Source organism: Allobosea sp. (genome assembly GCF_051860145.1).
Lineage (GTDB): Bacteria > Pseudomonadota > Alphaproteobacteria > Rhizobiales > Beijerinckiaceae > Allobosea.
The window spans coordinates 245,390-300,517 of sequence record NZ_JBHYEM010000006.1; the positions used below are offsets into that span (position 1 = coordinate 245,390).

Sequence of the window (55,128 nt, forward strand, 5' to 3'; positions counted from 1 at the left end):
TGTCGCCGCGTGACGTCGGCACCACGATATCCGAGACCGCGTCGTCGCCGGACTGTCGGGCGATCTCAAAGGCGATCGCCCTCAGGCCGTCGACCCCGAAAGGATTGCTGCCGACCGGAGGCGTCAGATAATTCGTGGCCGGATACCAGTCTCCGGCACGCACCTTCTCCGCGACCAGATCCCAGCGCTCTTCGGCCGTGGCAGTCACGACGATCTCGGCGCCGTGCGCCCCGGCGGCGGAGCGCCATGTCTCGTTCATCTCGGCCGTCGTGACGATCACGCAACGCAAGCCCGCACGCGCCGAAAAGGCGGCTAACGACACGCCGGCATTGCCGCTGGAGGCTGCGACAACAGTCTCGGCGCCAGCGGCGATCGCACGCTGAACGACGAGCGCACTCATGCGATCCTTGTGCGAGCCGGTCGGGTTTGCGCCTTCGAACTTTGCCCAGAGGCCGGCTATGCCGATCTCCCGCGCGAGCGTTTCAAGCCTCACGAGAGGCGTGTGCCCTTCCCCCAGCAACGGGCCGCCCTCGAAGGCGAGCCATCCGTCCAATTCATCGGCTGCAATGGACGAGGGGAATGACCCATACTCCACCGCGACGCTCGCCGTGTGTCCGGCTTCACGACATTTGGGGCAGCCCTCGAAGAAATCTCCGGCTGGATAAAGCGCCTCGCAGCGGATGCACCGCATTCCGGCGATGGCGGAGTTGGGTCTCAACGTGGGGGCGTTCATGGAGCGGAAGCCCGGGTTGGCGACTGAACGTCCCGCATGAGCCCATAAAGGCAGTCGCCGCGGCGTGTTAATGTCGGGAATCTGCGGCAGGCCACGAGTCCGGAGGCCGAAAAGTAAAGCTGTTCCGGTTCGCGCGTCGGGTGATCGAGCGAATGCAGGAGCCCTGCCGCCTGTCCTTCGCGCACATCCTCGCCAATTGCGGCCAATGGCTCGAAAAGACCCTCGGAATCGGCATAGAGGAAATAAGTGTGGTCCGGCACTTCCATGAGCCGGCTTTGCGGCGCCGTTTCCGTCGGCTGGCCGGACAGGACGCCGACATATTGCAGCAGGCGCCGGACCCCATCGGTCGCGAGCGACTTGCCGGCGTCCGATAAGGTCGCCCCTCCGCCGAGTTCGGCCGTGATGACGGGCACGCCTCTCGGCTCCGCGCTGGCCGGCAATGTCGTATTGCCGCCGCCGCCCGAACCGTTCGTGATGTAGCTGATCGGCGCGCCGAACGCGGCCATCATGCCCAGCATCCTCGTCATGGCGTCTTCGTCGGAAACCGGCCGGACGAGCGCGCATGGAACGTAGTCGAGGGACCGGCCGCCGGAATGCAGGTCCACGACGAGGTCTGCGATCGGCAAGAGCGTTTCGGTGATGTAGTGGGCGATCATCTCGGTTGCGGAGCCGTGCGCCTTCCCGGGATAGACGCGGTTCAGATTGCCCTCGTCGATCGGGGAGACGCGACGTCCGGCCTGGACGGCGGGGAAATTGAGCGAGGGCAGGATGATGACCCGCCCCTCGATATCCCGAGGCTGCAGAAGGCGGGCCAGGCCGGCGAGGGCGATCTGGCCCTCATACTCGTCCCCGTGGCTGCCCGCGATCAGCAGGACCGTCGGCCCTTCCCCGTTTCTGATGCAGACGACTGGGATCGGAATCCAGCCATAGGCGGACAGATCGGTCGATATCGGCAACCTGAGGCAGTCGGCCTGTTTCCCGTCCTTGTCGTAGTCGATCGGCGACCAGATTCGTGTCGTTTCACTCATGGCATGTGTCCGGCGTTCAAAATCTCGGTCACTGCAGGACGACGGGGATTTCCGCAGGCGACAGGGCGCTGATGAACTCGATGCCGTCATCGGTGACGTGGAAGACTTCCTCGAATTGGAAGATCGCACCGTCGCGCTCGAGCTTGGGCTCGATATGCAGGATCATTCCCGGTCGAATGATCGTGTCATCGTTCGCGGCGATAGAGGGGGGCTCGGTCACGTCCAGGCCGCCGCCATGACCGATCCTGGAGACGTGCCGATACATCTCGCCGACACCGAGCCTGGCCCAGAATGTCCTGAACCGGCCATAGAGCTCGGAGCATGTCATGCCGGGCCGAACGCCATTGGCGAGCTCGAGCGTCATATCCCGCATTTTCGTGTAGGCTTCGCGCTCCCAGGGCAGCGGCTGCCCGGCGCGAGCGGTGCGGTTCTTGTCGGCGGGATACCCGCCGTAAGTCGCCCTGAAATCCGTCCAGATGTAGTGTCCTTCCGCCAATCTACGCGTCGATGGCGGGCGCCCATAGGCAAAATCGCCGGAGCTGAACAGCATCGCGATGGGATCTGCGCTCTCGGCTCCGTTGAGGAATATCTGAGCCTGCATCCGCTGGCAGAGCTCGTATTCGGGGACGCCGAGCCGCGCTTCGGCGATGGTTCGGTCAAAGGCGTCATTGACGATCTCGAAGGCGATACGCTTGAGCGCAACCTCGGTCGGCGTCTTGATCATCCTGATCTGCCACAGGAGTTCGACGGCGCTCTTGAGGCGACCCGCAGCGGCCAGGGGACCGATTCTCTCGATGATCTCGAGCGAGCCGCGGCCGAGCATCTCCTGGCCGTAATCGACGGCGATGCGGGGAGCGTGGAGGCTGCGGGCCGACTGGATCCGGGCGGCGATCGCGTCCACGGCCTCAGGCAGATAGCCGTCGTAATAGCAGGCCGTAAAATGCCTGGGTTTCAGGGCGACGTTCACGGATTCGCCAAGGCTTCCGAACAGCCAAAGCTCGGTCGGCGACACCACGGCAAAGATGGGGCGCGCCTTGTAGGCCCAGGACAAGGAGGCATAGTCGGTGACGTAGTCGACATTCTTCCTGTCGGACAAGATGATGAAATCAATGCCGGTATCCGCCATCGCCTGACGAATCCTCGCCAGGCGATCCTGCAATTCCGACGCAGCTATCCCGGGGGCCGGGGGCCTCGGCGTCGAAGCCAGCATCAGGCTATGTGTGGAAGGGGTCATTCTGCTTCTCCAACGGCCGGTGCCTTGGCAGGCATCGTCACCGAGACGGCCAGCCGATCGAACGGCGATTCGACGAGACCGAAAATCGAGATGTCGGGCCGGCTCGTCTTCACGCGGTACAGGCGGCGGATCATCGGATAGCCGCTCTGGACCGAGAAAATTCGCTGGGCCTCGCTGGACGCAGGCGCGGCGTCGATCACGAGATGCGTATCGCCGATCTCGATGCCGTCCTGGCGCAAGGCGTCCATGACGAAACGCTCGCCGAACTGGTCGACGACGGCCTCGGGCAGATCCGCCGTGACATATGTCAAGTCGAACATGATCGGAATCGCGTCGGCGTAGATGACTTTGCGCACGCACAGCATCTTCGATCGCGACGGGTCGAAGATGCCCATCGCCGGTTCGCTGATCGTCTCCTTCGTGATTGAGATCAGGCTCATCGAAGGCTCGAAGCCGAGGCTCCTGGCGTTGTCCATCGACGACATCCAGATGTCGAGATCACGCAGGAAACGACGGCGCTCCTTGACGAAGGTGCCCTTGCCTGGGACCGAGGTGAGAAGCCCCTCGGATTGGAGATCGCGAAACGCGCGCTTCACGGTGATCGGGCTGACGCCGAACTCCTCGCTCAGCTGAGCCGTCGACGGGATGGCGCTTCCGGCGGCATATGTGCCGCAACCGATACGCCGCCGGAGCTCTTCGCGAACATTTTCGTTCAGCGACGTCGGCGCCTGTACGAGCGGCTTCGAGATCATCGGCATGGGCCGGTTTCCCTGAGACGGATGACGGCTGACGGCCGGTGGATTGGAGATGACGACAACCTGGGGCTTCCTGCGTTGACAGACCTGGTATACCTAGTATGTATAAATGATAAGTCAACAGGGGAGTGTGAACCAATGCGCGTGACGAGATCAATTCGAGGAGCCGTCCTGGCAGCGGTCTCCGCCGCCCTCGCCATGGTTGTCGGTGCGACCGATCTGCGCGCTCAGGGCGCGCTGCAGGAGATCCTGAAGACCAAGAAGATCGTCGTCGGCATCCACAACGGGAAGCCCTGGGGCTACAAGGGCGAGGACGGCAAGGTCTCGGGCTTCAGTCCCGATCTGGTCCGGGCAGCGTTTGCGCCGATGGGCGTCGATCAGATCGACTTCATCGTTTCCGATTTTGGCGCGCTGATCCCCGGTCTGGTGGCGCGCAGGGTCGATATCGTAGCGTCCGGCCTGTACGTCACGCCGGCCCGTTGCAGCATGGTTGCCTTCAGCGATCCGGATCTGAGCCTGAAGGACGCGATCCTGGTCAAGAAGGGAAACCCCTCGAAGATCCACAGCTACGAAGACATTGCGAAGAACACCCAACTCAAGCTGGGCATTCCGCGCGGCAGCGCCAATGCCGTGAACGCGGTCGATGCCGGCGTGCCGTCCGGCCAGACCTTGCTGCTGCAGGATGGCGACACCACGCTGGGGGCGCTGCTCGCCGGGCGCGTGGATGCAGCATCGTTCTCCGCCCCGTCCGCGATCGCCATCCTTGCCGATCGCAACGTAACGGCCATCGAGCGCGCCACGCCCTTCAAGGGATTCGTGGGGAAGAACGGCCTCGAGCGGGCGGGCTACTCGGCGATCGGCTTTCGTCCCGCCGATGGCGAGCTCCGCGACGCCTATAACAAGCGGCTGGCCGAAATGAAGGCCGACGGCACGGTCGCTGCGATCATGGCCAAATACGGCTTCACGGAGGCCGAGACTGCCCCCGCCCTGAGCCAGGACGCAATCTGCAAGGGCAATGGCTGATCCCTTCACCCAACACAAAGGTGTGCAATGTCGGTCCTGTCGTCCTGCATACGAAGCGTTGCCTGGGCTGTTGCGGCCTCGTCGTTCCTCCTCGCTCCTGGTCATGCGCAATCGATCAAGGAGCGGGTCCTGGCCGAGCGCAAGCTGACGATCGGCATCCACAATCAAATGCCCTGGGGGGTCAGAACGGCCGATGGCGGCGTGTCCGGGTTTCACCCGGACCTGATCAAAGCGGTGCTGGGGCCGGTCGGGATCGAGACGATCGACTTCGTCGTCATGGATTTCGGGGCGCTGATACCAAGCCTTCTCGCCCGGCGCATCGATGTGGTCGCCTCCGGTCTGGCAATCACCCCGCCCCGCTGCGAGCAGGTCATCTTCAGCGATCCCGACCTTGCGATTGGAGATGGGGTCATCGTCAAGGCCGGCAATCCGCTGGGCATTCACAGCTACGCCGATATCGTCAAGAATCCGGCTCTGCGCCTCGGCGGCGGCCGCGCAAGTTCCAACACCGAGAACGCTTTGAAAGCCGGGGTGCCTTCCAGCCAGCTTCAGCAATTCCAGAGCGTCGAGGCGACCGTCTCGGCGTTGCTCGCTGGCCGTCTGGACGCTGTGACCTTGTCGTCGGCAACGGTGATAGCCGCCCTGAACGATCCGAACATCAAGGGCATCGAACGGGCACTGCCGTTCAAGGGCCGTATCCTCGAAAACGGGCGCGAAGCCGCAAACTACGCCGCGATTGCATTCCGCACCGACGACGTCGAGCTCCGGAATATCTACAACCAGAGCCTCCGCGAGCAGAAATCCAACGGAAAGCTCGCGGAGATCATGAAAAAATACCGGTTCACCGACGCGGAGGCGGCGCCTCCCGGCCTGGTCGCAAAAGACCTGTGCCCTGACAATTACCGTTAGATTGGCGTCAGTCGATGAGCTACGCGACCGTCATATCTGAAATATTCAAGGGCTTTTCCATTACAGCGACCGTGGCTGTTATTGGCCTGCTATATGCGATCCCCTTCGCTGTCATATTCGGCACCCTTCAATATTTCGCCAAAGGCTGGCGTCAGACGCTGGTTACGGCGACGATCGAATTTTGGCGAAGCTCGCCGGTCATCGTTCTGCTTTACGCGTTCTACTACTCGTTTCCGGCCTTCGGCGTCTATCTGTCCGCAATCGCGGTCGGCTCGATGGTCCTGGGCCTGAACATCGGTGGATATGGAAGCCAGTCTGTCAGGGCTGCCCTTCAGGCGCTGGACAGAGGGCAGTCCGAGGCGGGGCTGGCCCTCGGGTTGAACCGATTTCTGGTGCTGCGGCTGATCGAGCTGCCTCAGGCGATACGGATGATGATTCCGACATTCATCAATCAGGCCATCCAGTTGGTCAAAGGAACGGCGCTCGTCTCTCTGATAACGCTTACGGACATGACGTTCCGGGCAAAAGAAATAGCCCAGACGCAATATGACCCCTCGACGATCTACACGGCGCTTCTGATTTCCTACTTCATTGTTTGCTACCCGATAACGATCCTCGGTCGCTATGTGGAGCAGACCCTTGGCCGCGGGCAGGGTGGGCTTCGTGAACTTTGACCTTGCATTCGCTGTCGAGATCGTGCCGCGCGTTCTTGACGGGCTCGGCAACACGATAATGGTGGCGATCCTCAGCTCGTTTGGCGCCGCCTTGCTGGGTTTCGCCTGGGAAATGCTGAGGCGGGCGGGGCATGGCGTCGGCTATGTCATCCGCTTCGTCATCGACTTCATCCGCTCGACGCCCATTCTCGTGCAGCTCTACTTCCTGTTCTTCGTGCTGCCGAGCTACGGCATCGTGTTGCCCTCGATGGTGGTCGGGGTTCTGGGGCTCAGCATCTATTATTCCGGTTATCTGGCCGAAGTATTCAAGGCGGGTATCGACGCTGTTCCGCGTGGTCAGTTCGAGGCGGGTATCTCGCTAGGCCTGAGCCGGTTTCTCACGATCATTCTCGTCATAGCTCCGCAGATGCTGCGGAACATCGCAGCCCCAATGGGCGCATACTTTGTTTCCATCCTGAAAGCGACGCCGTATCTTGCGGTCATCGCCGTGCCCGAGATGCTCGGAAGCGCCTTCGACGTCGCCTCCGAGACTTATCGATACGCGGAGCCGATGCTGGTCGTCGGGGTGCTGTTCCTGATGCTTGCCGGTGGCGTGGCCTTTCTCGTTCACCGGCTTGAAAAGCGCGTGACGGCTTTTTCCGCCATGGGGCGACGGTGATGCTCTGAGTTTCGGAGGCTATGGGATGAATGGGGCGAATAGGTAAGTTAAATCAATTGCTGTGCGATCCAGGCGCATGCTGGATCACCGAGTCTGGCGCAGCGAGGGTTCATCGCGGCGGAACATGACAGGGTTTCCGACCGGCGTCGGCCCGACGTCATGCTCCGGCCAGAAGCGCCCCTTTGTCCAGGGAAAGAGACCCTTTGCATAATAGCCGATGCCCGGTGTCCGGAGCATGAGCGGCGTAGCCAGGCCGGCGAAATTGAGCATGAAATGGTAGCCGGATTTGACGACGATGCAGTCGTGATCGTCGATCAAGATTCCGTTGCTTTCGAACGCGGCTGGATCATGGGTGAAACCAGGTTTGCTCGTCACCAGCACCGAAATGCGCTCGTCGATCCGTAGAACGGCCACGTCCCCCAGGGCGGTCAATTCGCCCCCCCGATACGGGCCGCGCATTCTGAACATCCCATCGCCAAGGCTCTGGACGCGCGCTTCCACGTCGAGTGGAGCAAAGCCAGGCGTCATTCTGCCCCCGAGCCGAAATCGGGCGGTTTGGCCTAACCCGACCTGTCGTGCTTTCTCGACGCTGGTGGCATCGGTGACAGGCAATGCGGCTCGCGGCCTTCCTGGATGCGACAAGAGTGCGGCGAGGATCGCCGTGGAATCACCCGGCGCAGCCGCGAGCACCCTGTCGCCCATATCGGCAAGCACATACCGCTCGGAGCCGGCACGGCACGACACGAGGTCCAGCGCGTCGTCGATCGATAGGAGATTATCGACGAATTGATGCCGGCGGAGCCAGAACTCGTCGCCAAGCCGCGAGGCTGCCGCTTGCGCGCTCGCTTCGTGGCCGGCGTCGCTCGTGACGACGACGGCCTGTCCCATGCCTTCATCGTCGAGAAAGCGGAAGACATTGTAGAGTGAAATGTCCCATATGCTTGGGGTTTGAGCTGTGAGTGTCCTCGCCATCTCATGAAGATGATTCAGGGGGCCTGCCGCTGTTTCATTGGCGCCCGGCAGAAGCATCGGAACCTTCACCAGGGTTCGAACCGGCGACAATGTGCCACCCAGGACGCACAGAATGCCGCGAGCGACTTTCTCGCCGCATGCGACGACATCGGAATGGGGGTTCTCCTTGCAGGCGATGCAGATGTCTGTCGCCAACAACATCGCCTCGGTCAGATGCGCGTGAAGGTCGAGGCCGACCCCGATCACGACCGTGGGTCCTGCCGCGGCGCGCACGGCCTGAAGCAGATCGCCTTCCGCATCAGCGACGAGAGTGGTTCCCATCGCGCCATGCAGCTCTAAAGCGATGGCGTCAGGGCTATGTTCGCGGACCGCGGCAACGAGCGTCTGCTTCAGGCCCAGATAAAAATCGTGGTCAACCAGTCCGCTGGGTGGAGCGCTTGCCGAAAACACCGGGATCAACTGCGCACCCGCCGCCTCGAGGATGGGAATCATACCTCCAAGCGTCGTTCCCGAGCCTCGCGCCTCGGTCAAAACCATGCCGCCTTCCACGATCACGAACCCTCCTTCCGGAGTGAGGCTCGGATTGAAGCCATGAGATTCATGGAAGATCCGTGCAACGATCACACGGACAGGCGGCCGAGCGGGAGCGTTCATGCTGAAAATCCGTTCTGGCTGTGGCTATGCGGGAGGGAGACTGGCGTTCAACCCGCGCCGAAGGAGGCTGTGCATTCACCGGGGCGAGATTCCATCGCCGCCAGGCGCTATCGGGAGATTCGGCCGCCGCGTGCCCGCAGCCATTCGACGCCGCCCATCAGGACGAGCGACAGCACCACCATCACGGTCGAAGCCGCAGCGATGACGGGCGTCAGATTGTAGTCGATATCCTCGAACAGCTTGCGCGTGATGGTCTTGCCCTCGACGCCCGAAATGAAGAAGGCGACGGTTGCTTCGTCGAAGGATGCGAGGAAGGCGAAGACCGCGCCCGCTGCAACACCTGGCGCGATGTTCGGCAGCACGACATGCAGGAATGCCTGTGGCCGCGAGGCGCCGCAGTTGAGCGCCGCGAGTTCGAGAGACGGATCGATACGCTGCAGCGCCGCGGTCACCGTCAGCATCACGTAAGGCACCGACAGCATTGTGTGGGCGAGCGCGAAGCCTGCGAAGTTTCCGGTTAGTCCCAGCGGGGCGAAGACCAGATAGAGGGCCACCGCCAGAACGATATGCGGAACGATCAGTGGCGCAAGCGTCAGCGCCTGGATAGCGCGCGCGCCGGGCAGGTTGCCGCGCACGACCGCGAAGGATGCGAGCGTTCCAATAATCGTCGCGGCTGCTGTCGTTGCGAGGGCGATCCGCAGGCTGAACCATGTCGCGCTCATCCAGTCGGTGTCGCTGAAATAGGCCTGGTACCATTTGAGCGTCAGCCCCTTGGGCGGGAACTGGATGTAGGACGCTTCGCCGAGCGACATCGGTATGACGAGAAGCGTCGGCAGAAGCAGGAAGGCCAGGACGAGGGCGACGAACCCGTTGAGGAGCCAGCGGCCGATCGAAGGCGACCAGGATCGCTCGTTTCTGCGGCGCATGGCGGGAGCGTCTGGAAAGCTTGGTATCGTGGAAGCCGACATGTCAGGCGCCCTTTCCAAAGCGCAGGAACCGCTTGAAGATCCCGACGAGCCCGAGGGTTATCGCCAGCAGGACGCCGGCGAGCGCTCCGGCGAAAGGCCAGTTCAACAGCTCCGTCGTCTGCTGTCCGATCAGCGTCGCTATGGTCAGGTTTTGGGGACCGCCGACCAGGGCCGGCGTGACGTAGAAGCCGAGCGACAGGATGAACACCATGATCGAGCCAGCATAAATTCCAGGCAGGCTCAGCGGCAGCGTCACAGCGGTGAAGCTCGCCCATGATCCCGCGCCGAGATTGCGAGCGGCGCGGTCGAGCTCTGGAGGTATGGATTTCAGCGAGGAGAAGATCGGCAGGATCATGTACGGCATCAGGACGTGGGTCATGGCGAGGATGACGGCTCCCTCGGTGTAGAGCAGCCGCAGGGGCTGATCGATCACCCCCCAGTCCTTCAGCGTGCTGTTGACGATGCCGGTGCGCTGCAACAGCACGATCCAGGCATATGAGCGGATGAGCACGCTGGTCCAGAGCGGGATCAGGACGCAGGCCGCGACCAGCATGGCGGCGCGACCCTGCAGCCGCGACATGACGATCGCGACGGGATAGCCGAGCAGGAATGCGAGGAGGGTGACGATCGTCGCGGTCTGGATCGTGCGCAGCAGGATGCGCAGGAAGACCGGCTCCTGCACGATCCGGACATAGTGCTCCGCCGTTGCGGTCGGTGCGAACACGCTGCCCATGAGCAGCTTTCCAATCGGAACGAGGAAAGCGAAGCCGAGCAGCAGGAGCAGGGGCAGGGCCAGGCCGAGGGACAGCCGGCGCGACAGCTCGCCGGCAGTCGAGGTCTCGGATTGCGCGGTCGGTGAGGTTGCCATGGCTCAGCCCTCACGCGGGAACAGGCATACGGCCGACGCATCCAGCGCCAGAAAGGCGCGGCCGCGCTCGGGTTCCGCTACATCACGATGGGAGGACGGCACTTGGACTTGAAGCTGTGTGCCATCGTCCATGCGCACGATCAGGGTCCGGTGCGATCCCAGGAACACCGAGGTCTCGATCTGGCCCGAAATCGCACCCGTCGCGATCGCGGTTACGCCCATGCTCTCCGGGCGCGCTGCGATACGGACGCGCTGGCCCGCCTTGAGCGTGGCGCCTGCCACGATCCGCGACGTCGGAAACGCGATGGTTTCACCGGAGATGACGATGTCGGCGTGGCCGTCGTCGATGCTGTGCACGACGCCTTCGACGAAGTTCATCTTGCCGATGAAGTCAGCGACGAAACTACTGTTGGGCTCATGATAGAGTTCGGTCGGGCTGCCGAGTTGCCGGATGCGGCCCTTGTCCATGACCGCGATGCGGTCGGACATGGTCAGCGCCTCCTCCTGATCGTGGGTCACATAGATGATCGTGACGCCGAGGCTTTCGTGGAGCTTCTTGATTTCGATCTGCAACTCTTCGCGCAGCTTCTTGTCGAGTGCTCCGAGCGGCTCGTCCATCAACAGCACCGGCGGCTCGAAAACCAGCGCGCGCGCAACCGCGACGCGCTGCTGCTGGCCGCCGGAGAGCTGGGCCGGCATCCGGCCGCCATAATCCTGCAGGCGGACGAGCGAGAGTGCCCGCTCGACCCGGGCGGGGATCTCGGCCCTTGGAACCCCGCGCATCTTGAGCGGGAAGGCGACGTTCTGGGCCACGCTCATATGCGGGAACAAGGCATAACGCTGGAACACCATGCCGATTCCACGCTTGTTAGGCGGGACATAAGTCAGGTCGCGATCGCCCAAGGCGATTGAACCGGAGGTGGGCGTTTCGAAACCGGCGAGCATCATCAGCAGCGTCGTCTTGCCGGAGCCGGATGGGCCGAGCAGCGAGAGGAATTCGCCAGCGCGGACACCGAGATCGACGCCATCCACCCCGACGACCGGGCCGAACCGTTTGGATACGGCCCTCAGCGTGATGGACTCGCCCTTGATCGAGGTGGCGCTCGCTGGAGGCCGAAAGGCGTCATTGTTTGGCATCTGATTCATGATCTCGGCTCTGAAACGGTTTTGGGGTGCGCCTTTGTCGTCATCGGCACCAGGCGAGCGCTGTATCAGCTGGTCTAATTTTGACGTTTGATGTATCATTTATAGGGCAGGGCTTGTCAAGCACGTGGCAGAATCGAACTGGCGTTATGGGGAGGATTCGCCTATTTGATGCATCAAACTGCACGAGGATCGCATGTCTGAACACTTGCTCGCGGGGGTCGTTTCGCCCATCGTCCGGCAGTCGAATCTGGGTGAACTGACCTATGAGCGTCTGAAGCAGATCATCGTCGCGGGCTCCTTCCCGCCGAACGAGAAGCTGACGGTTCGATCCGTTGCGGCAGCGCTCGGCGTGAGCACGACTCCGGCTCGGGATGCGATCAACCGCCTTCTGGCCGAAGGCGCACTGGTGAACGAGGGACCCAAGACAGTCGTCCTGCCATCTCTGACGATGGAGACCCTCGACGAGATCGCCGCGACCCGGCTGGCTTTGGAAGGCTTGGCTGCCGAGCGCTCCGTGTTGGCCATCCTTCGAACGGACATCGCCGAGCTCGAGCAAATGCAGAAAGAAATCAATGCCGGGCTCGATCGTGAGGATTATCGCGAAGTCCTGAAGGTCAATCGCGAGTTCCACTTCCTGATCTACAGACGTTCCGGCTGGCCCCGACTCGTCGGTATGATCGAAACGCTCTGGCTGCGCGTGGGACCGTCCCTCAACGGTCTTTATCCCGATTTCGCCCATAACCGGCGCGGCGTCTCCAATCATATGGCGGCGCTGGAGGGGCTGCGCCTGAAGAACGGCGCGAAGGTCAGAGCTGCGATGGAGCAGGATATTCGGGACGGCTATGTGCGCCTGAAGGCCCGGGTCGAAGCCGCGGCTGAGAGCGGGCGGCTCTGAGTCAGGCACTCTTCGATCCCGCGACATGGCGAAGATGCCCGTTGGAAAATTTGCGCCAAATATTTTTGTTGCACCAAACATCAATATAGCATTAGCTCGGTCCAGCCGACGCGGTTCGGCGGTTCTGGATCAGAGACATGACGGCAAGCGACACCGAGGGACACAACTCCGTTGGGCGGCTTTCGAGAGAAGCCTTCGACCGCGCCAGGCGTGTCTTCATTGACGGGACGACCAGGGTCACGATCGAGCGCGACCCGATCCCGCGCTATATGGAGCGCGGGGAGGGCGCCTATCTCGTCGACGTCGACGGACGGCGCTTCCTGGATCTCAACGGCAACTTCACCACGCTGATCCATGGGCATCGTTTCGAGCCGGTCGTCGAGGCTGTCACCCGCCAGCTGCAGTCAGGGACCTGCTTCGCAAATCCGACCTTGGCTGAAATCGACCTCGCGGAATTGGTCTGCGACCGCGTGCCTGGCGTCGAGACCATCCGTTTCGTCAATACCGGTTCCGAAGCCGTCATGTTCGCCATCAAGGCGGCGAGGGCGTTTACCGGCCGTTCGGCGATCGCGAAGATCGAGGGCGCCTACCATGGCGCCTATGATTGGGTGGAAGTCAGTCAGGCCAGCACCCCGGACAATTGGGGTCCCGGCCACGAGCCGGCGGCGGTTCCCTATTATCGGGGCATGCCGGCCTCCGTGCTGGGTGAGGTGGTCACGCTGCGCTTCAACGATGCCGAGCTCGCCGAGGCGTTGATCGGGACGCACGCCGACCGCCTCGCCGCCATCGTCCTCGATCCCATGCCGAGCCGCGCAGGGCTGATCGCTCCAACCCCCGACTTCATCGCGGCGATCCAAAGCGCAGCCCGGCGTCATGGCGTGCTGATCATCGCTGACGAGGTGCTCAGCTTCCGGCAGGGTTATGAGGGGGCCTCTGCGCGACACGGCCTGAAGCCCGACCTCTTCACCTTCGGCAAAATCATCGGCGGCGGTATGCCGATCGGGGCCATCGCAGGCCGCCGCGAGGTCATGAGCGTCTTCGACGCAAATGGAAAGAAGCCGGCCCTGCCGCAGGGCGGTACTTTTTCGGCCAACCCGCTCTCGATGGTTGCGGGCTTTGCCTCGATGCTTGCGCTCGACCATGGGGCGTTCAAGCATCTGGAGATGCTGGGGGATCGATTGCGCGGGCAACTCTTGGCGGCAATCGCCAGGCATGGTGCGCCCTTTACCGTATCGGGGGTGGCGTCGCTGTTCCGAATCCATCCCAAGCCGGCGCTGCCACGCGATTTTCGTGAAGCAACGATGAGTGCAGCCGAAACTGCGGTGATGAACGAGCTGTCCCGAGCCTACGCGACGGCCGGCGTGATCCTGCCCAGCGGCGCGGCGGCCTGCCTCTCGACCCCCATGACGACCGCGGACATCGACCTCGTCGCGTCCGTGTTCGACGAGTTCCTGGCGACCCGCGCCGACCTGATCGAAAGCCTTGCAGCATGACCAAGCCTGCCCCCACCGTCGCGGAAGCGATCGCCACTGCCCTTCAGCGCCACGGCGTCGAGGTCATCTTCGGCCAGAGCCTGCCCTCGGCGGTGATCCTGGCCGCCGAAGCTCTCGGCATCCGGCAGGTCGCATACCGGCAGGAGAACATGGGCGGCGCAATGGCCGATGGCTATGCCCGGATCTCGGGGCGCGTCGCCGTCGTAGCAGCCCAGAACGGCCCTGCCGCGACGCTTCTCGTTCCGCCGCTAGCCGAAGCGTTGAAGGCCAGCATTCCGATCGTCGCACTCGTTCAGGAGGTGGAGCGGCACCAGGTCGACAAGAATGCGTTCCAGGAACTCGATCACATCGCCTTGTTCGCATCGTGCTCGAAATGGACGAAACGCCTCGGCAGCGCCGATCGCGTCGAGGACTATATCGATGGCGCCTTTGTCGCCGCGGCCAGTGGCCGGCCGGGTCCCGTCGTACTGCTTCTCCCAGCGGATGTGCTGCGCGAAACGGCCATACCCTCGAAGCATCGACGCATGGGCAATTACGGACGCTACCCGCTCGATCGCTCGCGGCCGGCCGACGCTGCGATCCGCCGCGCGGCGGAAGCGATCGCAACAGCGCGCCATCCCGTGGTGATGGCCGGAGGCGGCGCTCTTTCGGATTGCGCTCCGAAGGCGCTCGCGAAACTGCAGGATCTCGCGGCGCTGCCGGTTTTCACGACCAATATGGGCAAGGGCGCTGTCGACGAACTCCATCCCCTGTCATGCGGAGTCCTCGGCGCTTTGGTCGGGCCGACATCGCTCGGACGCCACAGTCGTAAGCTGCTCGCAGACGCCGACCTCATCCTGCAGATAGGCACGCGCAACAACCAGAACGGCACGGACAGCTGGCGTCTCGTTCCGCCCGGCGCCGGTCTGATCCAGATCGACGTCGATCCGCAGGAGATCGGTCGCAACTACGAGGCGAGCCGTCTTGTCGGCGACGCGGCCGAGACGATCGAGGCGCTCGTCGAAGCGTTGAAGCGGATGGACCTGACGGCTCGCCTTTCGCATCGGCCCGCGCTGGAAGCCAGAATCGCTGAGGCCTGGCGGCGCTTCGAGACCGCGCGTGCTCCGCTCTCCATGCACAATACCAGCCCGATCCGCCCAGAGCGGGTGATGGCCGAGCTGCAAACCCTGCTGACGCCTGAAACCATCGTCGTCGCCGATGCGAGCTATTCCTCGATGTGGATCGTGGGCCAATTGCGCGCGCTCGCGCCGGGCATGCGATTCCTGACGCCGAGGGGGCTCGCCGGTCTCGGCTGGGGCGTGCCGCTCGCCATGGGCGCCAAGGTCGCGCGGCCGTCATCGCCGGTGGTGGCGCTCGTCGGCGATGGCGGTTTCGCCCACTCCTGGGCCGAGCTCGAGACGATGGTGCGGATGGGCATTCCGCTGACGGCGATCGTGCTCAACAACGGCATCCTGGGCTACCAGAAGGATGCCGAGACCGTGAAGTTCGGCACCTATACCAGCGCGTGCCATTTCGCCCCCGTCGACCATGCCGCGATCGCACGCGCCTGCGGCTGCGAGGGAATCCGGATCCACGACCCCTCCGACATCTTACCCGCGCTGCGAAAGGCGCTGGCCAGGCCATTGCCGGTGCTGATCGAGGTCATGACAGATCCCGGAGCCCATCCCGCGATCTCGCTTTATGACGGCACGCTCGATCACGAGACTGTCGCCGAGCGCGAGCTCGCCTGATGACCGCGCTCCGTCCCGTCGCCGTCGTCTCCGGAGGAAGCTCAGGCATCGGCCTCGCCGTTGCCGAGCATTTACTGGCCTTGGGCTGGAGCGTGGCGATCTTCAGCCAGCAGGCGGCACACGTCGATCGGGCGGGCGCCGAACTGAGCCGTCGCTTCGGCCCCGACTGCGTGTTGGCCGAGACGGTCGATCTCCGCGACGCAGCCGCCGTCGCATCCTTCATCGGATCGGCTACCAAACGCTTTGGCCAGGTGGATGCCCTCATCTGCAATGCCGGCTTCTCACCTAAGAAGCCGACAGGGCGGACGCCGCTCGCCGAGATTCCTCTCGGGGAGTGGAACGACGTCCTGTCGGTCAATCTGACTGGCGCGCTGGTGTGCTGCCAAGCAGTCCTGCCGGGCATGGTTGCGCGCCGCCATGGCCGCATTGTGCTGATCGGGTCAATCGCTGGCCGCACGATACCGCGCATCGCGAGTGCGAGTTATGTCGCGTCAAAAGCCGCGCTGGCAGGGCTCGCCCGCTCGATCGTCTCAGAATATTCGGCGCACGGCATCACGGCCAATACCGTCTGTCCGGGGCGGGTCATGACTGAGATGACCGGCGATCCATCTTCGCCGACCAACCAGGCAGCGCTCTCACGGGTTCCAATCGGCCGTCTCGGGCAGCCCGACGACATCGCGCGAACGGTGGCTTTTCTCTGCGCCCCTGATGCCGACTTCATCAATGGCGCGATCATCGACGTGAACGGCGGCGAGTTCTCACCGTCCTAGCCACTGTGAAACAAGAGGGGGTTGAGCATGCTTACGCGGATGAAGGTGTTTGGACTGTGTCTGGTTGCCGCGGCTGTTCTGTCCAGCGCTGCGTCTGCCCAGCAGCGCAAGGAACTCGTGATTGCAACGACGGGCGGCTTCCAGGAGGAGCAGTTGCGCCGCCATTTCTACGATCCCTTCGAGAAAGCCACCGGTATCAAGGTCGTCGCGGTCTCGGGATCGGATTCGCAGAATGTCGCGCGCGTCAAAGCGATGGCGAGCGCGAAACAGGTAGCCTGGGATCTGTATCAGGCTGGAGAAATCCAATCATCATCAGCGGAGCACCGAGCTCTGAACGAGGACATGAGCGAGTTCTGCACGCGCTTCGCCCAGCGCGACGACCTTTTGCCTGGCGCCTGCAAGGCAAGCGGCGTGCTCGCTGCCTATGGCACGACCTTGCTCGTTTATAACCGTGATCAGTTTCCCAAGGCACAGCCGAGGACCTGGGCAGATTTCTGGAACGTCAAGGATTTTCCCGGTCAGAGGGCGCTACCGAGCTTCAATGATCCGTGGCGGGTTCTCGCGGCGGCGCTGCTTGCCGACGGCGTTCCGGTCGACAAGCTGTTCCCGCTCGATCTCGATCGCGCCTTCAAGAAGATGGACGAGATCAAGCCGCATGTCGGTTTGTGGTGGAAAACCGGGGACCAGAGCACCCAGGGCTTCCGCAGCGGCGAATATGCCATGGGGATGATATGGCAAACGCGGGCCTCGGCGTTGAGAGCCGAGAATCTGCCGCTCGAATGGAGCCTGAACCAGGCTGTGCTTGTCGGCGACCGCTGGGCGCTGATCAAGGGCGCGCCCAATCGCGAGAATGCGCTGCGGTTCCTTGAGTTCTCGCTGAACCATATCGAGGGCCAGGCGAAGCGCTGCGAGACTTCCACATGCACACCGGTGAGCCGCTCCGCGCTGCCGTTGATGAGCCCGCAGGCCCAGGCAGCGCTGCCGCTTGCGCCGGAGGTCTTCAAGGGCCTGATCGTACCCGATGCGGACTGGATCAACGCGAACAAGGCCCGGCTGCTCGACCGCTGGAACCTCTGGCTCCAGCAGTAGCAGCAGATCCAAGCAGGGCGGGTGTTTCGCCGGAATCGAAACGGACAAGTGGATGCCGACAGTCCCGGCAGAGCCGAGGCTGCGGTCAGGGCGGCCTCGCCTGGCGCCCTTTGCACGTCCGTATGGACGCGACTCTCCGACGCATTCTTCGAGGGCTTTGTCATATGCGTGTTTTCGTTTCGAGCCTCTTCCACGAAGGGAACAGCTTCAGTCGACTGACGACCGGCGTCGAGAACTTCTCGATCGTTCGAGGCGATGAGCTGCTCAAGAAGGCTCAGGGTTCAAGCTCTTCGCTTGGCGGCGCTTGTCGTATCCTGGCGCAATCGGGTGCAGAGATCTTGCCGGGACTGTCGGCTGTTTCGGCTCCCGGCGGCCCGGTCGAAGATTCTCTCTTCCGGCGCCTCCGTGACGAGATTGTCGAGGCGGTTCGCCGGTTGCAGCCGGATGGCGTTTATCTCGATCTCCACGGAGCGATGATCACGCAGACCCTCGACGATCCCGAGGGCGATCTCATCATTGCGATCCGCAATGCGGCAGGACCGGGCACGGTCATCGCCGTCAGCCTCGATCTCCATGCCCATGTCACTCCCGCTATGCTTGACGGTGCAGACGTCGTCATCGCTTGCAAGGAGAACCCGCATACCGACTACGACCGGGCAGGCGAGCGGGCCGCGGAACTGATGGTCGAAAGCCTGAACCGCCGCATTGCGCCGGTCACCGCGGCGACCTGGCTACCCTTGATCTTCGGAGCGCAGATGGAGACGGGCCGGGGACCTCTGGCGGTGCTGCATCGACGCCGGCGTGAACTGCTTGCCGCCGATCCCAAGCTCCTCGACATCTCGATTTACAACTGCACGACGCTCGTCGACGTCGAGCGGGGCTGGCAGTGCGTGACGGCCATCGCCGACGGAGATCCCGAAGCGGCAAGAGCCGCTGTCGATACGCTGGCTCGTGACTTCTGGCTTCGGCGCTCCGAATTCGTTCCCGACTTTGCCCCGCTCGCCGAGGTGCTCGCTGACGTTGCCGCCGGCCGATCAGAGAAGCCGGTCATCCTTGGCGACCAGGGCGACAGGGTGCTGGCGGGCGCGGCTGGAGACGGCACGACGATCATAGCGGAGCTGGCGAACAGGTGGCCGATGCTCCGGGCCGTCGTGCCCGTCACCGATCCGGCCATGGTGAAGGCAGCTCAACAGGCGGGCTTGGGAGAAGACGTGATCAGGCCGCTCGGCGGCGGGCTGTCGAAAGGGATCACGCCCTTCCTTGGCACTTGGCGCGTCTCTCGTCTGGGCGACGGGCACTTCATCCATGCCGGCCCTTACCTGCGAGGCGAGCCAGCCGAGCTCGGAGACACGGCCGTGCTTCGATCCCACAACCTGACGGTGCTCGTCACCAGTCTGCCGGGCTTCACGCAGGATCCTGCGGCGTTTCGCAGCCAAGGGGTCGACCTCGCCGAACAGGACGTGATCGTCGCCAAATCCGGCTACCACTTCAAGATTTCCTTCGCCGACATTGGCCGCTGCATCGTCGTCGATACGCCCGGGATTTCGAATTATCGCCCGGGGCTGCTGCCCTTCGCCAAGCGACGGCCGGTCTACCCGGAAGACGATGTCCAAGAGCCGGACTTCGCCGCGACAGTATTCGATCGCCGGATTGCCTGAACTGCCGGCCGACACCTGTCGACCGGGCCAATTTCATTCCAGAACAAAGCAAGGATTCCTGACATGCGTCGAGCACAGCCCTCCACACGGTTCCCGGTCGCATTCCCTACTCGCTCGATCCAAGGGCTGGCCTGTCAGATCGGCCTGAGCCTGATGATGAGCGTAGCGGTCTCTGCACAATCGGGAGAGGTCGTCGTCGCCACGACAGGCGGCGTCTATGACCGCACGCTGAAGGAGATCTGGTTCGAGCCCTTCACCAAAGCAACCGGTATCAAGGTCAGCACCGTAACGGCGACGGATGCCGAGCAGCGTACGCGCGCGCAGGCTATGGTCGGCACCGGGACGGTATCCTGGGACATCATCAACAATGTGGACGTCATCGCCGAGTCGAGCCAGAATCGCGCCTTCACCCGCGATCTGACGCAGTTCTGCGAGCAGTTCGCAGCGCGCAAGGATCTGGTCGAAAAGGCCTGCAATCCCGCCGGTGTTCGGATCTCCCTCAATGCCACGCTGCTTGCCTTCAACACGGCAACATTCAAGGACAGCCAGCCCCGCAACTGGGCTGATTTCTGGGACGTATCACGCTTCCCCGGACCACGCGCGCTGCCGAACCTGAACGACCCTTGGCGCGTCCTGGCCGCCGCACTGCTGGCCGACGGCGTCTCGCCCGACGGGCTCTTCCCGCTCGATATCGACCGGGCGCTGAAGAAGCTCGACCAGATCAAGCCGCAGATTCAGCTCTGGTGGCGTACCGGAGACCAAAGTCAGCAGGGCTTCCGCAATGGCGAATACGTCATTGGCATGATCTGGGGTACACGCGCCAATGCGCTTAAGGCCGAGGGGCAGCCTGCGAAGATTTCTTATGACGGTGCCTTCATGCTCGCCGACACGATGCAGCTTTTGCGTAACGGTCCCAACAGCGAAGGCGCGACAGCCTTGCTCAAATATTTTCTGGACAACCCAGCGATCCAGGCCCGCATTGCGGAGCGCCTGAACGTCACACCGCCCAGCCTGGATGCGATCGCCCAGATGAGCGATGCGGCGCGTGCCAACATTCCAACCTCGCCCGAGGTATTCAGGACCATCGTCAAGCACGATCCCGAATGGATCAACGCCAACCAAGCCAAAATGCTCGACGCCTGGAACGCCTGGCTTCAGCGATAGGGTTTGGCTGGCTCCAATCGTGTCTATTCACTGCGGCGCGCATTTGGGCTCACGCCATGTCACGCGCTGGCGTTCCGCCCAATCGCGGCGCCGTTCAAAGCCGGGCTCTTTTAGTGCGGTGCTCTCAAAGCTGACGAGGCTGGCCGAATAGCCACGTTCCGCGCTCGCGCCGATCTCCGAGCCGTCTGCTCCTGCACCCTACCGAAACAGGATGGCGATGGACGGCTCACCGGCGCGATTATCCCGCATTTCAGATGCGTGATAATCCTTGACATTTGGGTCCGGGTTAAGAATTATCGCGCATCTGAAATGCGGGATAATTCCGTGCTCCATCTTGTCGGCGAGACGATTGACGCAAAGCGCGCCCATGCGCGGACCCAGGCGGGTGAGCTGGTTCAGCTCGTCCGCGGCGTCTATGTCGATGCGACGGATGATATCGAGGCCACGGTCCTCGGCCATGCGGTGCGGATCGCCCGCTATCTCTACCCGGCCGCCTATCTGTCGTCGGCCAGCGCGAGCCTCCTCGGGCCGACGCCGGATGGGCGACTGTTCATCAGTGGGCGCCGCAACCAGCGCACGCGTCTGCGAACGCTCGAGATCGTCCAGAACGAGGCGTCCGAGCACCCCTCGATCGTTAGCGTCGTCGTGGGCGATGACATGGGTGAGCTGAGAACCGAAGCGTCGTCTCCGCGTCAGCGCTTTCTGGAGGCTTTCCGACTGCGCAGCGAGCACGCAACCGCGATCACCGAGCCGATGCGCGCGCAGATGGCGGCGCGCCTCGTCGAAGAATATGGGACACCCCAGGCCGCTGCGGATGCGGTCTGGGCGCTTGCGCGCGAGAACAGCTGGTACCGGGAAGGCGAGGGGGCCGAGCGCTATCTGCTGGCCAGGCCGAGCGCCGACAAGGTCGCCGGCAACAAGGCGGCTCTGGAATTTCTCGTTGCCTGGCATGGAGTGCCGCTCGGACATCTGGCCCATGACGGCTTCGAATGGCGATGGAAGGCTTCGGGGCGAGGCGGCGGCCCGCCGCTCATTCGCGAGACGATTCCAGGCAGGCTGCCGCCCTTCATCGAGTCCCTTCTGCCGGAGGGGTGGCTCGCCCAGGTCCTGCACCAGCGCGACGAGCGGGACGTGCTGCGCTCGGGCAAACGCTACATGTCGAACATCGCGATCACCCGGAACCGCGAGGAACTTGCGAAGCTTCCTGCGGACGTTCTGCAGGGCGAACTCGCCGTCTTCTCGAGGAGCGGCCGTTTCACCGGGTACTATCGGGGGCCGGGACGTGGAGAGATCGAGCAGACCTTTGAGCAGAATCTGGCGCGGCTCTATGCCCAAGCTCAGACCCCACGCCTGTCCGGTGTCCAGATCAAGGCGCCGATGTGCCTGACCGCCGACGGCGACCTTGTTCCGGCGATCGAGCAGCCATTTACTCATATCTTCAAACCGGCCGGCACCGCTGGCTTTGAGACGCTGCCGCTTGTCGAGTGGCTTTGCCTGGAGCTTGGCCGGGCTGCCGGCTTCGAGGTTCCCGCCGCGGCATTGATCGACATGCCCGACGACATGCCGCCGGCGCTCCTTGTCGAACGTTTCGATATCCGGCGGAACGCCGATGATCATCGCATGCTGGCGATGGAGGATTTCTGCTCGATCCTGGAGCTCCCGACTTCGGCGAAATATGACGGCACGATCGAGCGCATGGCGCGGGGACTGCGCCCGCTGTCGACCGATCCGGTCGCCGATCTCGAGACCCTGTTCCGGCGCGCCCTGTTCGCCTGGCTTATCGCCGACGGCGACATGCATTTGAAGAATCTGGCGCTCCTGAAGAGCGCCGAGCCTGGATCACGTCAATTCGCGGCCGTTCGTTTTGCGCCGCTGTACGATGCGGTCACGACCCGCATATTCCCGGGTCTTGCAAGCGACCGGATGGCACTGAAGCTCAATGGCAAGGATGATCGTCTGACACGCCAGGATTTCTTGACACTCGCTCGAACCATTGATCTGCCGGCTGCCCGTGCCGAGGCGGCGATATCGGAGCTCGCTATGCGCCTGAGTGAGACGGCGCCTCACATGGCGTTTCCCGAGCAATTGGGGGGAGGGGCCGCAAAGACTGCGCAGGACGCCATCTGCCGCCTCATTGCCGAGCGCGTCGGGACCTTTCGATGACCAAAGCCCACTTGCGACAGCTGCGGACCGGCCCAAGCCGGTTCTGCCATCGACCATGGCGACCCCCTTACTGCCGATCGGCATCGGGTAGACGCCATGCCAATGAGGCGCTCGCGGTCGGGAGACACCATATGGCACTTGCCAAGTTGCTGCTTCAGCATCTCGGGGGTTGCGGCCTTGGAGCGCGAAGGAGCCTTGCCGACCTCGCACATGTCGTCGATATGAAGGTCGATGAGGTTTCGAATGCTTTCAGGCGCGCGATGCGTGACTGGTTCCGAGCCTCGCGACGATCGACCTGATGCCCCGGCCTCCGTGGCTGCGACACAATGGCTGATGCTGCAAAAAGCGATGAAAGACCAAGCGTTTAGATTCTCCGTGGCGCCTATGATGGACTGGACTGACCGGCATTGCCGGGTCGTCCATCGCCTGATGTCGCGGCGCGCGCGGCTCTATACCGAGATGGTGACGGCGCAGGCGGTCATTCGCGGCGACCGGCAGCGCCTGATCGGCTTCGACACGCATGAGCACCCCGTCGCCCTGCAGCTCGGCGGCAATGATTCGGCGCTTTTGGCAGAGGCTGCGAAGATCGGCGCCGATTTCGGCTATGCCGAGATCAACCTCAATTGCGGCTGCCCGTCCGATCGCGTCCAGGGCGGCGCCTTCGGCGCCTGCCTGATGCGCGAGCCGGCGCTGGTCGGCGATTGCGTCGCGGCGATGAAGGCTGCGGTCGCGATCCCGGTCACGGTCAAATGCCGGATCGGCGTCGACGACCAGGATCCGGAGGCAGCGCTCGATACGCTGACCGCCGCCGTGCGTGCCGCCGGCGTCGACGCGCTCGTCGTCCATGCCCGCAAGGCCTGGCTCCAGGGCCTGTCGCCCAAGGAGAACCGCGAGGTCCCGCCGCTCGACTACGAGCGCGCCTATCGGCTGAAGGCGGCCAATCCCGACTTCGTCGTCGCGATCAATGGCGGCATTCGCGCGCCAGGCGAATGGCAGAGCCACCTCGCCCATCTCGACGGCGTCATGATCGGCCGCGAGGCCTATCAGAATCCCGAGATCCTGCTTCAGGTCGATCCGCTGCTGTTCGACGAGGACGCGCCGGTCGCGGACGCCTTCGCCATGCTCGAGGCGCTGGAACCGCATATCGCCGCGCATCTGGAGCAGGGCGGCCGGCTCCATGCTTTCACCCGCCATCTCGTCGGCCTGTTCCCGGGGCGCCCCGGAGCGCGGCTGTTCCGCCGTCATCTCGCCGAGCATTGCGTCGGCGCGGGAGCGGGGCTTGCGGATTTGCGTGCTGCGGTTGCCCATGTCTCGCGCTACGAAGGGGCAGCCGCCGCTGCCTAGGAGCTCGCGATGAACGCCGCCGCCTCGCTTTCGGAATCGGAGGTGGCCGCGCGCATCGAGGCGAGCTTCGCCAAGCAGGCCTTCATGACGACGCTCGGCGCGCGGCTCGTCCGCATCGCTCCGGGCGAGGTCGAGATCGAATTACCGGTCTCGGCCCATCTCACCCAGCAGCACGGCTTCGTCCATGCCGGCGCTGTCGCGACCATCGCCGATTCTGCCTGCGGCTATGCGGCGCTCACGACCATGCCGGCCGGCGCCGGCATCCTCACCGCCGAGTTCAAGATCAACCTGCTCGCGCCGGCCGCCGGCGAGCGGCTGCTGGCGAAGGGCAGGGTGGTGAAGGCGGGGCGCACCCTGACGCTGGCCACGGCGGAGGTCTTCGCGATCAGCGGCGGCACGTCGAAGCTCTGCGCGATGATGACCGCGACCTGCATGACGATCGCCGGCCGCGAGGGCGTCGCCGACTAGACCCTGCTGTGATCCGGCCGAATCGGGCCGCCGTCATCCCGCGCTGCGCCGCTGCGCGGCTTGTCCGGAATGACGCGCGTTTTGATCTGAAAGCATCATGAGCGCCCGGACGTGCTGACCCTTGCCTTCGCGATGCCGAGCTTCTAAACTTAACCCGATGGTTAAGTATCAGGAGCCTTCGCTCGACACCACCTTCGCCGCCCTGTCCGATCCGACGCGGCGGGCGCTGCTGGCCCGGCTCGAGCAGGAGGAGGCCGTTTCGGTCAGCGAGCTGGCGCGGCCTTTCCCGGTCTCGCTGCCGGCGATCATGAAGCATCTCGACGTGCTCTCTGATGCCGGGTTGATCACCCGCGAGAAGGCAGGCCGCACGGTCTCGTGCCGCCTGAACGCCGCACCGATGGAGGAAGCGATGGGTTGGCTGCGCCGCTATGAGCGCTTCTGGCGCGAGAAGCTCGATGCTCTGGAAGCGTATTTCAATCGCCCGCGCAAGGAGCGCGAGCCTGACAAGCACGCCGACAAGGATGCCGCAAAGGACAGCGACAAGTCCTGATCCTTGCCACGACCGGAGAGAGCGCATGGACAAGAAGGTGGAAACCACCCCCAGCCTGATGATGAAGCGCCGGCTCAACGCCACGCCGGCCGAGGTCTATCAGGCCTGGACGCAGCCGGAACTGCTCGCCCGCTGGTTCGGCCCTGAGAACGTCCAGGCTGAGAAGGCCGAGATCGATGCCCGCCCCGGCGGCCGTTACCGCATCGTGATGCGCGGCAGCGACGGCGAGCTGCACCAGGTCTCGGGCGAGTATCACGAGGTCGTCGAGAACGAGCGCCTCGTCTTCAGCTGGGCCTGGATCTCGACGCCGGAGCGCGTCTCGCGCGTCACCGTGACCTTCAAGCCGGATGGCGACGTCACGATCCTGACGCTGCTGCACGAACAGTTCTTCGACGAGGCCGCCGTTGGTCGCCACGAACATGGCTGGTCGGGCTCGATGGCCAAGCTGGAGCAGCTCTTCTCCTGACAGGGAGCGGGCCGCGCTGGCCCAAGATCACGACGACCATGATCACAACACGGCCGTCACCGGCCGATGGAGTAACCCATGACCACGCTTGACCAGGCGCCCCCGCTGGCGGGCCGGCGCGAATGGATCGGCCTCGCCGTCATCGCGCTGCCCTGCCTGCTCTATTCGATGGACCTGACGGTTCTGAACCTCGCCGTGCCGCAGCTCAGCGCGGAGCTCCGGCCGAGCGCATCTCAGCTCCTCTGGATCGTCGATATCTACGGCTTCATGATCGCCGGCTGCCTGATCACCATGGGCACGCTCGGCGATCGGATCGGCCGGCGCCGCCTGTTGCTGATCGGCGCGGTCGCCTTCGGCCTCGCCTCGGTCCTGGCGGCCTTCGCCGACACGGCCGCGACGCTGATCGCGGCGCGCGCCGCCCTCGGGGTGGCCGGCGCGACGCTCGCCCCCTCGACGCTCTCGCTGATCCGCAACATGTTCCTCGATCCGCGCCAGCGCACCGCCGCCATCGGCATCTGGATCGCCAGCTTCTCGGCCGGCGGCGCCATCGGCCCGCTCGTCGGCGGCGTCATGCTCGAGCATTTCTGGTGGGGTTCGGTCTTCCTGATCAATGTGCCGGTGATGGTGCTGCTGCTCGCGCTCGGCCCGTTCCTGCTGCCCGAGTTCCGCGATCCCGACGCCGGCAGGCTCGACGTCGTCAGCGCCGGGCTGTCGCTGGTCGCGGTCCTCGCCGTGATCTACGGGCTGAAGCGCATCGCCGAGGATGGGATCGGTTGGCCGGCAACCCTGACCATTCTGGCGGGCGCGGCGCTCGCCCTGCTGTTCCTGCGTCGGCAGGCGCGGCTGAAGGAGCCGCTGGTCGATCTGGCGCTGTTTGCCTCCAGGGCCTTCAGCGCCTCGCTGACGATCAACGTGCTCGGCTTCTTCATCGCCTTCAGCAGCTTCCTCTTCGTCGGGCAATATCTGCAGCTCGTGCTCGGCATGCGCCCGCTCGAGGCCGGGCTCTGGTCGCTGCCATCCGCCTTCGGCTTCATCATCGGCTCGATGCTGGCGCCGCGCATCGTCGGCAGCGTCCGGCCGGCCCATGTCATGGCCGGTGGCTTCGCGCTGGCGGCGCTCGGTTTCGCCACGCTGGGCGCCATTGCCGTCCTGCCCGGGCCGCTGACCATCGTGGCCGGGACGCTTCTGCTCTCGCTCGGGCTGGCGCCGATCGTCACCCTGACGACCGATCTCGTCGTCAGCAGCGTTCCGCCCGAGCGCGCCGGCACGGCGTCGGGCCTGTCGGAGACCAGCGCCGAATTCGGCGGCGCGCTCGGCATCGCGGTCCTCGGCAGCGTGGTGACGGCGCTCTACCGTCACCAGATGGGCCAGGCCATGCCGGCGGGCGTCTCCACGGAGGGCGCTCTGGCGGCGCGCGACACGCTCGGCGCCGCGCTTGCCGTCGCCAACGGCGTCGCGGGCACGGCAGGGGCCGAGCTCCTCGCGCTGGCACGCGCCGCCTTCACACGCTCCTTCGCGATCATGGCCGCGATTTCGGCCGCACTCGCGGCGGCGGCCGGCATCCTCGCGGCCACGATGCTGCGCGACATCGGCGGCGGGAGCCATCATGCCGACGATAGCGGCCCGGGCGGTGGCGTGCCCGAGCCGGCCGTCCGGTAGAACTCGAGCCGGATTTAAACCGTCATTGCGAGGAGCGTCAGCGACGGAGCAATCCAGCGATGGCGTGAAACCACTGGATCGCTTCGCTGCGCTCGCGATGACGGTCGGGTCAGCCCGGTCCGGCGCCCTGCGTGTTGACATAGACGGCGTAGATCGACTGGCTCGCGGCCATGAACAGCCGGTTCCGCTTCGGTCCGCCGAAGCAGACATTGCCGCAGACCTCGGGCAGGCGGATGCGGCCGATCAGCTTGCCGTCCGGGTTGAACACGGTGACGCCGTTATAGCCGACCGAGCGCCCGGCATTGCTGGACGCCCAGAGATTGCCGTCGACATCGCAGCGCAGCCCGTCCGGCCCGCAATTGACGCCGTCGATCACGCAATCGGAGAAGCGCTTCGGGTTGCTGAGCTTGCTGTCGGTGCCGACATCGAAGACATGGATGTCGCCCTTGCCGCCGGGCCCGGTATCGCCCGGTCCCTTGCCGGTCGAGGCGATGTAGAGCTTCTTGAAATCCGGCGAGAAGCAGAGCCCGTTCGGGTCCGGCACCTGCTCCTCGGTGACGACGCGCTCGATCCGGCCCGAAGGGTCGATCCGGTAGCAGTTCGTCGGCAATTCGCGCTTGGCGGCGCCGATGCCGGGCAGCTGCCCGAGGCGCGGATTGAGCTTGCCGCTCATGTTGCTCGGCCCGCCGGCGGCGTCCGGCGCGCCCTCATAGAGCTGCCCGCCATAGGGTGGATCGGTGAACCAGTAGCTGCCGTCGGGATGGGCGACGATGTCGTTGGGCGAGTTCAGCTTCTTGCCCTCGAAATTGTCGGCGAGCACCGTCGCCGAGCCGTCGAGCTCGTAGCGCACGACGCGGCGGTTGAGATGCTCGCAGGAGAGCTGCCTTCCCTGGAAGTCGAAGCTGTTGCCGTTGCTGTTGCCCGACGGCACCCGGAAGACGCTGACGCGCCCGTCATCCTCGAGCCAGCGCAATTGCCGGTTGTTGGGAATGTCGCTCCAGACCAGATAGCGCCCCTGCGCGTTCCAGGCCGGCCCCTCGGCCCAGAGCGCCCCGGTCCAGAGCCGCTGGATCGCGCTGTTGGGCTGAATGTAGTTGTTGAAGACCGGGTCGACCGCGATCATGTCGGGATCGCTGAAATAGGTCGTCGGCGCGCCGTGGCGGCTGAAATCGCGCGGCGGGCTGGTGATCGTGCTCGGCGGCGCGACCGGGCCGGCCGGCGCCTGCGCCAGGACCGGGCTTGCGGCCACGGCGAGCGCCCCGATCCCGGTCGCCTTGATCAGGGTCCGGCGCGAAAGCGCCTTGTCGTGCTGCATATCGGCATGCGGGTCTATCATCGTTACCTCCCTGGGTGGCTCCTGATGAGACGTGATCCTCCCGATCCTGCGGCCTCTTGTTTTCCGTGCTTGCTTTCGCCCCTTCTTTGGCCGCGCGCCTGTCCGGCGCTCGCTGAGATCATCAGTTTGTGCGCCGCGGGTCGAGTCCCCTGATGCCGGGCGAGGCCGCCGCTTTGCTCCCGCCCGGCCTCCGCCGAGCATGGCGGCCTTGCCGGCGGCGCCTTGCCCTGACGCGCAAAATCGCCCAGAGGTGCTCGCCCCGCCGCCACGGACTGGTCCCATGATAGCTGGAATTCCCCTGGGCGATCTCGCCTTCCTTGCGGTCTCGCTGGTTCTCGCCGGCGCCGTCACCGGCGTGCTGGCGGGATTGTTCGGCGTCGGCGGCGGCGCGGTCATCGTGCCGATCCTCTACGAGGTCTTCCGCGTCATCGGCGTGCCGGAAGAGGTGCGGATGCCGCTTTGCGTCGGCACCTCGCTCGCCATCATCATCCCGACCTCGATCCGTTCCTTCAATGCGCACCGCGCCAAGGGGCTCGTCGATCTCGACATCCTCAAGATCTGGGCCATTCCCGTCGTGCTCGGCGTCATCGCCGGCAGCTTCGTCGCCCGCTACGCGCCGCCGGATCTGTTCAAGATCGTCTTCGTCGCGGTCGCGGTCGTCAGCGCGCTGCGCCTGCTCTTCGCCTCGGATCGCTGGCAGCTCGGCGACGACATGCCGGGCAAGGCCCTGATGACCTTCTATGGCGGCCTGATCGGCGTGCTCTCGGCCCTGATGGGCATCGGCGGCGGCCAGCTCTCCAGCCTGTTCATGACCTTCTATGGCAGGCCGATCCACCAGGCGGTCGCGACCTCCTCGGGGCTCGGCGTGCTGATCTCGATCCCGGGAGCGCTCGGCTATATCTATGCCGGCTGGCCGAAGATGGATGTGCTGCCGCCGCTCTCGCTCGGCTATGTCTCCTTCATCGGCTTCCTGCTCTTCATCCCGACCTCGATCTGGACGGCGCCGATCGGCGCGCGCCTGGCGCACCAGCTTTCCAAGCGCAAGCTGGAGGTCGTGTTCGGCATCTTCCTGCTCGTCGTCGCCAGCCGCTTCATCTGGTCGCTGCTGACCTGATCCGATGCTGGCGATCCGTCTTTCGACCCCCGCCGATCATCCGGCGCTGGCGGCCTTGTTCGCCGAGATGCAGGCGCATTACCGCGTGCCATGCCCGGCGCCGGACGCCATCCTCACCGGTCTCGACGGACGTCCCGACGGCGCCGAGCTGCTCGTCGCGGAGGATGGCGGCCGGATCGTCGGCTTCGCCGCCTTCGCCGGCATCTATCCCGGCCCCGGCCTGGCCCCGGGCTTCTTCCTCAAGGAGATTTATGTCTCGGCGCAAGCGCGTGGCGGCGGCGCGGGCAAGGGCCTGATCAGCGCGCTCGCCCGGCTCGCGCTGGAGCGCGGCTTCAGGCGCATCGACTGGACGGCAGCGCGCGACGATCTCCGGCTGCGGGAATTCTACGAGTCGCTCGGTGCCATGCCGCAGCCCGAGAAGATCTTCTACCGGCTCACCGGCGAAGCGCTGGCGACGCTGGCGGAGCGCTGAGTTCGGCCGCATCGGCACGCCGCATCCGCTCCGGCAGCAGCGCCATGATCGCCAGCCGCTCGGTCTCGCTCAGCCGCGACCAGTCGGCGATCTCGGCAAGCGTCCGGCCGCAGCCTTCGCAGAGCGCGCTCGCCGGATCGATCACGCAGATCTGGATGCAGGGGCTGGACGCCACGCTCAGCCCGCTCCGAGCACGAAGGCGAAGCCGACATAGAGCGCGATCTCGGAGAGCTGCTGCGCCGCGCCGATGATGTCGCCGGTCTGCCCGCCGATCAGGCGTCGCGACAGCCGCGCGAGGAACAGCGTGCCGGCATGCGCCAGCGCCAGGCCGAGCGTGAGCCCGGCAACGGGCAGGGCGGTCGCGAGAGCCAGGCCGAAGGCGATCGCCAGGCTGAAGCCGCAGGCGATCCAGGCCGTGGCGCCAGACGGGCGGCCGACCGAGGCGGCAGCGCCGTCGCTGCGCGCGGCCGGTTCCTCGGCCAGCAGATAGAGGCCTTCCAGCCGCGACCAGGCGGCTGCCATCGTCACGGCGGCGGCAGCGGCGAGCCCGCCGGCCGCGTCGAGAACGGCCGCGAGCGCGCTCACCCGCAGCAAAAGCGAAAGCCCGATCGCCAGCGTGCCATAGGAGCCGATCCGGCTATCTCTCATGATGGCGAGGCGCTGCTGCGCATCCCGCCCGCCGAACAGGCCGTCGGCGCTGTCGGCGAACCCGTCTTCGTGGAGTGCTCCCGTCGTGAGCACGAGCGCAGCCAGCGCGAGCCCGGCGGCGAGCAAGGGAGCGGTCCCGGCCGCGTCCGTCACGATGAGGACCAGCGCTGCCGGCAGGGCGATGATCAGGGCCGCGAAGGGCAGGGCGCGCGGCACCAGCCGAAAATCGGGCGCCTGGTACAGGCCGCGCTCGCCCGGAAGCGGCGGCACCGGCAGGCGCGAATAGAAGCGCAGGCAGATCGCCGTCGCCACGATCCAGCCTGGCCAGGCGGGCGATGGCGCGGTCGCCTCGGCCGGCGCCGGATCGCTTTCGGCCATGCCGCTGGGTCTGTTTGCATTGTCTTCCACGGCGCCAGCCTATAGCAGCAGCCCGACCGCGCCAGCCAGCGACGCATTTCGGAATTCTGCCCATGTCCACCACCGGCCTGCCCTTCGACGACATCCGCGAGCTCATCGCCGGCATGCCCGGTCCCGACATGGCCGCCGCCAATGCCGTGCGCGCCCGCGACAAGGAGCTGACCAAGCCGGCCGGCAGCCTCGGCCGCATGGAGGAGATCGCCGAATGGCTCGCTGCCTGGCAGGGCAAGGCGAGCCCCCGCGTCGACCGGCCGCTGGTCTGCGTCTTCGCCGGCAACCATGGCGTGGTGGCGCAGGGCGTCTCGGCCTATCCCCAGGCGGTGACGCGCCAGATGCTGGAGAATTTCGCGGCGGGCGGCGCGGCCATCAACCAGATCTGCGCGGCCTTCGATCTCGGCTTCAAGGTCTTCGACCTGGCGCTCGACCTGCCGACCGGCGATTTCACGCAAGGCGACGCGCTCGACGAAAAAGCCTGCGTCGCCACCATGGCCTTCGGCATGGAGGCGCTCGCCGGCGGGGCCGATCTGCTCTGCCTCGGCGAGATGGGCATCGGCAACACCACCTCGGCCGCGGCGATCTATGCCGCGCTCTATGGCGGCGGCGCGGCGTTCTGGTGCGGCCGCGGCACCGGCGTCGACGATGACGGCCTGAAGCGCAAGATCGCGGCTGTCGAAGCCGGCCTCGCGCTGCATGGCAACCATCTGAAGGACCCGCTCGAGGTGCTGCGCCGGCTCGGCGGCCGCGAGATCGCGGCGATCTGCGGCGCGATCATCGCCGCGCGCCTGCAGCGCATCCCGGTCATCCTCGACGGCTATGTCGTCACCGCCGCCGCCGCGATCCTGCATGCCATCGAGCCGTCCGCGATCGACCATTGCCTCGCCGGCCATCTCTCGGCCGAGGGCGCCCATCGCGAGGCGCTGCTCAAGCTCGGCAAGCAGCCGCTGCTGGCGCTCGACATGCGCCTCGGCGAGGGCACGGGCGCGGCGCTGGCTGCGGGGCTGGTCAAGGCGGCGGCCGGCATTCACTCCGGCATGGCGACCTTCGAACAGGCGCAGGTTTCGGGGAAGGGGTGAGAGGGCGCCTACGGCGTCTTCGCAACCACGAGCGGCAGGAAGATCTCGTCCAGAATCTCGGCGATGGCTCGCTCCGAGATCGGCTTCGACGTCATGATGACCTCGTGTCTCATCAAATCCGCGGGCAAGGACGCGATGCGCGGCGTTAGCCGTTTCGCGTCGATTTCGCCGCGTGAGATACCCCGCTCCAGGATTTGAGCGACCAGGTTCCGGTTGCCGAGACGCTGGCGAAGCTCGCTTATGACACCGGCAAAGCTGGAATTATTGTTCGACAAGTCTGCGCTCATGTCGAGAAAGATACGCAGAATCAGCGGTACGCCACGAGCCGACCATTGCCGAAACAGATCCGCGAGCTCGTCCCGAACGCTTCCCAGGTCGGGCAGGTTCACCGGATTGTTGGCGATAAAATGCGCGATCGCGGCGGTGGTCAATGCGGTGCGGCTCGGCCAGCGACGGGCCAATACCGGGCGACTCGTGCCGGCCCGCTTGGCGACCCCTTCCAGGGTGAGGCCGGGATATCCGAATTCGACGAGTTCCGCCCAGGTGGCATCGAGCATCGCCTGCTCGAGCGCGGCGCCTCGCCGTCGTCCTGCCGTCGTCATCGATGCCCCGTACCCATGACTTATGCCTCCCTACGCACCCCGAATAAGATGCGGAGATGAATCTTATTGACGGTCGTAGCTGCTCTCACCTAATAAGATGCGAAGATGCATCTTATTAGGTGAGGCGCGCAACATATCGGCGCCATCTTCGCTCCGACAGGATGCCGTCGTAACCAAATCCGGCGGCTGCCGGCAATGTTCAAACATCTGAGGAAAATGGCAAATGAGGCTCATCGGTCCTTTCCTCGCGGCATTGTCGCTGCCGGCCTGCGCTACCGCGCCGATCACCCAGAGCGGCTCGCTGAAATCGTACCAGGGGCTTGCTCAGTCGGACGGCATTCAAACTAAGTCACTCATCCGGGTGAACAAGCAGAACGTCCTCGCGGCCAAGACGGTGAAAATCCTGCCGACCCGCTTCGCCGATCATAGCGGGTCCGACCTTCCGAACCCGGACCGGACATTGGTCGCCAATGTGATCAATCGCTCACTGTGCCACGCGCTCAGCGAGCGCTTCGAGGTCGTTGCGCCGACGCAGCCGGCCGACCTGAGCGTGCGCGCGACCGTTACCCAGATCACGCCGACCGACGAGGTGGCGGCGGGCGTGTCCGTGGCCGCGAATATCGCAGCCACGGCCCTGAACGTCCCGGGGCCCAAACCGCGCCTTCCGATAGGGCTGGGAAGCCTGACGATCGAGGCTGAAGCCTTGAGCCGAACGAACGAGCAGGAGGCGGCGATGGTATGGGCGCGGGGCGCCAATTCCTTCGTGAGCTCGCCCAAGGTCTCGAAGGTCGGGGATGCCTATGATCTCGGCTCCAGCTTCGGCGATGATTTCAGCCAGCTTCTCGTCACCGGCGAAACCCCCTTCGGCAAGATGGGCAGCCTGCCATCCATACCGTCGTCGCGCAGGATCGGCGACTGGCTAGGCGCAAAGCCCAAGCACGAAACTTGCGAGACCTTTGGCCGTGCCCCCGGGATCGCCGGCGTCGTGGCGGGGCGGTTCGGACTACCGCCGAATTGGACCGATAGGGGCGGGCAGGTGGCCAGCGATGCTGTGAAACCCGGTGGTGAAGCTCCACGATGAGGGCAGGACATCGGTAGATTGGGGGCTGCGAGCCCGGGATACCCGATCGCTCAGGCCGCCGCCGGCCGCGCTTCCGGCTCCGGCAGCGCCGCGAGCGTGTCCATCACGCGTTCGGCCGGCAGCGTCACCGTCACCTCGGTGCCGGCGCGCGGCTTCGATTTCAGGTGGAAGCCGCCGCCATGCAGGTCGATCAGGCCCTTGACGATCGGCAGGCCGAGGCCGGAACCCTGCTCGGCCGTCTTGATCGCCAGCGAGCCGCGCCCGAAGGTCTGCAGCACGATCGGGATCTCGTCCTCGGGGATGCCGGGGCCGGTATCCGTGACCGAGACATATTGCCCGCCATTCGCCGTCCAGCCGACCTTGATCGAGATCTCGCCGCCCTGCGGCGTGAATTTGATCGCGTTGGAGAGGACGTTGAGCACGACCTGCCGGATCGCGCGCTCGTCGGCCCAGATCTTCGGCAATTGCGGCTCGACGGCCTCGCGGATCGACTGGCCCTTGGCCTTGGCGCGCAGGTTCAGCATGTGCCGGCAATCGTCGACGATGCCGGCGAGGCTGAGCGCCTCCTCGTTGAGCTCGTATTTGCCCGCCTCGATGCGCGAGAGGTCGAGGATCTCGTTGATCAGGTTGAGCAGGTGCTGGCCCGAGCCGTGGATGTCGGAGGAATATTCCTTGTAGGCGGCATTGGCGTGCTCGCCAAAAATCTCGTTCTTCATCACCTCGGAGAAGCCGAGGATGGCGTTGAGCGGGGTGCGCAGCTCATGGCTCATTGTCGCCAGGAAGCGTGACTTGGCGAGATTGGCTTCCTCCGCCTTGCGCCGCGCCTCGTCGGAATTGGCGGTGGCGGTCTCGAGCTCGGCGATCAGCGCATCCTTCTCGGCGCGGAACTCGATGGTCGCGACCGAGCTCGTATAGAGCCGGTTGGCGAGGAAGATGAAAAAGAGCTGCGCCGAGGCGGCCATCAGCGCCATGGTGATGCTGTCGATGTCGGAGCGGCCCCAGAAGAACAGGGTGATGCCGATCGTCACCGGGATCAGGCCCGAATAGACCGCGAGCGGGATCGTCGCCGCCAGCATCACGGTGAGCGCGCTGACGATCAGCAGCGTCGTCATCACGAAGACCTTGGCGCCCGGCGCGTCGACATGGGCGAACAGCACCAGGATCAGCGTCCAGGCCAGGCCATGGAAGGCCTCGGCGGCGGGCAGCGCCTTGCGCCAGAGCCGGATGCGGACCTCGCTCACAGGCTGCGCCAGGAAGCGCCTGCACAGCACCACCATGATGGCCGAGGCGAGGATGACGACGCTGAGCCAGGCCGTGACCTTGTAGACGGGCACCCAGAGGCAGGCGGCGGCGCCGATGCAGAGCGCCAGGATCAGCGCGCCGGCGGTGCCATGCATCCGGTACTGGGCGAAGACCCGCAGCAATTCGTAGTCGAAGGCGCGCTCGAGCCCGGTCGACGAGGTCAGCCGTTCGCGCACGGACTTGACCTCGCGCGTCACCAGCTTGCGCCGTGCCAGCACGGAGGGGTCGGGCCCGCGCCCGCGTTGTACCTGTTCGGCCGTCACTTCCGCCATAGTCGGGACGCGCGTTCCTCTTCCGGCGGCAGAGTTTGCACGCCCGGCTCGCCATCATGGTCTCGAAATCGTTAAGCTCTTCCTGATGGCACGCTTCGGATTCGGACGATCGCGATATGGACCTCTCGGCTGGCGCCGCGTCAGCCGCTGGGTCGATCTCGTCGTCGCGCTCGGAATCATCGGGCTTCTGGCGATTGCGGGGGCGGTGCTGCAATACAAGCTCGGCCCGGCGCGGATGCTGGCCGGAGCCGCCCAGGCGATCGACGGCGATTCGCTGCGGCTGAACGAAGAGGATTTGCGGCTGGAGGGGATCGACGCTCCGGAATATCGCCAGAGCTGCACGGATCAGGCCGGCCGGGAGGTCGATTGCGGCCGTGCGGCGCGGCGCGCGCTCGCCTCGCTGCTCGCGCGCGGCGGCGTCAGCTGTGAGATCGGCCGCCTCGACCGCTATGGCCGGGGTCTGGCGCGTTGCCGGCAGGGCGAGACCGACATCAACGCCACGATGGTGCGCCAGGGCCAGGCGGTGGCCTATGGCGACTACCATTCCGAGGAGGAGGAGGCGAGGGCGGCCGGGCGCGGGATCTGGGCCCTGCGCTTCGAGCGGCCCGAGACCTGGCGCAGGGCCCATCCCCGCTAGAGCCGGTCAGCGCGCGTCACAGAACCATCACGATCAGGCTCGAAACGGTTGACCGTCGGACCCTCGTCATGGTCGGGTTCGCGCGCCATTTCGTTAGTGAGGCCGAAGATGAAGCTCTATGATGGCGGACGGGCGCCCAACCCCCGGCGCGTCCGCATCTTCTTCGCCGAGAAGGGCCTGGAGCTGCCCGAGCTCGTCCCGGTCGATATCGGGCGCAAGGAGCACCTGACGCCGGAATTCGCGCGCATCAACCCGATGAAGCGCCTGCCCGTGCTTTTGCTCGACGACGGCACGGCGCTGGCCGAGACCATCGCGATCTGCCGCTATCTCGAAGGCCTGCATCCCGAGCCCAGCCTCTTCGGCCGGGACCCGATGGAACAGGCGCTGACCGAGATGTGGAACCGGCGCGTCGAGCTCGGCCTGTTCTCCAGCGTCTCTGCCGTGTTCCGGCATAGCCACCCCTCGATGGCCGAGCTGGAGGACCAGGTACCGGAATGGGCCGAGGCCAGCCGCGAGCAGATCGACGATTATCTGCTGATCCTCGATCTTCAGCTCGCCGGCAACCGCTTCGTCTGCGGCGACCGTCTGACGGTCGCCGACATCACCGCCGGCATCGCCATCGATTTCATGAAGCCGTCGCGCGTTCCCCTGTCCGAGGACCTGGTCAATATCCGCCGCTGGCACGGTGAGCTTTCGGCGCGGCCGAGCTGGAAGGCCTGATGCGGCTTGCCCCGGTCCTCCTCGCGCTGCTCGCGCTGGCGCAGCCTTCCCTCGCCGTCGAGCGCATGAACGGAGAGGCGATCAAGCGCGCCTTCGAGGGCAATACCGTCAGCGGGCGCTACACCAATGGCGGCTTCTTCACCGAATATCACGACGGCGACGGCCGCGCGCTCGGCCATAATGGCTGGCAGCCCAACAGGGACGCCTGCTGGATCACCAAGGCGGACCAGGTCTGCTATTATTACGGCCCGCCCAGCGACCGCACGGTGCATTGCTTCACGGTCGAGCTGAACGGCCGGCTCTATGTCCTGCGCAATGCCGGCAACGGGCAGATCAACGCGCTCGCCACCGTCGAGCCCGGCAATCCGCGCGGGCATTCCGACAGGGGGCAGCCCTGGTATTGCGACGGCCTGATCTCGAAGGCACCTGATGAGGGAGCGCCGATGTCGCGGCGGCGCTATGCCTCGCGATGAGGCGCGCGCTTGTTCTCACGCTGGCGGTGCTCCTCGGCTGCGGCCCGCTCGCCTTCGCCGCCGAGCGCATGACCGGCGAGGAGATCAGGCAGGCCTTCGAGGGCAACACCGTCAGCGGCCGCTACAATAGCGGCCAGCCCTTCAGCGAATATCATCACGCCGACGGGCGGGCGAGCGGGCATAACCGGCACCTGCCGAACCGCGACGCCTGCTGGACGACGACGCCGGATTCGGTCTGCTACTATTACGGCCCGCCCGAGAGGCGGCGGACCTATTGCTTCTCGGTCGAGCGCAGCGGCAAGCTCCACGTCCTGCGCAGCCGCGCCACCGGCCGCATCAACGGCGTCGCCACCATCGAGCCGGGCGATCCGCATGGCTTTGCCGCCAGTGCCGGACACTGGACCTGCGACGGGCTGATCTCGCAAGGATTTGGCTCGCAGCCGCGCCTGGCGGCGCGATGACCCCCGCGGCGGCCCAGCCCGAGGCGCTCGAGACGGTGCTGCGGGAGCTGCGCGCCTGCCGCGTCTGCCGCGATGCGCCGCTGCACGGAGGCCCGCTGCCGCACGAGCCGCGCCCCGTGATCCAGGCGCAAGCCAGCGCCCGTCTGCTGATCGCGAGCCAGGCGCCGGGCACGCGCGTCCATGCCAGCGGCCGGCCCTTCACCGACCGCTCGGGCGACCGGCTGCGCTCCTGGCTCGGCCTCGACCATGATCGCTTCTACGACGCCTCGCGCGTCGCGATCGTGCCGATGGGCCATTGCTTCCCTGGCCTCGACGCCAAGGGCGGCGACCTGCCGCCGCGCCGCGAATGCGCGCCGCTCTGGCGGGCGAGGGTGCTGGCCGGGCTGCCCGCGCTCGATCTCGTCCTGGTGATCGGCCGCTATGCGCAGGCCTGGCATCTCGGCCCGAAGGCGGCCGCCGATCTGACCGCGACCGTCGCCGACTGGCGGGCGATCCTGGCCGAGCCGCGCCGGCCCCGCATCCTGCCGCTGCCGCACCCGTCCTGGCGCAACAATGGCTGGCTCAGAAAGCATCCCTGGTTCGAGGCGGAGCTGGTGCCGGTGCTGCGGGCGGAGGTAGCGCGGCTGGTCGGGTAACTGCACCACCCTCCGTTGTCATCCCGGGCGAAGCGAAGCGTAGACCCGGGATCCATTCCTGAACCGTTCCGGAATGGATCCCGGATCGGCGCCGCTGCGCGGCTGGTCCGGGATGACACGAGCCGGAGATGCGAGGTTTTACGGTTCCAGCCGCTTCAGCAGACTCGAGGTATCCCAGCGCCCGCCGCCGAGGGTCTGCACGTCGGCATAGAACTGGTCGACCAGCGCCGTGACCGGCAGGCGCGCGCCGTTGCTCCGCGCCTCCTCGAGCACGATGCCGAGATCCTTGCGCATCCAGTCGACGGCGAAGCCGAAATCGAACTTGCCGGCATTCATCGTCTTGCCGCGGTTCTCCATTTGCCAGGAGCCGGCGGCGCCCTTCGAGATCACCTCGAGCATCGCCTCGACATCGAGCCCGGCGCGCTTGGCGAAATGGACGCCTTCGGAGAGCCCCTGCACGAGGCCGGCGATGCAGACCTGGTTGACCATCTTGGTGAGCTGGCCGGAGCCGGCCGGGCCCATCAGCTTGCACATCCGGGCGAAGGCGGCGATCACCGGCTCGACGCGGGCATAGGTCGCCGCCTCGCCGCCGCACATCACGGTCAGCACGCCGTTCTCGGCCCCGGCCTGGCCGCCCGAGACGGGCGCGTCGATGAAGCCGAATCCGCCCGCCTTCGCCGCCGCTTCCAGCTCGCGCGCAACATTGGCGGAGGCCGTGGTGTGATCGACGAAGACCGCGCCCTTGTCCATGCCGGCGAAAGCGCCACCCTCGGCGATCGTCACCGAGCGCAGGTCGTCATCGTTGCCGACGCAGCAGAACACGATCTCCTGACCCTTCGCGGCGTCGGCCGGCGTCGGGGCGGACACGCCGCCATGCTGCGCCACCCAGGCCTGCGCCTTGGCGGGGTTGCGGTTGTAGATGGTGACGTCGTGGCCCTTGGCCTTGAGGTGGCCGGCCATGGGATAGCCCATCACGCCGAGACCGATGAAGGCGACTTTGGCCATGGGACTGCTCCATTTCGGTTCGCAAGGTTTCAAAGCGCGTGTAGCGCGCGGGCGCGGGCCTGGGAAGCCGGCATGGCGCGAATGCAGCTTGTCCGTGAACGCACGCCTCGTCCATTCACGGACCGGTGGCAGGCATCCGGTAGTGTCTCAGCTTGAAATCGTGCGCAGTTGACGCGCCTGTCGCCAGCCCGGCCCCGCTCCTATATGCTTAGCGGGAAGCATGGAGCAGGCAGTGCCAAAACTAACAAGACAGTTGGAGTCGCACGCCAAAGGCGCGCTGGCCGAGCGGGAGGACTGGTGGCATCTCGTTTTCGACACAGATGCCAACGAGCTTTACGTCGAGCATTCATGGTCACATACCAATGCCTATCGGGTGTCAAAAGGCACCGACGAGGGCACTGAGCGGCTACCCGTAGACGCATATCTAAAGGGTGGGCAAAACGGGGCTGAGTTGAGCCGCCTGTTGCGTACGATGTTCGAGGAAAAGCCTCATACCTAAAGGCCCCAAAGGCGAAAAGCGTCCCGCCGATGTGATCGGCAACGCTGTCCACATCGTGCGCATTGCGGCGGGCGAGGTCGAGATGACATCAAGGAAGATAGCAGAGTAGCGAAGGTCTTTGGCGGCGCTAACGATGGTAAAAACGCGCCGAGAGCATGGTGTCGGAACGGCGTGCCGAAATCGTCCGTAAGACTGCCAAAATTAGATGGCGAACGCCTTCTGGCGTTTGACGTAGAACTGTTCGAATACCTCTCTACTGAGAACACCATCTTGCAGGCTTTTCATGATGATATAGGGCTGCATTGCGGGCTCGGCAAAGTGATACTGAAACGTACGGCGCGCCCCTGTCTTTTTAAGGACATTGCCACGCTCCGGGTTCGTCATCTGGTTAAGATGAAATGAGAACGCCGGAACTTCAAATTGCTCGCCCATGATTTTGCTGAGAGGCCCTTCCACGGATGCGGCGGTGAACTGTCCCAAGTCATTGTTCTCGGTTAGCGCGCAAGCCGCAAGGACTTGGGCAAAGATGTTGCCCTTTCGATAGATTTTCTCAGTCGCGCGAGTGTATGATTCGGCGACAGTGTAATCGACATCGGCAATGCAATCTGCCAGTGAGGCAAGTACTAAGCTCTCATCTATATTGATGCTTTGTTTTTCTACCGCCCGCAGCGCCGCATATTTGCCGATTGAGTGCGCATAGAATGGCAGGCCAGCGGAGAAGTAAGCCACTCGCCAGAGCGCGTCGTCCGTGATCTTCATCCGTAAGCGCCGCACGCGGGTCGAAATGACGTCCTTGATCTCGTCGCCGTTCATTCGGTCCATCGGGACTTGGACAAGATTACGATGGATTGACCCATGATCTCGTACTAACTGAAGAATGTTGTCGGCAACGCCAACAAGAATTAGCGTCGGGTTATTGGGCAATCGCGTCATCGCCTTTATCAGGTCTGTCATCAAAATGCGGCAGTTCTCATCGGTAATCCGGTCATACTCATCAATGATGATGATAGGAGCTTCGTTCTGGCCAAATCGAGCCAGTTCAAGAAAGACGTGATCCGGCTCGATGGGGCCCGGATAGCAAGTATCAAGATTCGAATCGTCTCCCGGCCAACGGATGCGCCTGAAAACCTTACGCCAAAGGCTATCGAAGCTGTCTAGGCTGTCGGCGTCTACGGCAATTTCTCGGACTACGCGCGTTGAAGAGTTCAAATCCTTATAGAAAATATTGGCAAGCGACGTCTTTCCAACGCCCCTTTCGCCGAAGATGATGGCGTGCCGGGCTCTCTCGATAGCTATGTCCTGTAGCCTCTGAATTATCGCCTTGCGCCCGGCGAACTCGGCTACCTCGTTAATTGGCGGCCCAGGAGTGAATGTCTCTAAGACTTCGCTCCTGAGCGCTTTCCAGTCTGTTTCTCGAATCGCTCGCATGTTCTGCTCCATCCGCCGCGTAAGAGTGTATTAGATTCTCAATATGGAGGCAATATCACTCAATAGGCGCGCCATCGCTGCACGCTCGGCCCGCTTTGGCGGGGCCTTTGCTTTTTAGCGCAGGCTCAAATTTCAAACTGAGACACTACCCGGCATCCCGGCATCCCGACGCCTTGCCCGCCCTGCGGAAATCCGGCAGGAACCCGGCATGACGATCACCAATGACGACGAGTTGCAGGGCCTGCGCGAGATCGGCCGCATCGTCGCTGGCACGCTGGCGGCGATGGGCAAGGCGCTGGAGCCGGGCATGACCACGGCCGAGCTCGATGCGATCGGCCGCGACATTCTCCAAAAGCAGGGTGCGCGCTCCGCGCCGGAGACCGTCTACGGCTTCCCCGGCGCCACCTGCATCAGCATCAACGAGGAGGTCGCCCACGGCGTACCGGGCGATCGCAGGATCGCGGCCGGCGATCTCGTCAATATCGACGTCTCGGCCGAGAAGGGCGGTTATTATTCCGACACCGGAGCGTCGTTCGCTGTGCCGCCGGTCGATCGCCGGGTCGAGCGGCTGTGCCGCGACGGCAAGCGGGCGCTCTGGGCCGGGCTCGGCCAGGTCGGGGCCGGCAAGCCGCTCGCCGGGATCGGCGAGGCGGTCGGCCGCTTCGCGCAGAAGAATGGCTATACGCTGGTCCGCAACCTCGCCAGCCACGGCATCGGCCGTTCGCTGCATGAGGAGCCGAAGGAGATCGCGACCTGGCCCGAACGCTCCGAGCGCCGCACCATGCCAAAGGGTCTGGTCTTCACCGTCGAGCCCTTCCTGTCGCTGGGAGCGGACTGGGCCGAGCATGAAGGCGACGACCGCTGGACCCTCTATTCCGAGCCGCGCGCGCCGACCGTCCAATACGAGCACACCGTCGTCGCGACCGCGAACGGCCCGCTGATCCTGACCTTGCCGGGCTGAACGCCGCTCAGCGCAGCGCCATGTGCCTTGTCAGCCTGAGTTCCAGCTTGTCCCAGACCCGCCGGATCACCTCGACCAGGACGAGATAGATCAGCGCCGCATAGAGATAGATCGACAGGTCGAAGGATCGGGCGAAGGCGAGCCGCGTCGCGCCCATCAGGTCGAACAGCGTCACCAGCGATACGATCGCGCTCGACTTGATCATCACGATCAATTCGTTGCCGAGCGGCCGCAGCGCCAGGATCATCGCTTGCGGCAGGATCACCCGGCGTAGCGTCGCCCAGCGATGCAGGCCGAGCGCCAGGGCGCCCTCGAACTGCCCGCGCGGGATCGACTGGATCGCGCCGCGCAGGATCTCGGCCTGGTAGGCGGCGGTGTTGATGGTGAAGGTGAAGAGTGCGCAATAGAACGGCTCGCGGAAGAACCACCACAGGCCGACATCCTGCCAGAACACCCGGAACTGGCCGAGTCCGTAATAGACCAGGAAGAGCTGGCAGAGCAGCGGCGTGCCACGGAAGAAGGTGGTGTAGCCGTTGATCGCGAGCTGCGCCCAGCGCGGCCCGTAGAGCCGGGTGATGGCGAGCCCGAGCGCCAGCACGAAGCCCAGCGTCACCGAGATCGCCACCAGTTCGAAGGTGATCCACAGGCCGCTCGCCATGCGGCAGCCGTAGTTCTGCAGGACCTCGCTGCCGATCAGGTAGCCGGGATATTCGCACCAGTTCATCGCGTCGTCCCGCCGAAGGCGGCATAGCCGCGATTGGTGCGCTGCTCGAGCTTGCCGATGCCCCAGGCGGAGATCAGCGAGAAGAAGAAATAGAGCAATATCGCCGCGCCGAAGAACAGGAACGGCTCCTTGGTCACGACGTTCGCGCGCGTCGTGATGAACATGATGTCCTGCAGCGTGATCACCGAGACGAGCGAGGTTTCCTTGAGCAGCACCATCCAGTTGTTGCCGAGGCCCGGCAGCGCGACGCGGATCAGCTGCGGGAAGACGACGAGCCGGAAGGCCTGCGGTTTCGACAGGCCGAGCGCCGAGGCAGCCTCGCGCTGGCCCTTCTGGATCGCGTTCAGGGCGCCGACCCAGACCTCGCTGGAGAAGGCGCCGAGCACCAGGCCGAGCGCGACCATGCCGGCGCCGAAGGGCGGGATCGAGAAGCCGGTCCAGAGCTTCTGCATCAGGACCTGGATGCCGAAATAGATGATGTAGAGCGTGAGCAGCTCGGGCACGCCGCGGAAGACGGTGGTGTAAACCGTCGCCAGCCACCGCAGAATTGCGCTGTCGGAGCGCTTCCACAGCGCGATGACGAGGCCGAGCGCCAGGCCGAAGGGCAGGGTCGCGAGCGCGACCGAGATGGTGGTGCCTGCGCCCTGCAGGAGGGCGAGCCCCCAGCCGCCCGGACCGAAACCAAGGAGTGCGAACTTGTCGAGCATGGAGGGCCGGCCCGGGAGGAGGGGCCCCGCCGGCGTCGGTCGCCGGCGAGGGTCGTTAGGCCGGTGGCCTTACTTGGCGGCGAACTTGAACCACTTCTCCTCGAGCTTCTTCTGCGAGCCGTCGGCCAGCGTTTCGGCGATCGCCTTGTCGAACATCGCCTTGAGGGCCGTGTCGGACTTGCGCACCGCGCCGGCGACACCCGGACCGTGGATGGCATCGTCGCGCTTCACCTCGGCGATCAGCTTGCAGCATTCCTTGCCCTGGCCGTTCAGGAAATCCGACAGCGCGAGCGCGTCCGCGACCACATAGTCGAGGCGGCCGTTGATCAGGTCGAGATTGACCTCTTCCTGCGTCGGATAGAGGCGCGGGTTGGAATCCTTGTAGAATTTCTCGAGGAAATTGGCGTGGATGGTCGAGCCCTGCGTCCCGATCGCCTTGCCCTTGAGGGCCGCCGGCGAGATGTCGGTCGAGGTCGTGGTCTTGGGCCCCACCATCCAGATCGGCGTCTTGCTGTAGACGGTGGTGAAGTCGACCTGCTTCTTGCGTTCGTCGGTCGCGTTCATGCCGGCGATGATGATGTCGTATTTATTGGCCTGCAGCGCCGGGATGATGCCGTCCCAGTCCTGGACGATCCAGGTGCATTTCACCTTCATCTTCTCGCAGACGAGGTTGCCGTAATCGATCTCGAAGCCTTCCAGCTCCTTCTTGGCATTGAGGTTGTTATAGGGCGGGTAGGCGCCTTCGGTGCCGATCCGGACTTCCTTCCACTCCTTCGCCTGGGCAAGGGCGCCGGTGGCGCCAATAGCCGTCAGAGCGGCGGCGGCGAGCAAACGCACGAAAGCTTTCATGATACCTCCCACGGATTCGGCCGGTCGGGCGTTTCTGGTTTCCGTCCCGGCTCGTGCCGACAGATTGTGCGATCCTGTGCCTTGCCCGCAAGTGGGGCAATGCAGCTTTTCTGAGCGCGTAGGACTAAAGTTCAGGCGCGGCAAGGCGATGAAATTGTTGAGTATTTTCTCGACCTGCCAGCGCGGCCCCGAGGGGCGGGCCTTTCCGGCTGCCGCAGTGCTCACGCCGCGGCGGCCCCAGTATGGCGGGCGAGGCTGCCGAAGACCGCCTCGCAACGGTCGAGCCCCCAGTCGAGCTCCTGGCGGCTGATCGTCAGGGGCGGCGCGAAGCGGATCACCGTGTCGTGGGTCTCCTTGGTCAGGACGCCGGCGCCGGCCAGCGCCTTGACGATGGTCTTGGCCGAACCCGCTTCCGGGTCGATATCGACGCCGATCCACAATCCGGCGCCGCGCACGTCACGGGCGATCCCCTGCGTCATCGCGGCCAGGCGCTGCTTCATGTGAGCGCCGTGCTCGGCCGAGCGCTGCACGAGGCGCTCCTCCTCGATCACGGTGAGCGCTTCGAGCCCGATCGCGGCCGCCAGCGCATTGCCGCCGAAGGTCGAGCCATGCGAGCCGGGCTCGAACAGGCCCATGACTGCGCGCGAGGCGAGAAAGGCCGAGACCGGGTAGACGCCGCCGCCGAGCGCCTTGCCGACGATCAGCCCGTCGGGCCGCACCCCCTCGTGCTGATGGGCGAACCAGCGCCCGGTGCGGCCGAGGCCGGACTGGATCTCGTCGAGGATGAGAAGGACGTTCCTCTCGTCGCAAAGCTCACGCAGCCGCGTCAGGTAGCCGGCGGGCGGCATGACGATGCCGGCCTCACCCTGAATCGGCTCGATCAGGATCGCCGCCGTATGCGGCGTGATCGCCGCCTCGAGCGCGGCCGCGTCGCCGAAGGGCACGCTGACGAAGCCGGGCGTAAAGGGCCCAAAACCGTCGCGATAGCTCTCATCCGAGGAGAAGCCGACGATCGTCGTGGTGCGGCCGTGGAAATTGCCGGCCGCGACGATGATCTCGGCCTTGCCGGGCGCAATGCCCTTGACCCGGTAGCCCCAGCGCCGCGCCGCCTTGATCGCGGTCTCGACGGCCTCGGCGCCCGTGTTCATCGGCAGCGCCATCTCCTGTCCGGCGATGGCGCAGAGCTTGGCGAGGAAGGGGCCGAGCGGCTCGCTGTGAAAGGCCCGGCTAGTGACGGCGAGCTTGCGCGCCTGCTCGTTCAGCACCTTGAGGATGCGCGGATGGCCATGGCCGAGACTGACGGCCGAATAGCCGCTCATCATGTCGAGGCGTTTCACCCCGGAGGTGTCGGTCAGCCAGACGCCCTCGCCATGCGAGAGCATGATCGGCAGCGGCGCGTAATTGGCGGCGCAGACCTCGCGTTCGCGGCTGATGGCATCCATGATCGGCTCCCTTTTGCCCGAGCCTAGGCCGATGGACCGGCCCGGAAAGGCTGCGGTGGCGCCGGAATGCAGCCGATTCTGCTGTGGGCGCGACAGAAGCGGACAGTCTCGTGCTCACCTCTACCGGGCTTGCCTGGCGCTCATGCCGTTCCGCGACGCGCGAACGGGATCACGAGATAGACCATGCCGAGCACCATCGGCGGGACGGCGAGCGCCGTGACCGCCCAGATCGGCCAACCGGGCGTGAACGGCGACAGGGCGAGCAGGATGAGGTTGATCAGCGCATAGGCGCCGAGCATCAGCGTCACCAGGAAACGAAGCCGCAGAACCAGCGGCGGAAGGCGGGAACGGCGGGAAGAGGCAGGCATCGATGTCTCCATAAACGAAACGTTCCGTTTCGTTGTGTTGATATAAACGACCCGTTTCGTTATGCAAGGCCTTCGTTGTGCAAGTGGGATGAGTGTCCGGCCATGAATGACGACATCCTGCCCGACGGCGCCCCGAGCCCAGCGCCACGCCGCGCCTCGATCGGCGCCCGCCGCAATCCGGCATCGCAGGCGGCGATCCTGGCCGCGGCGCGCGCGGTCCTGGCCGAGGGCGGCTATGCCGGCTTCTCGATCGATGCCGTCTCGCGGCTTGCCGGCGCCGGCAAGCCGACGATCTATCGCTGGTGGAAGACGCGGGCCGATCTGCTGATGGATGTCTACGCGGCCGAGAAGGCGGCGGCCTTGCAGGCACCTGTCACCGACGACCTCGCGCATGATCTCACGGTCTATACCGGGCGGCTCTGGGATTTCTGGGGCTCCACGCCTTCCGGCCGCACCTTTCGCGCCCTGATCGCCGAGGCGCAGTCGAACGAGGGGGCGCTCGAGACGCTGCGGGCGAAATTCCTGCCCGAGCGGACGCAGCATCTGCTGATGCTGTTCGAAAAGGCCGCCGGGCGCGGCGAGTTCGCTCCGGCCGAGGTCGCGATGCGGCTCGGTCTCTATATCGGCTTCAACTGGTACTATGTCCTGACCGACCGGCTGGAGGAGGGGCGTATGGCGATCGCGCCAGCCATGCGCCTGATTGCGGCGCCGTCCCGCCCCTGAGCTATTCGCCGGCGACGAGCGCGGCCCCGCCCGTCTTGCCCGCACGCATGTCCCACAGAGCCACGAGCCAGATCGCCAGGCCGCCGAGCGCCAGCGCGCAGCCGACCCAACCGGTCGACGTCCAGCCATAACCGGCGGCGATCGCCATGCCGCCGAGCAGGGGCCCGAGCGCATTGGCGGTGTTGAAGGCGCTGTGGTTGAGCGCGGCGGCCAGCGTCTGCGCATCCTCGGCCACGTCCATCAGGCGGGTCTGCAGCGGCGTGCCGAGGCCGCCGCCGCAGCCGATCATGAAGACCACCAGCGAGATCGTCCAGATATTGCCGGCCGCGAGCGGGAACAGGGCGAGTGACGCGGCGCTCCACAGCAGGATGGCGGCGATCGAGGGCATCAGCGCCCGGTCGGCCGCCCAGGCGGCGGCGAGCGTGCCGACCGTCATGCCGGCGCCGAAGATCGCCAGCACGACCGGCACCATTCCGGGCGCAACCCGCGTCACCTCGAGCAGGGTCGAGGCGAGATAGGTATAGACGGCGAAGAGGCCGCCGAAGCCGATGGCGCCGATCGCCAGTGTCAGCCAAACCTGCCGGCGCTTGAGCGCGCCGAGTTCGCGCAGCGGGCTCGCGCCGGGATGGGGGCGATCCTTCGGCGCGAAGGCGGTCACCAGCGCGACGGTGAGCAGCGCCAGCGCCGCGACGACGCCGAACCCCCAGCGCCAGCCGAGCGCCTGGCCCATCCAGTTGGCGAAGGGCACGCCGAGGATGGTCGCGATCGTCAGTCCGAGCATGACCCGCGCGATGGCCTGGGCCCGGCGGTTGGCCGGTACCAGCGAGGCGGCGACCAGCGCCGCGACGCCGAAATAAGCGCCGTGCGGCAGGCCGCTCAGGAAGCGGAAACCCATCATCCAGCCATAGGACGGCGCCAGCGCGGAGAGGCTGTTGGCGATGGCGAAGACGGTCATCAGCCCGATCAGCAGCGTCCGCCGCGAGACCTTAGCCGCTAGCACCGCGATGACAGGCGCGCCGACGACCACGCCCAGCGCATAGGCGCTGATCACATGGCCGGCCGACGGCTCGTCGATGCCGAGGCCGGCCGAGAAATAGGGCAGCAGGCTCATCACCGCGAACTCGGCCGTGCCGATCGCGAAGCCGCCCATCGCGAGCGCGAAGAGGATGAGGCCTGTCGGTTGCGTCGTTCCGGGAAAGGGCGCGCCTGGGCGCGTCGCTGCGTCTCCCGGCTTGGAGAGTGTCATGATGTCGGTCCGACGATGAGATTGTGCTGCGGCGCGATGGTTACGCTGCATCGCAACATAATGGCGCCCGCATGCGCTCTATGCAAGGGATTCGGCGCTCAACGCTGCGTGAGCGCAGGCGGTATGACGTGAGTTCATGACAAGGTGCTTGGCGAGTTGCCGGTCTACGGCTCCGCCAGCGGATAGCCCTCGAACTCCTTCAGCGCCTTGAGCGCGAAGGTGGTCGCGATCCTGGCGATGCCGAGCTGAGAATCGGCCAGCCAGGCTCCGGTCAGCTCCTCATAGGCGGCGAGCGACCCCGCCACGATGCGCGCGAGGTAATCGGCCTCGCCGCTGACGACCTGGACCTCGGCCACATCCGGACAGGCCTTCAGCACCTTCTCGACCCGCTCGCGCCGCCCGACCGAATGGTCGCGCAGCGAGATCTGCGCGAAGGCGACGATGGCGTGTCCGGCCAGTTCCGGCGCGAGCCGCGCGCCATAGCCCTGGATCAGGCCCGAGGCCTCGAGCTTGCGGACGCGCTCGAGGCAGGGCCGGGCCGAGAGCCCGACCCGTTCCGAGAGCGCCTGATTGGTGATGCGGCCCTCAGCGAGCAGGATCGCGACGATCCTGCGGTCGATCGCGTCGAGGTTGACCGGCTTGCGCTTCACGGCCTGCCCTTGCCGGCGGCGCGCGCCTCCGCGATCAGGCAGAGCTCGGTGAACAGGACCTGCGCCGCGCATTGGGCGGTGTTCGAGGTGGCGTCATATTGCGGCGCGATCTCGACCACGTCGGCGGCGACGATGTCGCGGCCCTTCAGTCCGCGCAGGATCGCGAGCGCCTCGCGCGGAGTCAGCCCGCCGACCTCGGGCGTGCCGGTGCCGGGCGCGAAGGCGGGATCGAGCGAGTCGACGTCGAAGGAGACATAGGTCGGCCCGTCGCCGATCACGTCGAGCGCCTTGGCGATGACGGCGTCCAGCCCCATCCGGTCGACCTCGTCGGCATGGATCACGGTCATGCCGGATTCATAGGAGAACTCCCAGAGATACTCCGCGCCGCCGCGGATGCCGATCTGGATGACGCGCTCGGGATCGAGCACGCCGTCGAGAACGGCCTGCCGGAACGGGCCGCCATGGTGGAATTTCGAGCCCTCATAGGGTCCCGACGTGTCGCAATGCGCGTCGATATGGACCATGCCGACGGGCCGCTTCTCGCCGACGGCCTTGAGGATCGGATAGGTGATCGAATGATCGCCGCCGACGGCGAGCGTCGAGACGCCGGCCTTCACGATCGCCTTGAAGGTCGCCTCGATATCCTCGTGGCAGCTTTCCAGCGAATAGCGTGAGCGGAACGGCACGTCGCCGATATCGGCGGCCTTGAGCATGCCGAATGGCGCCGTGCCCAGCACATGGTCCATCGGGCCCATGCGCTCGACGGCGCGCACCGCCCGGGGCCCGAGCCGGGTGCCGGCCCGGTTGGTGACGCCGAGATCCATCGGCAGGCCGATGATCGCGACGTCGAGCCCGCCGAGATCGGGCTTGCCCAGGGCGTCCGGCCGGTAGGGCGCGCTGATGAAGGTCGCGACATCGGAGAACGGCCATTTGCGCCTGTCGCCCTTGAACTGGTCGGCGGCGACCTTGGCGAAGCGCGGGTCGTGGATATCGGCGCCGCTCGCCCCGGCATAGCGCGCCCTCAGCGCCTCGAGCTTGTCCTGGTTCATCTCGCGCCTCTCATCATTTCGTCGCCATTGCGCGATCGGAGGTTGACCGGGCCCCGCGAAAGTACCATGCGCTTCCTGCGCAGCCGTGCCATGCCTCCGGCGCAATTGTCGAGGCATCTGTGTTGGTTGACGGTGATGTAACGTTTGGGGAGAGCTGCGCAAATTTTGTGCAAAGATCGGTTGGCGAGCAAGTATAGATTGGCGGCAGGGCCGGGAAATTGGGCCAACCCAATGTGTCCGCCGAGATCAACCGCGCATCACGCCAGTGTTGTCCTTGAAAGTTCCCAGTGACGGGATCGAACCCGCCTGCGCATCGCAAAGTCGAAAATCCGAGGAGATGTCCACCATGAAGCGTCGTCAATTCATCCAGGCCGCTGCCGCAGGCGCCGCCGCTACCGCCGTCGCCGCCCCCGCGGTGGCCCAGTCGAACCCTGAAGTGAAGTGGCGTCTCGCCTCGAGCTTCCCGAAGTCGCTCGACACGATCTATGCCGGCGCCGAGATCATGTCCAAGATGGTCTCCGAGCTGACCGACGGCAAGTTCCAGATCCAGGTCTTCGCCGCCGGCGAGATCGTTCCCGGTCTGCAGGCCGCCGACGCGGTGACCAACGGCACGATCGAGATGTGCCACACCGTCTCGTATTACTATGTCGGCAAGGACCCGACCTTCGCCATTGCCGCCTCGGTGCCGTTCGGCCTCAACGCGCGTCAGCAGAACGCCTGGCTCTACCAGAACGGCGGCAACGAGCTGTTCAACGAGTTCTACAAGAAGTTCAACATCTACGGCATTCCCTGCGGCAATACCGGCGCGCAGATGGGCGGCTGGTTCCGCAAGGAATTCAAGACGGTCGCCGATCTCCAGGGCCTGAAGATGCGCATCGGCGGCATCGCCGGCCAGGTGCTCGCCAAGCTCGGCGTCGTGCCGCAGCAGCTCGCCGGCGGTGACATCTATCCGGCGCTGGAAAAGGGCACGATCGACGGTGCCGAATGGGTCGGCCCCTATGACGACGAGAAGCTCGGCTTCGCCAAGGTCGCGCCGTTCTACTACTATCCCGGCTTCTGGGAAGGGGGCCCGACGGTCCACGCCTTCATCAATCTCGAGAAGTGGAACGCGCTGCCCAAGGCCTATCAGGCCGCGCTGACCGCCGCCTGCACCTATGCCAACACGCAGATGGCCGCGAAATACGACGTGGTGAACCCGCCGGCCCTGAAGCGTCTCGTCGGCGCCGGCACCCAGCTGCGCCCGTTCTCGCAGGAGATCCTCGAAGCCTGCCTCAAGGCCTCGAACGAACTCTACACCGAGATCTCGGCTAAGAACCCGGACTTCAAGAAGGCGATCGAGACCATGGCCGCCTTCCGTGGCGACCAGTATCTCTGGTGGCAGGTTGCGGAGCTCACCTTCGACGTCTTCCAGGTCCGTTCGCGGTCCCGCTGAAGCGCCCGTCGCCAGCTGGCCAGACTTCGGCCGGAGAGATCAGAAAGCCCGGCGCGAGCCGGGCTTTTTATTTGCGCCGCAAGCGTTCGCGTGGCGCGCGCAAATCGACGCCGATACCCCGAAAGAGCGCTGTTCGGCAGAATGGAAACTGTCTAACTTGCGGTGAGCGCATGGGGGGTATGCTTTTTCCCTTGCACTCTTTGCGAGACGTGCTTTTGTTGGGTGAGCGCGCAAAGCCGGGTCAACCGGCGCGCCGAACATTCTCTGAGGGGAGGATCCATCCATATGAAGCGTCGTCAGTTCTTGAAGGTGGCCGGGGCGGGGGCTGCCGCGGGAGCGATTGCCAGTCCGGCGATCGCGCAATCGATGCCCGAGGTGAAATGGCGGGTCACGTCGTCATTCCCGAAATCGCTCGATACGATTTATGGCGCGTCCGAGATTCTCGCCAAGGCGGTGTCGGAAGCGACTGACGGCAAGTTCCAGATCCAGCCCTTCGCCGCCGGCGAGATCGTTCCCGGTCTGCAGGCGGCCGATGCGGTCACCAATGGCACGGTCGAGATGTGCCACACGGCGTCCTATTATTATGTCGGCAAGGACCCGACCTTCGCCTTCGGCACCGCGGTGCCGTTCGGGCTGAACGCCCGCCAGCAGAACGCCTGGTTCTACCATGGCGGCGGCAACGAGCTGCTCAACGAGTTCTACAAGAAGCACAACATCTACGCGGTGCCGGGCGGCAATACCGGCTGCCAGATGGGCGGCTGGTTCCGCAAGGAGATCAAGACCGTCGCCGACATGCAGGGCGTCAAGATGCGCATCGGCGGTTTCGCTGGCCAGGTGGTGAGCAGGCTCGGCGTCGTGCCGCAGCAGATCGCGGGCGGCGACATCTATCCGGCGCTCGAGAAGGGCACGATCGACGCCGCCGAATGGGTCGGGCCGGCCGATGACGAGAAGCTCGGCTTCGCCAAGGTCGCGCCCTACTACTATTACCCGGGTTGGTGGGAGGGTGGCGCCGCGCTGCATTTCTTCATCAACACGGAGAAATGGGACGGGCTGCCGAAGATCTACAAGTCGATCCTGACGACGGCCGCCGCGCTCGCCAATGTCGACATGCAGGCGAAATACGACGCTCGCAATCCGGCTGCACTCAAGCGTCTCGTCGGCGCGGGCGCGCAATTGCGGCCGTTCTCGCAGGAGATCATGGAAGCCTGCCTGAAATCGTCCAAGGAGGTCTATGCCGAGACCTCGGCCAAGAACCCCGAGTTCAAGAAGATCTACGAGGCGATGTCGGCTTTCCGCGGCGACCAGTATCTCTGGTTCCAGATCGCCGAATACAGCTACGACAATTTCCTGATCCGCGCGCGCGCGGCCAATCAGCTCTGAAAAGAGCGACCGGCCGGATTTCCGGCCAACTCGATGCCTGTCGAACCCCGGCCGCAAGGCCGGGGTTTTTCGTTTCGGCGCCGGCTGCGGCGCCATCGCCTTGCCGTGTTTGGCGTCGATCGTGATTTGCGTGCATGATCCGCACGTCTTTGCAGAATTCCCGAGGGACCTCCGCCATGTCGCGCCTGCTCCTGAGCCTCGCCGCCGTCATGCTCGCCGCGCCCGCGATGGCGCAGTCCATCGGCGAGCCGATTCCGGGGCGCGGGCCGGTCAACGCCAAGCGCATGCCCGCCGCCCCGGCGCCGGCGGCGCGGCCATGCCCCGAATACGGGCCCGGCTTCGTCAAGCTCGATGGCTCGTCGCTCTGTGTGCGGGCCAGCGGCTCGGTCGCCGCCGAGTTCGGCAAGAGCTCCAACAACCGCTCCGGCTCGGCCGTGGGCGCGGCCGTGCAGCTCGAGGCGCGTGGTGAGACCAGCCTCGGCCCGGTCCGCTCCGTGGTGCGCGGCGGGGTGGTCACCGACAGGGGCTTTGGCGACCGCTTCTATCGCTGAAGGTTTCGGGCCGCGCGGACGCGGAACGGAAAACGGCGGCAAACCGTAAACGCGGCGGTCATCCCGGGCGACCGAAAGGAGACCCGGGATCCATTCCTGAGCCTTTTGAGGTCTGCGTTCCGGCATGGATCCTGGCTCTGCGCCGCTGACGCGGCTTGGCCGGGATGACGGAGTTCCCCTTCTCCGAGGCGAAGTGAGCTCAGTTCAGATTGAGCTTCGGCGGCGCGTTGAGGTCGAGCCCCGGCAAGCCGCCGCCACCGCTCCCGCCGCTGTCGAAGCCCGGGATCTGGATCGAGTCGAACTGCTTGTCGATCGCCTTCTGGTCGAGCTGGATGGCCGATGACTTGTAGTGCATCACCATTTGCGGGAAGAGCACGACCAGCGCGACCATGATGCACTGGATCACCACGAAAGGCACGGCGCCCCAGTAGATCTGGCCGGTCGTGACGGGATCCATCATGTTGCCCGTGACCTTGTCCTTGTAGCGGATCTTCGGCGCGACCGAGCGCAGGAAGAACAGCGCGAAGCCGAAGGGCGGGTGCATGAAGCTCGTCTGCATGTTCACGCCGAGGATGACGCCGAACCAGATCAGGTCGATGCCGAGCTTCTCCGCCGCGGGCCCGAGCAGCGGCACGACGATGAAGGCGAGCTCGAAGAAGTCGAGGAAGAAGGCGAGCAGGAACACCATCACGTTGACGACGATCAGGAAGCCCGTCGCGCCGCCCGGCAGGCCGACCAGCAGGTGCTCGACCCAGACATGGCCGTTGACGCCGTAGAAAGTCAGCGAGAACACGCGCGCGCCGACCAGGATGAAGAGCACGAAGGCCGAGAGCTTGGCGGTCGATTCCGTCGCCTGCTTCAGGAGCTCGAAGGTGAGGCGGCGCTTGGAGAAGGCGAGCAGGATCGCGCCGGCCGCGCCCATCGCGCCGCCCTCCGTCGGCGTCGCGACGCCGATGAAGATCGTGCCGAGCACCAGGAAGATCAGCGCCAGCGGCGGCACCATCACGAAGATCACCTGCTCGGTCATGCGCGACAGCAGGTTGAGCTTCAGCAGCCGGTTGACGAGCGCGATCACCAGCGAGACGGCGACCATGATCGACATGGTTAGCACCACGAAATCGGCACCGGCCGTCATCTTGGTGTAGAGCTTCATGTAGCCATAGGCGACCGCCAGCGAGATCACCGCGACCACGAGCAGCGAGAAGCGCCGCGTCTTGCCGTCGGCGTCGCGCAGCGTCTGCGCCTCCGGCGGCAGGCCGGGCGCCCGCTTCGGGTAGACGATGGTGACGAGGAAGACGTAGCCGGCATAGAGCGCCGACAGCACCAGGCCGGGAATGAAGGCGCCCTCATACATGTCGCCGACCGAGCGGCCGAGCTGGTCGGCCAGCACGATCAGGACGAGCGAGGGCGGGATGATCTGCGCCAATGTGCCGGAGGCCGCGATCACGCCCGAGGCCAGGCGCCGGTCATAGCCGTAGCGCAGCATGATCGGCAGCGAGATCAGGCCCATCGAGATCACCGAGGCCGCGACCACGCCGGTCGTGGCCGCGAGCAGGGCACCGACGAAGATCACCGCATAGGCGAGGCCGCCGCGGATCGGCCCGAAGAGCTGGCCGATCGTGTCGAGCAGGTCCTCGGCCATGCCCGAGCGCTCCAGCACCAGCCCCATGAAGGTGAAGAACGGGATGGCGAGCAGCACGTCGTTGTTCATCGTGCCGTAGATGCGCTCCGGCAGCGCCTGCAGGAAGTTTTCCTGGAAGAGCCCGAGCTCGATGCCGACCAGCGCGAAGAGCAGGCCGT

The 55,128-nt window shown here is 65.2% G+C and carries 55 protein-coding genes (2 of these 55 only partly in view); 31 read left to right on the forward strand and 24 right to left on the reverse strand.

Translation table 11 applies throughout. The annotated features are described in order from the left end of the window. From ACTIF2_RS13080 to ACTIF2_RS13095, 4 genes are all read right to left on the reverse strand, one after another. Positions 1 to 733, reverse strand: partial view of a threonine synthase gene (locus tag ACTIF2_RS13080; protein ID WP_439497508.1) — the 5' portion only. Its footprint begins 419 nt before the window's first position; only the first 733 of its 1,152 coding nucleotides appear in the window; its start codon is at positions 731 to 733; its stop codon lies beyond the left edge, outside the window. Beyond that, on the reverse strand, positions 730 to 1,689 hold the full coding sequence (locus tag ACTIF2_RS13085) for a succinylglutamate desuccinylase/aspartoacylase family protein (protein ID WP_439497509.1): 960 nt from the start codon (positions 1,687 to 1,689) through the stop codon (positions 730 to 732). The genes ACTIF2_RS13080 and ACTIF2_RS13085 overlap by 4 nt, the downstream gene beginning before the upstream one ends. 100 nt (positions 1,690 to 1,789) lie before the next feature. Next, entirely contained in the window at positions 1,790 to 2,995 is a 1,206-nt protein-coding gene (locus tag ACTIF2_RS13090) for a M24 family metallopeptidase (RefSeq protein ID WP_439497510.1), read from the reverse strand. Then, entirely contained in the window at positions 2,992 to 3,753 is a 762-nt protein-coding gene (locus ACTIF2_RS13095) for a GntR family transcriptional regulator (protein ID WP_439497511.1), read from the reverse strand. Before ACTIF2_RS13095 ends, ACTIF2_RS13090 begins: the two co-directional genes overlap by 4 nt. Before the next feature lie 21 nt (positions 3,754 to 3,774). Between ACTIF2_RS13095 and ehuB the strand changes: the two genes are divergently transcribed. The 4 genes from ehuB to ehuD are packed head-to-tail and all read left to right on the forward strand — an operon-like array spanning position 3,775 to position 7,014. After that, positions 3,775 to 4,773, forward strand: a complete 999-nt coding sequence (gene ehuB / locus ACTIF2_RS13100; RefSeq protein WP_439497512.1) for an ectoine/hydroxyectoine ABC transporter substrate-binding protein EhuB — start codon at positions 3,775 to 3,777, stop codon at positions 4,771 to 4,773. 27 nt (positions 4,774 to 4,800) lie between these two features. Further along, positions 4,801 to 5,682, forward strand: coding sequence for a transporter substrate-binding domain-containing protein (locus tag ACTIF2_RS13105; protein ID WP_439497513.1), 882 nt, complete (start codon positions 4,801 to 4,803; stop codon positions 5,680 to 5,682). A 14-nt stretch (positions 5,683 to 5,696) separates the two neighbouring features. Further along, positions 5,697 to 6,356 (forward strand): amino acid ABC transporter permease, encoded by a 660-nt coding sequence (locus ACTIF2_RS13110; protein ID WP_439497514.1) that lies wholly within the window; start codon positions 5,697 to 5,699, stop codon positions 6,354 to 6,356. Next, positions 6,346 to 7,014 (forward strand): ectoine/hydroxyectoine ABC transporter permease subunit EhuD, encoded by a 669-nt coding sequence (ehuD, locus tag ACTIF2_RS13115; RefSeq protein WP_439497515.1) that lies wholly within the window; start codon positions 6,346 to 6,348, stop codon positions 7,012 to 7,014. The genes ACTIF2_RS13110 and ehuD overlap by 11 nt, the downstream gene beginning before the upstream one ends. Before the next feature lie 84 nt (positions 7,015 to 7,098). Here ehuD and ACTIF2_RS13120 read toward each other — a convergent pair whose 3' ends face one another. From ACTIF2_RS13120 to ACTIF2_RS13135, 4 genes are all read right to left on the reverse strand, one after another. After that, entirely contained in the window at positions 7,099 to 8,640 is a 1,542-nt protein-coding gene (locus ACTIF2_RS13120; RefSeq protein WP_439497516.1) for a M81 family metallopeptidase, read from the reverse strand. A gap of 107 nt (positions 8,641 to 8,747) precedes the next feature. After that, positions 8,748 to 9,566, reverse strand: coding sequence for an ABC transporter permease (locus ACTIF2_RS13125; protein WP_439497517.1), 819 nt, complete (start codon positions 9,564 to 9,566; stop codon positions 8,748 to 8,750). Positions 9,567 to 9,609: 43 nt separating this feature from the next. Beyond that, complete coding sequence (locus tag ACTIF2_RS13130) at positions 9,610 to 10,476, reverse strand: ABC transporter permease (RefSeq protein WP_439497518.1); 867 nt, start codon at positions 10,474 to 10,476, stop codon at positions 9,610 to 9,612. 3 nt (positions 10,477 to 10,479) lie between these two features. Then, the gene (locus ACTIF2_RS13135) at positions 10,480 to 11,622 is read right to left on the reverse strand and encodes an ABC transporter ATP-binding protein (RefSeq protein ID WP_439497519.1); all 1,143 of its coding nucleotides are present in this window, start codon (positions 11,620 to 11,622) and stop codon (positions 10,480 to 10,482) included. Positions 11,623 to 11,815: 193 nt separating this feature from the next. Between ACTIF2_RS13135 and ACTIF2_RS13140 the strand changes: the two genes are divergently transcribed. From ACTIF2_RS13140 to ACTIF2_RS13200, 13 genes are all read left to right on the forward strand, one after another. Then, positions 11,816 to 12,517, forward strand: coding sequence for a GntR family transcriptional regulator (locus ACTIF2_RS13140; RefSeq protein ID WP_439497520.1), 702 nt, complete (start codon positions 11,816 to 11,818; stop codon positions 12,515 to 12,517). Positions 12,518 to 12,654: 137 nt separating this feature from the next. Further along, positions 12,655 to 14,010, forward strand: a complete 1,356-nt coding sequence (locus ACTIF2_RS13145) for an aspartate aminotransferase family protein (RefSeq protein ID WP_439497521.1) — start codon at positions 12,655 to 12,657, stop codon at positions 14,008 to 14,010. Next, the gene (locus ACTIF2_RS13150) at positions 14,007 to 15,740 is read left to right on the forward strand and encodes an acetolactate synthase catalytic subunit (protein WP_439497522.1); all 1,734 of its coding nucleotides are present in this window, start codon (positions 14,007 to 14,009) and stop codon (positions 15,738 to 15,740) included. Before ACTIF2_RS13145 ends, ACTIF2_RS13150 begins: the two co-directional genes overlap by 4 nt. Next, on the forward strand, positions 15,740 to 16,510 hold the full coding sequence (locus ACTIF2_RS13155; protein WP_439497523.1) for an SDR family NAD(P)-dependent oxidoreductase: 771 nt from the start codon (positions 15,740 to 15,742) through the stop codon (positions 16,508 to 16,510). Before ACTIF2_RS13150 ends, ACTIF2_RS13155 begins: the two co-directional genes overlap by 1 nt. A gap of 27 nt (positions 16,511 to 16,537) precedes the next feature. After that, entirely contained in the window at positions 16,538 to 17,599 is a 1,062-nt protein-coding gene (locus ACTIF2_RS13160; RefSeq protein WP_439497524.1) for an ABC transporter substrate-binding protein, read from the forward strand. Between the two features lie 164 nt (positions 17,600 to 17,763). Next, complete coding sequence (locus ACTIF2_RS13165) at positions 17,764 to 19,257, forward strand: M81 family metallopeptidase (protein ID WP_439497525.1); 1,494 nt, start codon at positions 17,764 to 17,766, stop codon at positions 19,255 to 19,257. A gap of 63 nt (positions 19,258 to 19,320) precedes the next feature. Further along, positions 19,321 to 20,421 (forward strand): ABC transporter substrate-binding protein, encoded by a 1,101-nt coding sequence (locus tag ACTIF2_RS13170; protein WP_439497526.1) that lies wholly within the window; start codon positions 19,321 to 19,323, stop codon positions 20,419 to 20,421. 309 nt (positions 20,422 to 20,730) lie between these two features. Continuing rightward, complete coding sequence (locus ACTIF2_RS13175; RefSeq protein ID WP_439497527.1) at positions 20,731 to 22,584, forward strand: type II toxin-antitoxin system HipA family toxin; 1,854 nt, start codon at positions 20,731 to 20,733, stop codon at positions 22,582 to 22,584. A 333-nt stretch (positions 22,585 to 22,917) separates the two neighbouring features. Continuing rightward, positions 22,918 to 23,928, forward strand: a complete 1,011-nt coding sequence (gene dusA / locus ACTIF2_RS13180) for a tRNA dihydrouridine(20/20a) synthase DusA (protein ID WP_439497602.1) — start codon at positions 22,918 to 22,920, stop codon at positions 23,926 to 23,928. 9 nt (positions 23,929 to 23,937) lie between these two features. Continuing rightward, entirely contained in the window at positions 23,938 to 24,396 is a 459-nt protein-coding gene (locus ACTIF2_RS13185) for a PaaI family thioesterase (RefSeq protein ID WP_439497528.1), read from the forward strand. A 157-nt stretch (positions 24,397 to 24,553) separates the two neighbouring features. After that, on the forward strand, positions 24,554 to 24,946 hold the full coding sequence (locus tag ACTIF2_RS13190; RefSeq protein WP_439497529.1) for an ArsR/SmtB family transcription factor: 393 nt from the start codon (positions 24,554 to 24,556) through the stop codon (positions 24,944 to 24,946). Positions 24,947 to 24,971: 25 nt separating this feature from the next. Next, entirely contained in the window at positions 24,972 to 25,412 is a 441-nt protein-coding gene (locus tag ACTIF2_RS13195) for an SRPBCC family protein (protein WP_439497530.1), read from the forward strand. A 78-nt stretch (positions 25,413 to 25,490) separates the two neighbouring features. Beyond that, positions 25,491 to 27,071, forward strand: a complete 1,581-nt coding sequence (locus ACTIF2_RS13200; protein ID WP_439497531.1) for an MFS transporter — start codon at positions 25,491 to 25,493, stop codon at positions 27,069 to 27,071. A 109-nt stretch (positions 27,072 to 27,180) separates the two neighbouring features. Here ACTIF2_RS13200 and ACTIF2_RS13205 read toward each other — a convergent pair whose 3' ends face one another. Then, positions 27,181 to 28,407 (reverse strand): SMP-30/gluconolactonase/LRE family protein, encoded by a 1,227-nt coding sequence (locus ACTIF2_RS13205; RefSeq protein ID WP_439497532.1) that lies wholly within the window; start codon positions 28,405 to 28,407, stop codon positions 27,181 to 27,183. 280 nt (positions 28,408 to 28,687) lie between these two features. On the opposite strand from ACTIF2_RS13205, the gene ACTIF2_RS13210 reads away from it, so the two are divergent. Both ACTIF2_RS13210 and ACTIF2_RS13215 read left to right on the forward strand, forming a co-directional pair. Next, positions 28,688 to 29,521, forward strand: coding sequence for a sulfite exporter TauE/SafE family protein (locus tag ACTIF2_RS13210; RefSeq protein ID WP_439497533.1), 834 nt, complete (start codon positions 28,688 to 28,690; stop codon positions 29,519 to 29,521). A 4-nt stretch (positions 29,522 to 29,525) separates the two neighbouring features. Further along, positions 29,526 to 29,993, forward strand: a complete 468-nt coding sequence (locus tag ACTIF2_RS13215) for a GNAT family N-acetyltransferase (protein ID WP_439497534.1) — start codon at positions 29,526 to 29,528, stop codon at positions 29,991 to 29,993. Here ACTIF2_RS13215 and ACTIF2_RS13220 read toward each other — a convergent pair. Both ACTIF2_RS13220 and ACTIF2_RS13225 read right to left on the reverse strand, forming a co-directional pair. Further along, a complete protein-coding gene (locus tag ACTIF2_RS13220; RefSeq protein WP_439497535.1) occupies positions 29,956 to 30,168 on the reverse strand; it encodes a DUF1289 domain-containing protein in 213 nt (70 codons plus the stop codon). The genes ACTIF2_RS13215 and ACTIF2_RS13220 overlap by 38 nt on opposite strands. A 2-nt stretch (positions 30,169 to 30,170) precedes the next feature. Further along, positions 30,171 to 31,019 (reverse strand): adenosylcobinamide-GDP ribazoletransferase, encoded by an 849-nt coding sequence (locus ACTIF2_RS13225; RefSeq protein ID WP_439497536.1) that lies wholly within the window; start codon positions 31,017 to 31,019, stop codon positions 30,171 to 30,173. 92 nt (positions 31,020 to 31,111) lie between these two features. On the opposite strand from ACTIF2_RS13225, the gene cobT reads away from it, so the two are divergent. Beyond that, on the forward strand, positions 31,112 to 32,131 hold the full coding sequence (gene cobT / locus ACTIF2_RS13230; RefSeq protein ID WP_439497537.1) for a nicotinate-nucleotide--dimethylbenzimidazole phosphoribosyltransferase: 1,020 nt from the start codon (positions 31,112 to 31,114) through the stop codon (positions 32,129 to 32,131). A gap of 8 nt (positions 32,132 to 32,139) precedes the next feature. On the opposite strand, the gene ACTIF2_RS13235 is transcribed toward cobT, so the two are convergent. Beyond that, a complete protein-coding gene (locus tag ACTIF2_RS13235) occupies positions 32,140 to 32,688 on the reverse strand; it encodes a TetR/AcrR family transcriptional regulator (protein WP_439497538.1) in 549 nt (182 codons plus the stop codon). Between the two features lie 268 nt (positions 32,689 to 32,956). On the opposite strand from ACTIF2_RS13235, the gene ACTIF2_RS13240 reads away from it, so the two are divergent. After that, entirely contained in the window at positions 32,957 to 33,814 is an 858-nt protein-coding gene (locus ACTIF2_RS13240) for a DUF3313 domain-containing protein (protein WP_439497539.1), read from the forward strand. A gap of 50 nt (positions 33,815 to 33,864) precedes the next feature. On the opposite strand, the gene ACTIF2_RS13245 is transcribed toward ACTIF2_RS13240, so the two are convergent. After that, positions 33,865 to 35,388, reverse strand: a complete 1,524-nt coding sequence (locus tag ACTIF2_RS13245; protein ID WP_439497540.1) for a sensor histidine kinase — start codon at positions 35,386 to 35,388, stop codon at positions 33,865 to 33,867. Positions 35,389 to 35,473: 85 nt separating this feature from the next. On the opposite strand from ACTIF2_RS13245, the gene ACTIF2_RS13250 reads away from it, so the two are divergent. The 5 genes from ACTIF2_RS13250 to ACTIF2_RS13270 all read left to right on the forward strand — a co-directional run bounded on the left by ACTIF2_RS13250 (position 35,474) and on the right by ACTIF2_RS13270 (position 38,314). Beyond that, complete coding sequence (locus tag ACTIF2_RS13250) at positions 35,474 to 36,025, forward strand: thermonuclease family protein (protein ID WP_439497541.1); 552 nt, start codon at positions 35,474 to 35,476, stop codon at positions 36,023 to 36,025. A 108-nt stretch (positions 36,026 to 36,133) separates the two neighbouring features. Beyond that, entirely contained in the window at positions 36,134 to 36,745 is a 612-nt protein-coding gene (locus ACTIF2_RS13255) for a glutathione S-transferase family protein (protein ID WP_439497542.1), read from the forward strand. Beyond that, the gene (locus ACTIF2_RS13260; protein WP_439497543.1) at positions 36,745 to 37,218 is read left to right on the forward strand and encodes a hypothetical protein; all 474 of its coding nucleotides are present in this window, start codon (positions 36,745 to 36,747) and stop codon (positions 37,216 to 37,218) included. Before ACTIF2_RS13255 ends, ACTIF2_RS13260 begins: the two co-directional genes overlap by 1 nt. Next, positions 37,215 to 37,679: a hypothetical protein gene (locus ACTIF2_RS13265; RefSeq protein ID WP_439497544.1), complete on the forward strand. Its 465-nt coding sequence runs from the start codon at positions 37,215 to 37,217 to the stop codon at positions 37,677 to 37,679. Before ACTIF2_RS13260 ends, ACTIF2_RS13265 begins: the two co-directional genes overlap by 4 nt. After that, the gene (locus ACTIF2_RS13270; protein ID WP_439497545.1) at positions 37,676 to 38,314 is read left to right on the forward strand and encodes a uracil-DNA glycosylase family protein; all 639 of its coding nucleotides are present in this window, start codon (positions 37,676 to 37,678) and stop codon (positions 38,312 to 38,314) included. Before ACTIF2_RS13265 ends, ACTIF2_RS13270 begins: the two co-directional genes overlap by 4 nt. A 138-nt stretch (positions 38,315 to 38,452) precedes the next feature. On the opposite strand, the gene ACTIF2_RS13275 is transcribed toward ACTIF2_RS13270, so the two are convergent. Together ACTIF2_RS13275 and ACTIF2_RS13280 are read right to left on the reverse strand one after the other, a co-directional pair. Then, complete coding sequence (locus tag ACTIF2_RS13275; protein ID WP_439497546.1) at positions 38,453 to 39,319, reverse strand: NAD(P)-dependent oxidoreductase; 867 nt, start codon at positions 39,317 to 39,319, stop codon at positions 38,453 to 38,455. A gap of 700 nt (positions 39,320 to 40,019) precedes the next feature. Continuing rightward, a complete protein-coding gene (locus ACTIF2_RS13280) occupies positions 40,020 to 41,246 on the reverse strand; it encodes an AAA family ATPase (RefSeq protein WP_439497547.1) in 1,227 nt (408 codons plus the stop codon). A gap of 208 nt (positions 41,247 to 41,454) precedes the next feature. Here ACTIF2_RS13280 and map point away from each other — a divergent pair, with 208 nt between their 5' ends. Then, positions 41,455 to 42,207, forward strand: a complete 753-nt coding sequence (map, locus tag ACTIF2_RS13285; protein WP_439497548.1) for a type I methionyl aminopeptidase — start codon at positions 41,455 to 41,457, stop codon at positions 42,205 to 42,207. A gap of 7 nt (positions 42,208 to 42,214) precedes the next feature. Here the strand turns inward: map and ACTIF2_RS13290 are convergent, their stop codons facing one another. The 5 genes from ACTIF2_RS13290 to ACTIF2_RS13310 all read right to left on the reverse strand — a co-directional run bounded on the left by ACTIF2_RS13290 (position 42,215) and on the right by ACTIF2_RS13310 (position 46,297). Then, complete coding sequence (locus ACTIF2_RS13290) at positions 42,215 to 42,931, reverse strand: ABC transporter permease (RefSeq protein ID WP_439497549.1); 717 nt, start codon at positions 42,929 to 42,931, stop codon at positions 42,215 to 42,217. Next, positions 42,928 to 43,638: an ABC transporter permease gene (locus tag ACTIF2_RS13295; RefSeq protein WP_439497550.1), complete on the reverse strand. Its 711-nt coding sequence runs from the start codon at positions 43,636 to 43,638 to the stop codon at positions 42,928 to 42,930. Before ACTIF2_RS13295 ends, ACTIF2_RS13290 begins: the two co-directional genes overlap by 4 nt. 69 nt (positions 43,639 to 43,707) lie before the next feature. Next, entirely contained in the window at positions 43,708 to 44,487 is a 780-nt protein-coding gene (locus tag ACTIF2_RS13300) for a transporter substrate-binding domain-containing protein (RefSeq protein ID WP_439497551.1), read from the reverse strand. Positions 44,488 to 44,708: 221 nt separating this feature from the next. Then, positions 44,709 to 45,929, reverse strand: coding sequence for an ornithine--oxo-acid transaminase (gene rocD, locus ACTIF2_RS13305; RefSeq protein ID WP_439497552.1), 1,221 nt, complete (start codon positions 45,927 to 45,929; stop codon positions 44,709 to 44,711). A 140-nt stretch (positions 45,930 to 46,069) separates the two neighbouring features. Then, positions 46,070 to 46,297, reverse strand: coding sequence for a hypothetical protein (locus ACTIF2_RS13310; protein ID WP_439497553.1), 228 nt, complete (start codon positions 46,295 to 46,297; stop codon positions 46,070 to 46,072). 102 nt (positions 46,298 to 46,399) lie between these two features. Here ACTIF2_RS13310 and ACTIF2_RS13315 point away from each other — a divergent pair, with 102 nt between their 5' ends. Beyond that, positions 46,400 to 47,020: a TetR-like C-terminal domain-containing protein gene (locus ACTIF2_RS13315; RefSeq protein ID WP_439497554.1), complete on the forward strand. Its 621-nt coding sequence runs from the start codon at positions 46,400 to 46,402 to the stop codon at positions 47,018 to 47,020. 1 nt (position 47,021) lies between these two features. On the opposite strand, the gene ACTIF2_RS13320 is transcribed toward ACTIF2_RS13315, so the two are convergent. The 3 genes from ACTIF2_RS13320 to speB all read right to left on the reverse strand — a co-directional run bounded on the left by ACTIF2_RS13320 (position 47,022) and on the right by speB (position 49,965). Next, positions 47,022 to 48,266 carry an MFS transporter gene (locus ACTIF2_RS13320; RefSeq protein WP_439497555.1) on the reverse strand — a complete coding sequence of 415 codons (1,245 nt, stop codon included), beginning with the start codon at positions 48,264 to 48,266 and terminating at the stop codon, positions 47,022 to 47,024. Positions 48,267 to 48,430: 164 nt separating this feature from the next. Further along, positions 48,431 to 48,916: an Lrp/AsnC family transcriptional regulator gene (locus tag ACTIF2_RS13325; RefSeq protein WP_439497556.1), complete on the reverse strand. Its 486-nt coding sequence runs from the start codon at positions 48,914 to 48,916 to the stop codon at positions 48,431 to 48,433. Continuing rightward, the gene (gene speB, locus ACTIF2_RS13330; RefSeq protein ID WP_439497557.1) at positions 48,913 to 49,965 is read right to left on the reverse strand and encodes an agmatinase; all 1,053 of its coding nucleotides are present in this window, start codon (positions 49,963 to 49,965) and stop codon (positions 48,913 to 48,915) included. The genes ACTIF2_RS13325 and speB overlap by 4 nt, the downstream gene beginning before the upstream one ends. A 346-nt stretch (positions 49,966 to 50,311) precedes the next feature. Between speB and ACTIF2_RS13335 the strand changes: the two genes are divergently transcribed. From ACTIF2_RS13335 to ACTIF2_RS13345, 3 genes are all read left to right on the forward strand, one after another. Beyond that, the gene (locus tag ACTIF2_RS13335) at positions 50,312 to 51,397 is read left to right on the forward strand and encodes a TRAP transporter substrate-binding protein (protein WP_439497558.1); all 1,086 of its coding nucleotides are present in this window, start codon (positions 50,312 to 50,314) and stop codon (positions 51,395 to 51,397) included. 285 nt (positions 51,398 to 51,682) lie between these two features. Further along, complete coding sequence (locus ACTIF2_RS13340; protein WP_439497559.1) at positions 51,683 to 52,777, forward strand: TRAP transporter substrate-binding protein; 1,095 nt, start codon at positions 51,683 to 51,685, stop codon at positions 52,775 to 52,777. Positions 52,778 to 52,953: 176 nt separating this feature from the next. Beyond that, the gene (locus tag ACTIF2_RS13345) at positions 52,954 to 53,328 is read left to right on the forward strand and encodes a hypothetical protein (RefSeq protein ID WP_439497560.1); all 375 of its coding nucleotides are present in this window, start codon (positions 52,954 to 52,956) and stop codon (positions 53,326 to 53,328) included. Between the two features lie 199 nt (positions 53,329 to 53,527). Here ACTIF2_RS13345 and ACTIF2_RS13350 read toward each other — a convergent pair whose 3' ends face one another. Further along, positions 53,528 to 55,128, reverse strand: the 3' portion of a protein-coding gene (locus tag ACTIF2_RS13350; RefSeq protein ID WP_439497603.1) for a TRAP transporter large permease. It continues 76 nt past the right edge of the window; only the last 1,601 of its 1,677 coding nucleotides appear in the window; its start codon lies off the right edge, out of view; it ends in the stop codon at positions 53,528 to 53,530.

Bases quoted from the DNA above. Each gene is read 5' to 3' on its own strand.
- dusA (WP_439497602.1), top strand. From the start codon at position 22,918: ATGCTGCAAAAAGCGATGAAAGACCAAGCGTTTAGATTCTCCGTGGCG.
- ACTIF2_RS13205 (WP_439497532.1), bottom strand. From the start codon at position 28,407: ATGATAGACCCGCATGCCGATATGCAGCACGACAAGGCGCTTTCGCGC.
- ACTIF2_RS13185 (WP_439497528.1), top strand. From the start codon at position 23,938: ATGAACGCCGCCGCCTCGCTTTCGGAATCGGAGGTGGCCGCGCGCATC.
- ACTIF2_RS13255 (WP_439497542.1), top strand. From the start codon at position 36,134: ATGAAGCTCTATGATGGCGGACGGGCGCCCAACCCCCGGCGCGTCCGC.
- ACTIF2_RS13275 (WP_439497546.1), bottom strand. From the start codon at position 39,319: ATGGCCAAAGTCGCCTTCATCGGTCTCGGCGTGATGGGCTATCCCATG.
- ACTIF2_RS13260 (WP_439497543.1), top strand. From the start codon at position 36,745: ATGCGGCTTGCCCCGGTCCTCCTCGCGCTGCTCGCGCTGGCGCAGCCT.
- ACTIF2_RS13165 (WP_439497525.1), top strand. From the start codon at position 17,764: ATGCGTGTTTTCGTTTCGAGCCTCTTCCACGAAGGGAACAGCTTCAGT.
- ACTIF2_RS13120 (WP_439497516.1), bottom strand. From the start codon at position 8,640: ATGAACGCTCCCGCTCGGCCGCCTGTCCGTGTGATCGTTGCACGGATC.
- ACTIF2_RS13215 (WP_439497534.1), top strand. From the start codon at position 29,526: ATGCTGGCGATCCGTCTTTCGACCCCCGCCGATCATCCGGCGCTGGCG.
- ACTIF2_RS13125 (WP_439497517.1), bottom strand. From the start codon at position 9,566: ATGCGCCGCAGAAACGAGCGATCCTGGTCGCCTTCGATCGGCCGCTGG.
- ACTIF2_RS13295 (WP_439497550.1), bottom strand. From the start codon at position 43,638: ATGCTCGACAAGTTCGCACTCCTTGGTTTCGGTCCGGGCGGCTGGGGG.
- ACTIF2_RS13130 (WP_439497518.1), bottom strand. From the start codon at position 10,476: ATGGCAACCTCACCGACCGCGCAATCCGAGACCTCGACTGCCGGCGAG.
- ACTIF2_RS13155 (WP_439497523.1), top strand. From the start codon at position 15,740: ATGACCGCGCTCCGTCCCGTCGCCGTCGTCTCCGGAGGAAGCTCAGGC.
- ACTIF2_RS13110 (WP_439497514.1), top strand. From the start codon at position 5,697: ATGAGCTACGCGACCGTCATATCTGAAATATTCAAGGGCTTTTCCATT.
- ACTIF2_RS13200 (WP_439497531.1), top strand. From the start codon at position 25,491: ATGACCACGCTTGACCAGGCGCCCCCGCTGGCGGGCCGGCGCGAATGG.
- ACTIF2_RS13175 (WP_439497527.1), top strand. From the start codon at position 20,731: ATGCGGGATAATTCCGTGCTCCATCTTGTCGGCGAGACGATTGACGCA.
- ACTIF2_RS13135 (WP_439497519.1), bottom strand. From the start codon at position 11,622: ATGAATCAGATGCCAAACAATGACGCCTTTCGGCCTCCAGCGAGCGCC.
- ACTIF2_RS13240 (WP_439497539.1), top strand. From the start codon at position 32,957: ATGAGGCTCATCGGTCCTTTCCTCGCGGCATTGTCGCTGCCGGCCTGC.
- ACTIF2_RS13265 (WP_439497544.1), top strand. From the start codon at position 37,215: ATGAGGCGCGCGCTTGTTCTCACGCTGGCGGTGCTCCTCGGCTGCGGC.
- ACTIF2_RS13310 (WP_439497553.1), bottom strand. From the start codon at position 46,297: ATGCCTGCCTCTTCCCGCCGTTCCCGCCTTCCGCCGCTGGTTCTGCGG.
- ACTIF2_RS13345 (WP_439497560.1), top strand. From the start codon at position 52,954: ATGTCGCGCCTGCTCCTGAGCCTCGCCGCCGTCATGCTCGCCGCGCCC.
- ACTIF2_RS13170 (WP_439497526.1), top strand. From the start codon at position 19,321: ATGCGTCGAGCACAGCCCTCCACACGGTTCCCGGTCGCATTCCCTACT.
- ACTIF2_RS13335 (WP_439497558.1), top strand. From the start codon at position 50,312: ATGAAGCGTCGTCAATTCATCCAGGCCGCTGCCGCAGGCGCCGCCGCT.
- ACTIF2_RS13225 (WP_439497536.1), bottom strand. From the start codon at position 31,019: ATGGCCGAAAGCGATCCGGCGCCGGCCGAGGCGACCGCGCCATCGCCC.
- ACTIF2_RS13235 (WP_439497538.1), bottom strand. From the start codon at position 32,688: ATGCTCGATGCCACCTGGGCGGAACTCGTCGAATTCGGATATCCCGGC.
- ACTIF2_RS13340 (WP_439497559.1), top strand. From the start codon at position 51,683: ATGAAGCGTCGTCAGTTCTTGAAGGTGGCCGGGGCGGGGGCTGCCGCG.
- map (WP_439497548.1), top strand. From the start codon at position 41,455: ATGACGATCACCAATGACGACGAGTTGCAGGGCCTGCGCGAGATCGGC.
- ACTIF2_RS13290 (WP_439497549.1), bottom strand. From the start codon at position 42,931: ATGAACTGGTGCGAATATCCCGGCTACCTGATCGGCAGCGAGGTCCTG.
- ACTIF2_RS13150 (WP_439497522.1), top strand. From the start codon at position 14,007: ATGACCAAGCCTGCCCCCACCGTCGCGGAAGCGATCGCCACTGCCCTT.
- rocD (WP_439497552.1), bottom strand. From the start codon at position 45,929: ATGGATGCCATCAGCCGCGAACGCGAGGTCTGCGCCGCCAATTACGCG.
- ACTIF2_RS13300 (WP_439497551.1), bottom strand. From the start codon at position 44,487: ATGAAAGCTTTCGTGCGTTTGCTCGCCGCCGCCGCTCTGACGGCTATT.
- cobT (WP_439497537.1), top strand. From the start codon at position 31,112: ATGTCCACCACCGGCCTGCCCTTCGACGACATCCGCGAGCTCATCGCC.
- ACTIF2_RS13145 (WP_439497521.1), top strand. From the start codon at position 12,655: ATGACGGCAAGCGACACCGAGGGACACAACTCCGTTGGGCGGCTTTCG.
- ACTIF2_RS13105 (WP_439497513.1), top strand. From the start codon at position 4,801: ATGTCGGTCCTGTCGTCCTGCATACGAAGCGTTGCCTGGGCTGTTGCG.
- ehuB (WP_439497512.1), top strand. From the start codon at position 3,775: ATGACGGCTGACGGCCGGTGGATTGGAGATGACGACAACCTGGGGCTT.
- ACTIF2_RS13315 (WP_439497554.1), top strand. From the start codon at position 46,400: ATGAATGACGACATCCTGCCCGACGGCGCCCCGAGCCCAGCGCCACGC.
- ACTIF2_RS13245 (WP_439497540.1), bottom strand. From the start codon at position 35,388: ATGGCGGAAGTGACGGCCGAACAGGTACAACGCGGGCGCGGGCCCGAC.
- ACTIF2_RS13190 (WP_439497529.1), top strand. From the start codon at position 24,554: ATGGTTAAGTATCAGGAGCCTTCGCTCGACACCACCTTCGCCGCCCTG.
- ACTIF2_RS13090 (WP_439497510.1), bottom strand. From the start codon at position 2,995: ATGACCCCTTCCACACATAGCCTGATGCTGGCTTCGACGCCGAGGCCC.
- ACTIF2_RS13140 (WP_439497520.1), top strand. From the start codon at position 11,816: ATGTCTGAACACTTGCTCGCGGGGGTCGTTTCGCCCATCGTCCGGCAG.
- speB (WP_439497557.1), bottom strand. From the start codon at position 49,965: ATGAACCAGGACAAGCTCGAGGCGCTGAGGGCGCGCTATGCCGGGGCG.
- ACTIF2_RS13280 (WP_439497547.1), bottom strand. From the start codon at position 41,246: ATGCGAGCGATTCGAGAAACAGACTGGAAAGCGCTCAGGAGCGAAGTC.
- ACTIF2_RS13320 (WP_439497555.1), bottom strand. From the start codon at position 48,266: ATGACACTCTCCAAGCCGGGAGACGCAGCGACGCGCCCAGGCGCGCCC.
- ACTIF2_RS13160 (WP_439497524.1), top strand. From the start codon at position 16,538: ATGCTTACGCGGATGAAGGTGTTTGGACTGTGTCTGGTTGCCGCGGCT.
- ACTIF2_RS13195 (WP_439497530.1), top strand. From the start codon at position 24,972: ATGGACAAGAAGGTGGAAACCACCCCCAGCCTGATGATGAAGCGCCGG.
- ACTIF2_RS13270 (WP_439497545.1), top strand. From the start codon at position 37,676: ATGACCCCCGCGGCGGCCCAGCCCGAGGCGCTCGAGACGGTGCTGCGG.
- ACTIF2_RS13250 (WP_439497541.1), top strand. From the start codon at position 35,474: ATGGCACGCTTCGGATTCGGACGATCGCGATATGGACCTCTCGGCTGG.
- ACTIF2_RS13095 (WP_439497511.1), bottom strand. From the start codon at position 3,753: ATGCCGATGATCTCGAAGCCGCTCGTACAGGCGCCGACGTCGCTGAAC.
- ACTIF2_RS13210 (WP_439497533.1), top strand. From the start codon at position 28,688: ATGATAGCTGGAATTCCCCTGGGCGATCTCGCCTTCCTTGCGGTCTCG.